Here is a 57,671-nt window from a genome sequence, read left to right on the forward strand (position 1 = left end):
ACATCAACTGTTAATACCCGTCGATAGAGTCGATGAGTTTAGTGAACAAGTTGAATCAAACCGTGGTCAAGGGATGAAGTTGGTTCGCTATCAAGTACAAGCCGGCGATAGCTTGAGTGTGATTGCTCAGCGGCATAATACCACCACGCAAATCATTCAAACCGCTAATAACCTCACTAGCCATACCATTCGTGTCGGACAACATTTAATGATCCCAACCTCTGTCACCGATGAAGAGGCTTATGCATTAAGTGCTAATAATCGCCTAGCAAGAACACAGTCGTTAGCACGAGGTCAATACCAACTTAACCACACCGTACGCAGTGGGGAAAGCCTATGGACCATTGCTCGCGCGCACAATGTCTCTTACCAAGCTTTGGCGCGTTGGAATGCGATGAGCCCGCAAGATACGCTACGAGTCGGTCAACAACTGGTCATTTGGAAACAAAGTAGTGAAGGCGCAATTATTCGCACTGTGTTTTATCAAGTACGCAGTGGCGATACCTTAAGCGATATCGCTTCGCGTTTTAAAGTCAACACCCAAGATATCGTCAAGTGGAATGAGCTTGCGAATCAACGATATCTACAACCGGGACAACGCTTAAAACTGTACGTGGATGTAACGCAAGTAAGCGTGTGAATGGGTTCAGAGAGTGATACGTAACGTATCACTCTTTTTTTGTTGATTAAAAAGACAAACACTTACCTTGTGATGATTGACCCCAAAATAGAAACCTTGGTGTCAACCAGCCTACTTCGAGTATCGATAACTTTCTCATCAGCTGTGCTAAATTAACTACTCGTCTTTATCTTGAGTATGCCTATCAACGTACGGCCAATAGTGATGTCCTGCACGAATGAGCAGCGTCGCTGCCGCTAAAATAAATGCCGCGAAAGAGAGCCAAACAACGGGGACTGCATCCAAATCTTTCATACCGAGGGTAATATAGCGGGCGATGGCCATCATCGCGATGTAGATAGGATAACGCACAGGAATTTTGCCATTAACCACAAATTGCTGCACCATCGCCAACACTTCGAGATAAATAAACATCAACAGAATATCGGTCAGTAATACTTGTTTTTCAACAAAAACATGTATGAACTCGTGTCCAATTGCATATACCGTTGCCAAAGTAATAGCAATAAGTAGTACCGCTTCCAGTAGATGAAACATTTTTAAAAATGGACGGCTAAACGATTTAGGTAAATTTGACGGCATAGTGGCTTATCCAAGCAAATCAAAATAGGTAGGTGTTGAGTTTATCATTCCTAAGCGCAGATTGATTAAGGGATTAGAGAAGAACTTAAGCATCCTCTCCCGATCGCTAATCACGCAAAGCCTCTCCATTCAGGTTGAGTATCTCATTTTAATCATGACTCATTTTATACTAAGTTGTGAACAGTCAACGCAAGTAGTAGACTGGATTGAATATGCCATTAGTATGTTATAACTAAATAACTTAATCTACTGGTGTTATTATCAATAAAAATAAAATAATCTAGGCTAGGTTCACTCGATGCAACTAATATCATCTTTACGCTCACTGTTGACGAGCACTCTTCCGGTCGACCAAAAACAGCAAATGCTCATCGCGTTGGTGATCAACACCTATCCATCGCAACAGCGTACTGACCTTTTCCTCTCAGTGACAGACTGCCGTAAACAACAATTAGTCGATCTTTTCCCTGAACATCACAATACAAGTTTCTCGGTATTATTTGAGCTGATCGACTATCGCGAACTCATTCAACGCTATCCGAATACCCTATCCGAGGAGATAGCACTACTTGAGCAAATCGTCGGCGAGTGTTATTCACATTGGCTGGACTTTTGGTGTGAATGTGAGATAGCCACCATCAAAGCGAACTCCGTCATTGATACTGCCGCCGATGAGATTGAGCTACCACTGGAAGATCAGGCTTACTATGGCTTATTGATCGATAACATAGAAAATTCCGATCTTCTAGTCACTACGCCCAGTCACCCGCAAAAAATGCTCATCAAAGAGGCCATCACTTTAAGCAATCTTGAGCTATTTATCCAAGGTGAAAAGTGGTACGAGATGCTGCCTCTCTTGTCATTATCACAAATGGGTAAACACTTTGTGTTGCTCAAATACCCCAATAATGGCAAGGTGCCCACCCTAGTCGCTTCAATGTTAGTACAAGATTGGGCATCGAATCAGACTTGGCTCAGTTATGCACCGCAGTTTAGTAATCCACAGTGGCAATTCTGCTTGCCCGCACAGGGTTATGATGTTTTCTCGACCTTATCGATTTTCCAACCAGCGCTGTCAAAATGCGATTCTCTGCCAGAATTCGATCGGCAATTTAGGTTACGATTATCCGCTAAAAATAGGGTCTGTGAAGTGCTGCGTTTCACAGTAAGTGGAAATGCTAAGCAGAAGCTCTATTTTGTCTATCTTGCTCAAAAAGAAATCATTAGACTATTGTGCCTAGCTGGGTACAAAGTTAGTTTATTCGCTACCGCTCAACCTTTTATTCTAAACTTTTATCAATCTATTGAACACAATGCGTATTTTTATTTTGGATATTGCGACTTAAATAATAATGGAATAAAAACTTACCGTTGCTTTTGGAATATTGAAATAATTAATAAAGTATTTAATCATATCTATTTTCTCGACTATAAGTATGCGGTTCGTCAAAGTAGGAAGCTCGATTCAGTAGAAAAGGAAGAGTATGTTTGATGCTAACTTAGGTACAATTCTCTATGCCAAAACAATAACCCTTCTTGCAACCATAGCAGTTGTAGTGGTCTGGCTAACCTACTATTGCTATCGACTTAAACAAAAAAGCAAGATGATTTGGGGAACATATCACGCCTCTTACATCGCCTATTCCTGCTGTATTATTGCTTGGATAGTCAGTAATACTTATTTTCATACTAATTGGCTCGTCAAATTTGGTACAGATAGAGCAATTTTTATGGCGGAACTTGCTAATATTAGTGCATCACTAGCTTTTGTTTTTGCCTATTACTTCTCATGTCAGCTCTCCGCCGAACAAAGAAAAGGCACAATATATCTTTGGCAACGACTAATATTTATTACTATAGCGGCGTATTCGATAATCATTAATTCACAATCTAATCTTACGGTAAAGCATGTGGATATCGTAGGGCCGAGCGAGTTTATTATTGAGTTTGGACCACATACGCCATACTTCTTTGGTGCCATGCTGTGTTCAGTGATACTAACATTATTCAACTTGGTCGCAATGCGAACCAATAGCAGTAAACTAACACTAGCCAAAACTAACTATATGATTGCAGGTATCTTGGTATATATGCTTTCAACGCTCGCAATCCAAGTCGGGCTCACCTTTTTTCTTCAAGATTTTTCACTCACTTGGCTACCACCAGCACTCTCGATCAGTGAAATGTTATTCGTGGGTTATGCCCTATTGACATCACGCTTCTACAGTGTGGAATATCTTGCTTATCTATGCCTCAATACCCTGATGGTGTGTGGCGTGTTAACTATCCCTTTAGGCATGGTCTTCATGCTTCTTACCGACAACAGTCAGTGGCTGTTTGTTATCCCATTTTGTGCACTGATCGGTGTGACTTGGGCTCCACTCTATAAAAACGTGAGTCGTTATGCCGCGTTACTGATTTACGGCAATCGACAAACTCCCGTTGAACAAATTCTCGCTTTGGAGGAAGACTTCAAGTTATCCATCGATGATGCGATGCGCCGTTTAGGTGAGTTACTACAAATACCGAGTGATAAGCTGCGCCTCGTGAGCAGTAATCACAGCGAAGCCGTTTACGCACGTTACCTTTCCTCTAAACAAACGGCTCTGGTTTTTGATGAACTGTTTGAAAAACTGGATAATAAAGTCACTGAAAAAAGCTCAGTCAAAGCACTTTATGACAAGATGAGCGCCAATAATACCGCATTAGTGATGCCACTATTCGGCCACGGAAAATCGGTGACGCATTTATTGATATCGCCACACAAAATCAACAATCAGATGTTTTCTCATGAAGAAATCTCGGCTCTTCAAACCTTACTAACCCGAATACAAAGTATTATTGAGGCAGATCGCCGTATCCATCAAAGCCGAGCACTGGCCAATTCGATTGCTCACGAAATGCGTAATCCACTGTCTCAAGTTCAGTTGTGTTTTGAAATGTTAAAAAAACACGTTGAACATCAAGCACCAGCCCAGCAAATAAAGCAAGATATTGAGAGCGGCCAAGCGGCCATTCAACGTGGGCGTCAATTAATTGATATTATCTTACGTGAAGTAAGCGATAGTTCACCAGAACACGAACCCGTTACGATGACCTCGATTCATAAAGCGGTCGATCAAGCTGTCAGTCAGTACGGTTTTGAGAACGAAAAAGTCGTTGAGCGAATTCATTTACCACAACAAGATGACTTTGTTGTTAAGCTCAATGAAACCTTATTTAATTTTGTCATTTTCAATCTCATTCGTAATGCCATCTATTATTTCGACTCTTATCCCAACAGCCAAATTAAGATCACAACCCAAACGGGTACTTATGAAAACATATTGATATTCAAAGATACCGGTCCAGGGATTGATGAAACTATTGCTGATAAGATCTTCGATGATTTCTTCTCTTATCAAAAAAGTGGAGGCAGCGGTTTAGGGCTCGGTTATTGTCAACGTGTTATGCGCTCCTTTGGCGGCCGAATTGAATGCAAGTCTAGGCTGGGGGAATTTACCGAATTCCACCTATCCTTTCCTATTGTACCCAATGCCCCACAAGCAGACTCGCTTCGTACCCCTTATTTCGACGATTGGCCATCGAATCAAACCGCTACGGAAGATAACTACTTTCCCTCACCGGTTGTTAATTCATTATCAAGCCATAATTCAACGCCCACCGTACTCATTGTTGATGATAAAGAAATACAGCGTACGTTGGTTAAACTGTACCTAGATCAACTTGGCATTAGTAGCTTACAAGCAAACAACGGCGAGAGTGCGGTAAATATCGTTAAAACTCATTCTATCGATTTGATTTTGATGGATATCCAGATGCCAGTCATGAATGGGTTTGAAGCGAGTAAAATCATCAAAGCACATTTCCCCGCCATTCCGATCATTGCACTATCGGGAGAATCAGGGAACCATGAGCTCAAAATGATCAGTCTATTGATGGATGGCCGCCTAGAAAAACCGACTTCCTTACCGGCATTACAAGATCTGATTCACCATTGGTTTAGTAAAAATGTGCTATCGAATACTGAGTATCAATAATCCAACCATAACCAAGCTACAATCAACAGACTGACACTGCGAGGTACAAGCAAGCTGTATTACGGCTTACAATATCTATTAATCAAGGCCTATAAACGAAAAGACACCAACATTGGATTATGATCAGAAGCATCGGATTCCGGCGCTTGAGCTTGCTCTAAGGTTAATCCTTTATAGAATACATGATCCAGAGGTAACCCCGTCATAAATCTCAACCGTTGATCGGGAGTAAATTCGACTTCTTTCATTTGCAGTGACAACAGTGCCGACTTTAAAAACCGTGCTCGCTGTTGATTCCAACTATTAAAATCGCCAGCAACAATCATCGGCCCATTGTGTTTTCTTAACGCACTAAGCAGGGATTCAAGTTGCTCACGATAGGCTTTTTGTCCATAGGTAAAATTAACCGCATGCAAATTAACCACGGCTAAGGTTTGGCCATCACTCAGTGCATAATGAGCAAAAATACCTGATTTAGGTAAACGTAACCAAGGCTCTAGTTGAGTATAAGCACAGGCTAAGCGAGGCATACGATAGCTAAGGTTGAGCACCCCAGAAGAAGCGCCAAAGACGCGAAACGCATCCACATAAGCCCCGTCCCAAGCTTGTTGACTGATCCACTGGCGTAGCTCAGCAGTCATATTCGCTTCTTGCAATAAAAGTAACTGAGCATGCTCACTGTATCGGGTCAATTCACTTGCCCAATTGTCACGGTTTTGTTTGTAGATATTCCACACCAATACCGTTAATTGACCGTCATTATCGATCGGCTCTGCGTCAGGGTTCTGATAGCAGACTAAATCTCTCCCTAGTGTATCTTGACCTAAGGTGAGCAGTTGTGGCTGTTTCGAGATCGAAAATATAAGATGAAAAATAATCGTGACCGTAAGCGTTATAATAACTGGTAAAAGTAAAAGATAGCGTTTTTTCATTAGACTCACCAGCATAGAAAACTAACGCTTTCACTTCTTATCATCTGACACCTAAGAAGCGAAAACCGTCTTTACGATCTCATCAAACAATGATTAGATCGCATCTTCATCTTCTTCACCAGTACGGATACGCACCACTCGTTGAATATCACTGACGAAGATTTTACCATCACCGATTTTGCCGGTTTGCGCCGTTTCAATGATGGTATCAACACATTGATCGGCCATTTCTTCACTGACGACAATTTCTAATTTCACTTTTGGTAAAAAATCCACCATATATTCCGCACCGCGATAGAGCTCAGTATGCCCCTTCTGGCGACCAAATCCTTTCACTTCAGAGACCGTCATCCCTGTGATCCCCACTTCAGCCAGCGCTTCACGGACATCATCCAATTTGAATGGTTTGATAATCGCTTCAATTTTCTTCATGTTCATCCCTTACACGGTTTCGTTATCAGAGTTTTATTCGGGTAATCCAAACGCAATCTTGAATACCTTTAACTTATGCTGCGTATTATCGGTTAGCGATGGGTAACAATCAATACAAAGCCTAAGCATTACCCTGCTTGCGCTCATTTCCATCCAAAGCCGTGATCGGCGACTTATCCCACAAAAGCCGGCACTCTTGCCCTGAAAAATCACGATCCACAAATAAATCGGCGATAGCGACGACCCTATCGTGCTCGAGTAAAATCGGCATACGACGCCGTTGCCAACTAGGAATCGCGTATTCTTGAAACAGCTTTTTCAGTTTCCGAGAACCTGCCCGCCCCACTGGACAAGCGCTTAATCCTGTCGGATCAAAGGTCACTCGCAAAGCATCTTGATGAACCGGTAAGCGGATATTACCTTGTCGATCTAACGACAAGGTTAACTTACCAAGCTGATCGGGTAGTACGAGTGGGGTATCTAAGCGGATCTTTTGCCGCCACTCACTGATATCGGCAACGGAAGTAACACAAAAAAGAAGATCATTAAAACGACGAATATCATACGCTTTGAGATGTAAAATCGGGTTAGCGCCCGCCTCTGCCAGCGCCACTTGACTCCAGATCATCTCGGTATGCTGACGACTGGGTAGCACACGCTGCTGCTTGGCTAGCCAGGCACGGATCAGTTGTCGCCGCATGGCATCGCTACACTCTTTTAGTCCTTGAATCGATAACGTACCATCCGAGTTAATCATATTCGCCAGTTTTTCCGCCAGCAACTCTTCAATTAACGTTTCTTGTTCAGCACATAATTCGGCACTGCGTTGCACCGCCTGACGAAAAGAGGGCCAACGCTGAGTAAGGATTGGCGCAACTTGATGCCGTAAAAAGTTACGGTCATAGCGTAAATCGGCATTGCTTTCATCATTGACTGACGATAATTGATGACATTGGGCAAACTGCTCAATCTGTTGTCGAGTGACGGCTAACAGTGGCCGAAGTAATTGCCCCTGACTAAAGGAAGCACAGGCAGCCATAGCCGATAATCCCTTAGGGCCACTCCCTCGCTTCAAAGCCAAGAGAAAAGTCTCTAGTTGATCATCAGCATGATGACCCAATAGCAAGGTGTCTTGCTGATTGACGTATTGCGCTAATACCCGATAGCGTGCATCGCGTGCTAATTTTTCAATACTTTCGCCGCTATCGCGCTCAAGTGCGACATATTCAACATCAAAGGAGATATGGCTTTGATTACACCAAGTTCGGCATTGCTCAACCCAATGATCGGCATTACGACTCAATCCATGATGGACATGCACCGCACGCACGTTAACCGCATTCTGGTCCCGATATTGGGCCAGTAAATGCAGCAGCACTCGTGAGTCGACACCACCACTGAGTGCCAAAACCAAGTCTTTTGTATCGTGGGCTTGCAGTTGATAAGAAAAATGCCGGTACAAATCCATACTGATCTTCTTAGGTCGAGATAAATAATCCTCAGTGTATCGCTAGAGACATCAAAGCAAAAGGGCTGGATTCTCTCCAGCCCTTTCAATTCAATGGCAGATAACTAAACGTTTTGCCACAGCAATCAGCCTGATTGCTTAGCAGTAACCATAGCTCATCAAACGCTGATAACGACGAGCTAACAAAGCATCATGCTCTAAACCTTGTAGATCGGCGAGCTGGCGAAGCAAAGTGGCTTTCAGGTTATTGGCCATTTGCAGAGGATTACGATGTGCTCCGCCAAGAGGCTCTTCAACCACTTCATCAATCAAAGCTAATTCTTTTAAGCGAGGGGCGGTTAAGCCCATCGCATCAGCCGCTTGCGGCGCTTTATCAGAATCGCGCCATAAAATTGAAGCGCACCCTTCAGGAGAAATCACCGAATAGGTTGAATACTGTAGCATATTCACATAATCACCAACGCCGATGGCTAACGCACCACCAGAGCCACCTTCGCCAACAACGTTACAAATGATCGGTACTTTTAAACCCGACATCACTTTCAAGTTAGTCGCAATCGCTTCTGACTGACCACGCTCTTCAGCCCCAACGCCTGGGTAAGCACCCGCCGTATCAATAAAAGTGATGATAGGCATATTGAAACGCTCTGCCATTTCCATTAAACGCAGCGCTTTACGATAACCTTCTGGCTTTGGCATACCAAAGTTACGTCTGACTTTTTCGCGTGTTTCACGACCTTTTTGATGGCCAATGATCATCACAGGTTGATCATCCAAACGGGCAATCCCCCCGACAATGGCTTTGTCATCGGCAAAGGCTCTGTCACCCGCCAACTCATCGAATTCAGTAAAGATATGATTGACATAATCAAGGGTATAAGGACGCTGAGGATGGCGTGCCAATTGAGCAACTTGCCATGCGCCTAAATCACCAAAAATTTTCTTTTTTAGTTCTAAACTTTTCTTCTCTAATTGTTCGATCTCTTTTTCAAGATCAACCGAAGAACTTGCACCATGACGAGAGACATCGCGTAGCGCCTGAATTTTCGCTTCAAGCTCGACAATAGGTTTTTCAAAATCTAAAAAATTTAGGCTCATCTACCGATCCTTTTTTACTCAGCTCGTCAATTGCGCAGCTGAATTTAGTTAAATTCGAGTTCTACTTGGTCTTTACCAAGTAACTGTTGTAATTCATCTAGCAATGTATCACTCGGCGTTACCCGCCATTCCGTACCCAACGTTAAACGCGCCCTCGCATCTGAGCGTTGATAGTATACATTGACAGGAACAGTGCCTGCTCGGTGAGGCTCTAAGATTTGACTAAAGCGCTCAAAAAATTGCTCATCGATTTGCGATTGTGCAATCGATACCGATAAACCACGGGCATATTTTTCACGCGCGCTACCCAAGTCCATGACTTCGCGCGCAGACATTTTAAGGCCACCGTTGAAGTCATCAAAGCTGACCTGTCCGGAAATCACCAGAATTCTATCTTTTTCTAACAATTCTGCATACCTATCTAAGGCATCAGAATAAAGCATGACCTCAATACGTCCGGAGCGATCATCTAAAGTCATTAAGCCAATCCGGCTTCCGCGCTTGGTGGTCATCACTCGAGCGGCAATCACCAAACCCGCTAATGTTAACGATTGATCACGCCGTGTCGGCGTGGCTTCATTTAAGCGACAACTGGTGTATTTAGGTAATTCTTTTAAATACTGGTTAATCGGGTGACCAGTTAAGTACAACCCTAATGTTTCTCGCTCCCCTTCAAGCCAGACCTTTTCCGGCCAAGGAGGAACTTGAGTATACTTTTGCTCAACCTCTTCCGGAGCATCGGTCAAGACACCAAACATATCCGCTTGGCCAAAGGCCTCCGCTTGATGATGTTGACTGGCCGCTTTTACTGCATCGTCTAACGAGGCCATCATCGCCGCACGATGGGGACCTAACCTATCCAATGCCCCCGCAAGGATCAATTTCTCAATCACCCGTTTATTGACTTTTTTAAGGTCGATCCGCGCACAAAAATCAAACAAGTCTTTAAAATAGCCGTTTTTACTGCGCGAGTCTAAAATCGCTTCGATAGGCCCTTCACCAACGCCTTTGATCGCCCCGATACCGTACACAATCGCCCCGTTCTCATCAACATTAAAACGGTATAAACCAGAGTTAATGTCAGGCGGTAATACGGTTAACCCCATACGTTGGCACTCATCCACCAAACCAACCACTTTCTCGGTGTTATCCATATCTGCGGTCATCACCGCCGCCATAAATTCAGCAGGATAATGGGTTTTTAACCATAAGGTTTGATAAGACACTAAAGCATAGGCCGCAGAGTGGGACTTGTTAAATCCATAACCGGCAAATTTCTCTACCAAGTCAAAGATTTTCATCGCCAACTCGCCATCAACACCGTTGTTTTCAGCCCCTTCTTTAAATATGGCACGCTGTTTAGCCATCTCTTCCGGTTTTTTCTTACCCATCGCACGACGCAGCATATCCGCGCCACCTAAGGTATAACCTGCTAGCACCTGAGCAATCTGCATGACTTGCTCTTGATAGAGGATGATGCCGTAAGTCGGTTCTAAAATTTCTTTTAATGACTCATGTTGCCATTTTTCATCTGGATAAGAGATCACTTCACGGCCGTGTTTACGGTCAATAAAGTTATCCACCATGCCTGACTGCAAAGGCCCAGGACGAAATAGCGCTACCAAGGCGATAATATCTTCAAAACAGTCCGGTTTTAGACGCTTGATAAGCTCTTTCATTCCGCGCGATTCCAGCTGGAATACGGCGGTCGTTTCAGATTTTTGTAGTAATCGGAATGAAGCTTCATCTTGCAGCGGAATCGCTTCAATTCGCAACGGCTCTTCACCAAGAGCGGTGCGGCGCGGATTAATTAAACCCAATGCCCAATCAATGATGGTTAACGTGCGCAGACCTAAGAAGTCGAATTTCACTAATCCAGCGTATTCAACATCGTTTTTATCAAATTGAGTAACCGGATGATGACCTTCAGCATCGCAATACAGCGGCGCAAAATCGGTGATCGTGGTCGGCGAAATCACCACGCCGCCGGCATGTTTACCAGCATTTCGAGTACATCCTTCAAGAATACGACACTTATCGATCAGCTCTTTGACTTCTTCATCGGCGTCATACAACTCTTGCAGCGCAGGCTCCGCTTTAAAGGCTTTTTCGAGCGTCATGCCGGGATCGGGTGGGATCAACTTAGAAATACGATCAACAAATCCGAAAGGATGCCCCAATACCCGCCCGACGTCACGAATCACCGCTTTTGCCGCCATGGTACCAAAAGTAATGATCTGGGATACCGCATCACGACCGTATAATTCAGCCACGTGATCAATCACCTGATCTCGCTTATCCATACAAAAGTCGACATCAAAGTCAGGCATCGAGACCCGCTCTGGGTTAAGAAAGCGCTCAAACAGTAGGTCATATTCAAGGGGATCAAGATCGGTAATTTTCAGCGCATAAGCCACCAAAGAACCGGCACCAGACCCACGACCAGGACCCACTGGAATATCATTATCTTTTGACCATTGGATAAACTCCATAACGATCAAAAAGTAACCCGGGAATCCCATCTGGTTAATCACTTGTAGCTCAATATCCAAACGTTCATCGTATTCAGGGCGACGCTCGGCACGAACTTGTGGATCGGGGAACAAAAATTCTAGACGCTCTTCCAATCCTTGTTTGGATTTCACGACCAAAAATTCTTCAATTGCTAACCCGCCCGTCGGAAAATTAGGTAGGAAATACTCACCTAGACGCACGGTCACATTACAACGTTTAGCAATTTCAACACTATTTTCTAGCGCTTGCGGAATATCCGCAAACAGCTCACACATCTCTTGCTCAGTGCGTAAATATTGCTGAGGACTGTAATTTTTAGGTCGTCTTGGATCCTCTAAAGTATAACCATCGTGAATAGCAACGCGAATTTCATGGGCATCAAACTGCTCTGCGTTTAAGAAAACCACTTCATTGGTCGCCACAACCGGTAATTGCGTTTGTTCTGCTAAGTCGAGAGCAAAATGTAAGTAGCTCTCTTCATCCGCTCGCCCTGTGCGCACCAGCTCTAAATAGAAATGATCGGCGAAATACGTTTGATAAAACTCTACGCACTTTTCCGCTAACGCTTGGTTGCCTTTTAATAACGCTCGGCCGATTTCACCATTTTTACCACCAGAAAGTATGATCAAACCTTCGGCGTGTTTCACCAACCACTGTTTATCAATCACTGGTTGATGCTGAACATGACCGCGCAAATACGCTTCTGAAATCAATAAGGTGAGATTTTTATAACCAATATTATTTTTGGCTAAAATAGTGATTTTGGTCAGTTCATCAGCAAACTCATCGGAACGCAGCGTAAAATCAGCACCAATAATCGGCTTAATCCCGCAACTATGCGCGGTGCCATAAAATTTCACCAATCCACATAAGTTTGTAAAATCGGTCAGGGCCATGGCTGGCATCCCCATCGCCGCCACTTGCTTAACCAGAGGGGGGACTTTGGACAAACCGTCCACCATGGAGTAATCACTATGCACACGTAAGTGGATAAACTTTGGGTCTGACATTCAATTGAATCCTAGGTGTTTCGAAGGGGCTAGATCGTGCAATAGCGCTATTCTACGTTAAACCGCAAGCGCATAAAACCATCAGGGGAAACCTGACGCTATAAACCCAATGCACGCTTGACGGGAGAAAAACTGCGCCGATGCTGATCGATCACGCCATGCTGCTCGATGGCGGCAAAATGCGCTTTGGTCGGGTAGCCCTTATGCTGCGCAAAACCAAACTGCGGGTAAAGCAGATCGAGTTCGGCCATCTCTTGATCGCGCACGACCTTAGCAATGATCGAGGCCGCGCTGATCTGCGCGACTCGTAAATCGCCCTTCACCACGGCTTCAGCGGCCATCGGCAACTTAGGCACTTTATTACCGTCGACCAAGACTAAATCAGGTTGAATGGCTAAGCCCGCTACGGCACGCTGCATGGCGAGCATCGTCGCTTGAAAAATATTCAGTTGATCAATTTCACTTGGTGAGCAGCGACCTACTGACCATGCTAACGCTTTCGCTTGAATTTCTGGTAGTAACGCAAGGCGTTTCTTTTCTGACAATTTTTTAGAGTCATTCAAACCGTTAATCGGTTGCGCTGGGTCTAAAATCACCGCAGCAGTGACCACATCCCCAACCAGCGGCCCACGTCCAACTTCATCGACCCCGGCAATCCAGTGATAGCCAGTCGGAAGAATAAAAGGGGGCAAATCGTTATTGGCTTTTATGGTCACGCGGTTATTTTCCTATTAATGTCAGTACCGCTTGCGCGGCTTGTTGATCCGCATCTTTGCGGATCCAATGATGCATCTCTGTGAATTTATCTAATAATGCTTGGTTATCGCTTTGCAATAATCGAGTTAACTCGTGATACAGGTTATCAACACTGCACTCTTGTTGTATAAACTCTTTCACCAGCTCTTGCCCTGCTAAAATATTCGGCAGCGAAACATAAGGTATTTTAACTAATCGTCTCGCTAAAAAAGCGGTAATCGCATTGACTTTATAACCGACCACCATCGGCCGTTTGAGTAACATGCACTCCAATGCGACGGTGCCAGAAGCCAGCATGACGACATCCGATGCCGTAATCACATGACGAGCGGTATCATCGATTAAGGTAAAATCCAGTTCTGGGGCTACTTGCTGCCAAACCGCTTCAAACTGCTCGCGCCGCTGTGAGTTAACCAGCGCGACGACAAATCCTAACTCTGGGTAGGTTTGATGCAGTCGTTGGCACGTTTCAATAAACGGCTGAGCCAGTAGCTTCATTTCGCTACCACGGCTACCGGGCAACACCGCAAGCCAGCGCTTTTTCTCATCTAACCCTAATAAACGCTGAGCCGCTTGCTTATCGGGCTGAAGTGGTAAAGCATCGGCCAAGGTATGGCCAATAAACTCACACGGTACGTTAAACCGATCATAAAACGCTTTTTCAAACGGTAAAAAAGCGAGCACGAGATCCGTTGCCGCGGCAATTTTAAAAATTCGCTTCTGACGCCAAGCCCATACTGAAGGGCTGACATAATGCACCGTTTTAATTCCCGCTTGCTTTAAATCTCGCTCCAAGCGTAAATTAAAATCCGGCGCATCAATCCCGATAAAGACATCCGGTGGATTTTGCGTAAAATGCTGTACCAACTCGGCTTTAACTTTGAGTAAACGAGGCAAACGTCCTAGCACTTCCACCAAGCCCATGACGGCTAATTCTTCCATATCAAACAGAGAATGGCAGCCTTGATCAATCATTTTCGGGCCGCCAATCCCGACAAATTCAGCATTAGGATAACGGGTTTTGATCGCTTTAATAAAGCCTTCACCGAGGGTATCCCCCGACAATTCACCCGCAACAATACCAATACGTAAAGGTTGTTGTTCCATTTCTCAATGCCTCTTGATAGGTAATCGCCATAAAATGCAAAAGATCGCCGATAAATGGCGATCTTTTGTCTAACGCCAAGTCTAAAACTAACGGATGATACCGCGAGCCGAGTTAGCTAAGAAATCAAGAAAACGTTGAACCGCAGGGAAACTTGCCGCTTCTTTAGCGATTTCCACTTTGGCTTCTTCCAAAGTGAGTCCATTACGATACAACGCCTTATAAGCACGGCGAATCGCATGTATTTCCGCTTTCTCAAAACCACGACGCTTTAAGCCTTCAACATTAATGCCAAAAGGGGCACAGTGGTTACCTTGCGCCATGACAAAAGGAGGCACATCTTGTACAACGATCGATCCACCGCCCAGCATACAATGATCGCCAATGTGGCAGAATTGATGAATGGCTGACATACCACCAATGATGGCTTGATTGCCCACCTTGACATGCCCAGCTAAGGTTGCGTTATTGGCAAAAATACAGCGATCACCAATCACACAATCATGAGCAACGTGTGCATTAATCATAAATAAGTTATCACTGCCAACAATGGTGATGCCTTTATCTTGCACAGTACCACGATGCATAGTGACACTTTCACGAATGGTATTGCGATCACCAACAATCAGTTGAGTATCTTCACCCGCGTATTTTAGATCCTGACAGGCTTCACCAATTGAGGCGAATTGGAAGATGCGGTTGTCTTTACCAAGCTTAGTTGGCCCTTTGACAACAACGTGCGATAACAGCTCAGTGCCGTCACCAATCTCCACTTTGCCATCAACATAACAAAATGGACCAATCTTAACATTTGCGCCAATCACTGCGCCGTCTTCAACCACTGCGGTTGGGTGGATTTGTGCCGTTGGATGAATCATATTAAAACTCTCTGCGTGCACATTTTAGAACCGCGGAGCAAACTACGTCACCATCGACTTTTGCCACTCCGTTAAAAAGAGCAATGCCTCGGCGCTCTTTGATAAATTCCACTTCAATCATTAATTGATCGCCAGGGCCAACTGGTTTACGAAACTTTGCATTATCAATGCTTGCAAAATAGTACAGCTCGTTTTCTTTTGGTGCACCGAAAGTTTTAAATGCCAACAACCCAGTCGCTTGAGCCATGGCTTCTAAAATAAGCACGCCTGGGAAAACCGGTAACTGAGGGAAATGACCAGTAAACTGAGGTTCATTCACCGAAACATTCTTTAGCCCAACAAGGTATTTACCTTCTTCATAATCAGTCACACGATCGATCAATAAAAAAGGATAACGGTGCGGAAGCAGGCTCTGAATTTCAGTGATATTCATCATTTTCTTTTCAGTAGTCAAAGTCATATTCCTATCAATAAATAGATTAAATGCGATACCCTGCTCTCAAAGACAGGGAAAACTGTCGCCGCTTAAATCATCACGAAAACAGGTCCAGAGCAGAGCAAATAAGTTGGCTGATATTATATACTCAAACCGCTGAGAGTGGCAGGCAGCAGATTAATCAATCTGACTAAGGTTCTCGTCAGAAAACACCAAACTAGCGTCGCCGACACGCGATACTAACCATCAACAAACCAGAGATAGAGATAAAAAAGACTCGCGTACGGCGAGCCTTTTTAGCAAAACAAGCCATTATGAGTGACTGATTTGCTCAAATTGCTTTTCTAAGGCTTTTAATCGTTTGTTCATCTCTTCAATTCGATGCACCCGTGCGGCGGTTTTACGCCACTCTTTATTCGGCTGCAGTGGAATACCGGATGAATAGATACCTTTCTCTTCAATACTGCGCATCACCATGCCCATGCCGGTAATGGTAACCCCATCAGCAATAGTAATGTGACCATTAATGACTGTCGCTCCGCCAATAATGCAGTATTTACCAATATGAGTACTGCCAGCAATCACTGTACCACCAGCAATCGCGGTGCCATATCCGATGTGTACGTTATGCGCAATCTGCAATTGATTATCCATGATCACATTATCTTCAATCACCGTGTCATCCAGTGCACCACGATCAATGGTTGTCGAAGCACCAATTTCAACGCGATTGCCAATCCGCACCGTGCCCACCTGAGGGATTTTTACCCATTCACCACGTTCATTGGCATAGCCAAAACCGTCAGAGCCGATCACGGTACCAGATTGGATCAAACAATCATCACCAATCTGTACGCCATGGTATACGGTGACATTCGCCCACAGCTTAGTGTTATGACCTAATTGTGTATTATGGCCAATAAAGCATCCAGCGCCGACCACCACGTTATCACCGAGAACCACTCCCGACTCAATCACCGCATTTGCGCCAATCGCCACATCTTTACCCAATTGGACATCTGTCGCAACAACCGCACTCGGTGCGATCCCGACCAACGCTGGTTTAGGTGTTTTATCTAATGCCTGAGCTACTTTAGCAAAGGCAATGTAAGGGTCAGCGACCACTAATACATTCGATGGACACAACTCTCGTTCCGATTCTTTCACCATCACTACTGACGCTTGGCACAACTTAAGGTGTTTAGCGTATTTAGTATTAGAAAGAAAGGTGACATCCCCTTCCTTGGCCCTATCCATTGGCGCGACCGCGCTTACTTTCACGTTAGCATCACCATATAGGGTGCCGCCGGTTATGGTTGCCAAATCGGCTAAAGTTAGTGTCATCATAGTCATCGAATATTATTTAATTGCTTTAATTACTTGCTCAGAAATATTGTACTGTGGTTTACCGTATTGCATAGCGCTAACATCAACAATCAAGTCATAACCTTCTTTTTCCGCGACTTTTTGTACAGCGTCTTGGATAATTTTAAACAATTTTTGTTTTTCTTCTGCTTCACGACGTGCAGAAGCCCGCTCCAGAGCTTGGGCTTTCATCTGGTACAGATTATCCAACTGCCCAATTTCCATACGCAATTTTTCAACGTCATCTTGGCTCATCAGCTCAGCATCACGTCTTAATTTTTCAATTTTCGTCTTAGCTTGAGCTTGAAGACTTTGTAGCTCTGCAGCTTTGTCTTTAAACTCGTCCTGCATTTTCTGCAAAACCACTTCACGTTGTGGTAACGCTTGAAATACTTGTGCGGTGTTAATAAAGCCTACTTTTTGCGCAGCCTCAGCAGCATTGGCAAAAAAAGCAGAACTAAGAATGATCAGGCTAACACTGGCCGCTTTAACGGTATTTTTTAACATACTTTCCTCTATTTAGAAGGTTCGTCCGATAGTAAAAGTGAAGAACTCTTCATTATCACCATCGTATTTTTTAATAGGTTTCGCCAACGAAAAGACTAAGGGCCCCATCGGTGACATCCATTGCAGTGCGACACCATAAGATGCGCGATATTTGCTTGGGTCGGAGTAATCGTAGTAGTACTGATTACCAAAAGAGGCATTAGAGCGATAATCAAACTCAGTATCCCATACACTAGCGACATCAACAAAAACACTGGTGCGGACTTGACTACGTGCTTCATCGGATGCGAAAGGCGTCGGCACAATTAATTCTAAGCTGGCCAGGGCAATTGCGTTACCACCGACTGAATCTTTGGTCGCCGTATCTTGACCATTGCTTGAGCTAGAGTAGTCTCGATATACCGCTTTAGGACCCGCCGAGTTAGAGCCAAACCCACGTAAGGTGGTAAAACCACCGGCATAAAAGTTTTCATAAAACGGATAGAGGTTATCTTTACCGTCCGTTTGACCATAACCGTTACCATAACCCAAACGACCACGCAGTAGCAGAGTAAACTCATGTTTTCTGGTTAATGGGAAGTACTGACGCACATCGTATTGGAGCTTGAAAAACTGTGCATCGGACCCCGGAGTGGTCATTTTCGCAAACGCACGCTGATGGTTACCGGCGGTTGGGAAAAAACCTCGGTTAAGGTTATTTCGAGTCCAAGCAACGTTGACATCAAAATCATCGGTGATCAACTCTTTCGGATCACAATCACCCAAGTTGCACAGGAACTGCTCAACTTGTAAATAAGGCGATAAGTTACCAATTTTGTTATGGGTATAGCCAACACCGAATTCAAAACGATTGAGTTCATCAAACGGGAATCCCCAAGTCAAACTGGTGCCATAACTTTGGTTGGTATAATCGACAATCCCTGCTTCTGAAGCTTCAAACTTGTTGTAGAAAACGCGGCCGCCAAGACTTACACCATCAATGTTCCAATAAGGATCACGGTATTCAAGTGTAATATTTTGTTGATAGTCGTTAGTGGTTGCTGTGACACCGACACGGTTACCGGTTCCTAAGAAGTTATCTTGGGTTAATCCGACGGTAAAACTCACCCCCGATTCGGTACCATAACCAACACCAAAGTTAATACTTCCCGAGTTAGCCTCTTTGACGGTATAGACCAAATCAACTTGATCGTCTGAACCAGGAACACGAACCGTTTGTACATCAACCGTTTCAAAAAAGCCCAAGCGGTTTAAGCGCGTTTTTCCGGTATCAATCGCACGCGAATTCAACCAACTGCCTTCCATTTGACGCATTTCGCGGCGTAGGACTTCATCACGAGTGGCGTTGTTACCGATAAAACGAATATCACGGACATAAATACGTTTACCGGCTTCAACATGCACGATGAGAGAAACTTGTTGGGTTTCATCATCAAACTCCGGAATGGTCCGGACTTGAGGATAGGCATAACCGGCTTCACCTAGGACGCGTTTGACACTTTCTTCCAATTGCGTCACCGCCGAGCCCTGATAAGTCTCGCCTAACTCAAAGGGAACCTGAGCCTTAAACTCATCTTCTTTGCCAATCAACTCACCGCGAAATTGAACCTCTTTTACCGTATACGGTAAACCTTCATTCAGATTCAAGGTGATGTAGACACCTTTTTTATCTGGAGAGATAGAAACGTGGGTCGATTCAACTTGGAACTTCAAATAGCCTCGGTCCAAGTAAAAAGTACGTAGTGCTTCAATATCTGCTGCTAGTACCTGCTTTTGATACTTATCATCAGAGAGGAAGTTCCACCACGATAGATCGACATTCAGGTTGAAGCGAGATAAAAGATCTTCATTACTGAACACTTCATTACCGATAAAGTTAATCTGTTGAATTTTTGCCGAAACACCCTCGGTAAAAATAAACTTCAAATCAGCTCGATTGCGCGGTAAAGGCGTAACCACTGCTTTTACGCTGGCGTTATATTTACCGACGCTGTAATAAAAATCTTCTAAGCCTTTTTCGATATTGCTCAGTTTAGTACGATCCAAAGCCTCACCAACTCGAATACCAGAAGCTTCAAGATTTTGTTGCAGTTGCTCTTGTTTAATCGCTTTGTTGCCAGAGAAAGAGACACTCGCAATGGTTGGACGCTCTTGAACTTGTACGATCAACGCGGAACCATCTCGCAGAACTTTTACGTTTTCAAAGTTACCCGAGGCATACAACGCTTGGATAATTTGTGCAACATCTTGAGAATCAACGGTATCGCCAATTCGTACAGGCATTCTCAATAACGCAGCCCCGAGAGCCACTCGCTGCAGTCCTTGAATCTGAATGTCCTGCACTACAAAATTTTCGGCACCACTAACGGATACGCTTGTTGCGAGCAGTGTCGCGAACAGGATTTTTTTCATCGCCATATTTGTTTTAGTTAGTCCTTACTACAACCATTGCCTAATGCGAATCAATCACAGGCGAGTAAAATCGTTAAATATCGCTACCGCCATTAAGGAGAAAATGATCACTCCTCCGAGTCGATAGCCAATTTCTTGTATTTTTTCCGGAACAGGGCGTCGAATCACCGCTTCAATCGCGAAGAACAGTAAGTGCCCACCATCAAGCATTGGCAGAGGAACCAAATTAATAATCCCCAAGTTTATACTGATCAAGGCCAAGAAACCGAGAAAATAAACTAAGCCATAATCAGCCGTTGTCCCAGCCCCTTTAGCAATAGAGATCGGCCCACTAAGATTATTCAGTCCCACATCACCGACAATCAGCTTTTTCAGCATACTGATGGTTAAGTCGATCACTTGGCCTGTCTTTGCAAACGCTTTACCGATCGAGTCGATCACGCCAAACTGTAACTCAAAGCGATACCCCGGCGGCCATTCAGCCATTTGCGGAGCGATACCAGCAAACCCTATCGTTTGTCCAGATACGCTTCGTGCATCAGGAACCAAAGTAAGCGTTAACCGTTGCCGATCACGTTCAATCCCTATCTCTAACGTTTGATTAGGATGTGCCTGAATCTCCGTCACCGCCTGTTGCCAAGAGGAAACCGCTTGACCGTTAATGTGCGTTAAGCGATCGCCTACTTGCAGTCCCGCTTTAGCTCCAGCACTACCAGCAGAAATCGTCGCTAATACCGTCGATACTTCAGGTACAAAAGGTTTAAATCCTAGCGCTCCCATAGCAGACTCTGTTTCTGGGTTAAAGTTCCATGACGCTAGGTCAAAAGTCTTGATTTGCTCGATGCCAATGTCATCTGGAGAAGCGACTGTCAAGGTTAGGCTCTGGTTACCAATATGGCGAATTAATCCCATATTGACTGACTCCCAATCCAGCGTCTTCACGCCTGATACGGCCTTAATTTCCATACCAGGCTTTACTCCGGCCTCTGCAGCAATCGAGTATGGCGCGACGTCACCAATCACCGGTTTGACCGCAGGTACACCAATAATAAAAACCAACCAGTAAGCGAAAAGAGCGAACAAAAAGTTAAAAGCTGGCCCCGCAGCAACAATCGCTGTGCGTTGCCATAATGATTTTTTATCAAAAGCGAATGGATACTGCTCGCGGGGAATATCGTCTACTCGGCTATCGAGCATTTTGACGTAGCCACCGAGTGGAACAACCGAAATACTGTACTCCGTTCCGTCTTTACCCATACGTTTCCAAATCGCTCGTCCAAAGCCAATTGAAAACTTTTCTACTTTAACGCCGCACTTTCTTGCCACCCAAAAATGCCCGTACTCATGGACGGCGACTAAAATGCCTAAGGCGACAATAAAGGCAACGAAGTTCCATAAAATGCCACTCATAACATACGCTCTTTCAAGTGTTGATTAGCCAGACTGCGCGCCATTGTATCTAGCTCGAGTAGGCTTTCCAAGTGATAGGAATGTAACGGACTGTTTGCCCCGCACACGGTCGACAATACCTTTTCATTAATCACAGCAATATCAGTAAAACGAATCTGCCCTCGTAAAAAGGCCTCAACGGCCACTTCATTCGCCGCATTGAGCGACGTAGTGGCATGCTGGCCGAGATAACACGCGTCTATCGCCAATTGCAAACAAGGGTAACGCTGATAATCAACCTCCATAAAGGTCAACTCACTCAAACGAGTAAAGTCTAGCGGTTCAACGCCTGCACTGACCCGCTGAGGATAGGCCAGCGTTTGTGCAATCGGCGTCGCCATATCTGGCTCGCCGAGCTGTGCAATCACCGAACCATCCCGATATTGGACCATTGAATGGATCACTGATTGAGGGTGGATCAAAACCTTAAGCTGTTCACGAGACGCGTTAAATAGCCACTTAGCCTCAATATACTCAAGCCCTTTGTTCATCATGGTTGCAGAATCAACCGATATTTTGGGCCCCATCGACCAATTAGGGTGAGCAATCGCTTGTTCTGGAGTCACTTGAGCTAAAGTCTCAATATCGGCATAACGAAATGGCCCGCCGGACCCCGTCAGCAGAATATGGGAAACGCCCTGTTCTTGTAAATTACAGCGTCCGAGCTGAGTTTGAATATCAACGGGTAAACATTGAAAAATCGCATTATGTTCACTGTCGACGGGCAATAATTCAGCCCCATAGTGCTCAACCGCATCAATAAACAACTGCCCAGACATGACCAAGGCTTCTTTGTTGGCTAAGAGAACTCGCTTCCCGGCTTTAACCGCGGCCATCGTCGGTAACAGACCTGCAGCACCGACAATCGCCGCCATCACAGTATCAACATCATCGCTAGCAGCAACATGACACATTGCCTCTTGGCCATACAACACTTCGGTTGGCAGTGAAAGTCCAGCTAATTGGGAGGATAACAACTGTGCCGCTTGTGGCGTCGCCATTACGGCATACTTAGGTCGCCATGTTTGGCAAAGCTCGCGCATTTTGTTGACATTACTACCCGCCACCAAAGCAACCACACTAAAGTGATCAGGATTCTCGGCCACCACTTTAAGGGTGCTCGCACCAATAGAGCCAGTGGCTCCGAGAATGGTTAATTTACGCATCACAAAAACCGTCATGGTTTATGCTGATGAAGGCGTGCTTCACCAGCATTAAAATAAGAAATAGCATAAAGCAAATACAGGGAAAGCAGCCGTCAGACTATCCACTCGGTCTAAAATACCACCGTGACCAGGAATGATTTTACTGCTGTCTTTAATGCCAGATACCCGCTTAAACATACTTTCCACCAAATCGCCCAAGACTGAGATCACTACGGTAACCAAAATGGTCAATAGCATGATAGTGGTAGACGCAAATTGAATATTAAACCAACTGGCGCATAACCAACCCACCAACATGGCAGCAATAACCCCACCGACTAAGCCTTCAATAGTTTTATTCGGACTGACAGCTGGAGCCATTTTACGCTTGCCAAAACTTTTGCCGGAAAAGTAAGCCCCACTGTCCGCGGCCCACACAATCAAACAGACATAAAGTACCAATTTCGCCCCGTGATAACTGTCGGAGACAATATGTTCAGAGCGTAAAAAAATCACACTCCAAAAAAAAGGCAATAATGTCAGCACGCCAAAGAGATGACGCACAGCATTGGAATTTTCCCAGCAAGCTCGTGATTTAGGATAGGTAATGGCTAAACCACTAGCGACAATCCACCATAGTGAGCCGATCACTAAGATGCCATAATGCATCGGTTGCAAGGCACTTAATACCGAAAGCTGAGGTACAAGCAACCAATAACTTATTGCACCAACCACCAGACCGGGTAATAAGGCAAGATAACGAGAGGAAGAAGAAACGAATTGCGTCCATTCCCATAAGCCCAATAACGTTACTACGCCCAACGCCAAAATAAAGCCAGATTGCGGGAGCCAAAAAATGCCAGCAATCACTAAAGGGGCAAGTAAAAGCGCAGTAATAATTCTTTGCTTCAAACTGAGAAGTCCTATTTTATGGTGTCATTAACGCTTTGACTTGCTCACCGGTACAACCAAATCGGCGCTCACGATTAACAAACCAAGTCACAGCTTCAATTAAACTTTCTTCACCAAACTCAGGCCAATAAACAGGAGTAAAATACATTTCTGCATAAGCCAACTGCCAAAGAAGGAAGTTACTGATCCGGCATTCACCACTGGTGCGAATCAGTAAATCCACTTCAGGAAGATCAGCCATCGTTAAATGTTCAGCGATCAATGTCTCGTTAATATCCGTGACACTGAGTTCATCACGACTGATTTTAAGAGCAATATGGCGCATCGCCTGAGTGATATCCCATTTTCCACCGTAATTCGCCGCAATATTAATCACCATGCCCGTATTATGCTGAGTCAGCGCTTCAGCTTGGGCGATTTTACTTTGTAACCGCTCACTGAATCGACTGGTATCACCAATAATACGTAAACGCAGGTTATTTTTGTGCAGTTTTTTGACCTCGGTCGATAAGACACGAAGAAATAACTCCATCAACACGCCGACCTCTTCCTCAGGACGTCGCCAATTTTCACTGCTAAAGGCAAATAAAGTCACGGCTCTGATCCCCAGTTTTGCTGCGGTAGAAACCGTTTTACGCACCGCAGCAACCCCGTTTTTGTGACCAAAGATCCGAGGTTTACCTTGTGCTTTTGCCCAACGACCATTGCCATCCATAATAATGGCGATATGCTGAGGGAGAACATCTAACGAGAGCTGCGAATTTTGCATAGAAACGTAATAAAGAAAAAAGATGGTGAAGAGTAGCATAAAAAAACGCTGTGCTGTGAGCACAGCGTTTTCCTGTTAGGGTTTTGTAGAAATTAAACTTCCATGAGTTCTTTTTCTTTAACCGCTAAGATGTCATCAATTTTCTTGACAGCCGCATCGGTCAGTTTTTGAATTTCATCTTGAGCCTTACGCTCTTCATCTTCTGAAATTTCTTTATCTTTCAATAACGCTTTTAGATCGTTGTTGGCGTCACGACGAATATTGCGCACGGCTACTCGACCACCTTCCGCTTCACCACGGACGATTTTAACAAGATCACGGCGACGCTCTTCCGTTAATGGTGGCAGTGGAACACGAATCACGGTTCCTGCTGACATTGGGTTTAACCCTAAATCAGACATAAGAATCGCTTTTTCAACTTTTGGCGTAAGTTCTTTATCAAATACCGTAATCGCTAATGTACGTGCATCTTCAGCAATCACGTTGGCAATTTGGCTTAGAGGTGTTGACGCACCGTAGTACTCAACAGAGAGGCCAGATAGTAGGCTTGGGTGAGCGCGACCAGTACGAATCTTTGATAGATTGTTCTTTAGCGCTTCTACACTTTTATCCATACGCTCTTGAGCGTCTTTTTTGATCTCATTAATCACAATATCACCTTAATTCTTATTTCATTTCGAGAGTGATTATACAGCGGAGCTGATCAGCGTACCTTCCGCTTCACCCATAACCACACGGCGTAATGCGCCAGGCTTGTTCATATTAAAGACACGGATTGGCATGTTGTGATCGCGAGCCAGAGTAAAGGCCGCCAAATCCATCACTTTAAGTTCTTTATCCAGTACATCGTTGTAACCCAGCTTATCATACAGTTGCGCATCTGGATTGGCTACAGGGTCAGCACTGTAGACGCCGTCTACTTTTGTCGCTTTGAGAACCACGTCAGCTTCAATTTCGATACCACGTAAACAAGCGGCAGAATCGGTTGTGAAAAACGGGTTACCCGTACCAGCAGAAAAAATTACTACACGACCTTGACGTAATTGACTGATCGCGTCAGCCCAATTGTAGTCGTCACATACCCCTTTAAGTGGGATAGCAGACATCACGCGCGCATTCACGTAAGCTCGATGTAGGGCGTCACGCATCGCAAGGCCATTCATCACTGTCGCCAACATGCCCATATGGTCACCCACAACACGGTTCATTCCCGCTGCCGCTAAGCCTGCACCACGGAATAAGTTGCCACCACCAATGACGACACCCACTTGAACACCTAATTCGACCAATTCTTTTACTTCTTGTGCCATACGATCAAGCACGGTCGGATCGATACCAAAACCTTCTTCACCTTGAAGCGCTTCACCGCTCAATTTTAATAAAATACGTTGATATGCGGGTTTAGGGTTTGTTGTCATGGACTTTACCTTTCAAAAAGTATCGTTAGTTAACAGTCATAAATAAACTTACTGCGTAAATGTATTGATGATCATTACCATCGTGAGTTCGAAAACCGCTCTCTTTAACCGTCGAGGGAGTGATATTCGTAAAAAGACCGCAGCCATGGCCACGGTCTTTATCTTGGTCATCAAAAAGGCAATTAACCTTTCTGAGCCATAGCCACTTCTTCAGCGAAGCTCAGGCCTTCTTGTTTTTCGATACCTTCACCTACTTCTAGGCGAACGAAAGTCGATACTGAAGCGCCTTTCTCTTTCAAAATTTCACCAACAGTTTTCTTTGGCTCCATAACGAAAGGTTGACCAGTTAGAGAAACTTCACCGGTGAATTTCTTCATACGGCCTTCAACCATTTTCTCTGCGATCTCTTTTGGCTTGCCTTCGTTCATTGCGATTTCAACTTGAACTTCACGCTCTTTCGCAACAACATCAGCCGGTACATCTTCAGGATTAACGTATTCAGGGCGAGAAGCCGCTACGTGCATCGCGATGTGTTTTAGAGTTTCTGCATCGGCATCACCAGCAACCACAACACCAATACGAGAACCATGGCTGTATGCAGCCAAAGCTTTACCTTCAGCGTATTGAACGCGACGGATATTGATGTTTTCGCCGATTTTAGCAATAAGAGTAACACGAGCATCTTCAAACTGTGCTTGTAGCTCTTCTAGGCTTAGTTTTGATGCTAACGCTGCTTCAGCGACTTCGTTAGCGAATGCTAGGAAGTTGCCATCTTTAGCAACGAAATCGGTTTGACAGTTGATTTCAACCAAAGCGGCAGAACCTTCTGCTTCTTTGATGATGATCGCGCCTTCAGCAGCGATATTACCTGCTTTTTTAGCCGCTTTTGCAGCACCGCTTTTACGCATATTTTCGATGGCAAGTTCGATGTCACCGTTGGTTTCAACGAGTGCTTTCTTACATTCCATCATACCTGCGCCAGTACGTTCACGCAGTTCTTTTACTAGAGCAGCAGTAACAGCCATTCTCTATTCCTCAGTTGATTCAGGATTAAAAATTGGGGGCCTAATGATTTGGCCCCCAATACTAACTATGACTTAGCCCATGTAGTATTCTACAGAAGGCTAAGTAAGACTAAGAGCCGCTATTATTCCGCTTCTACAAAGCCGTCTTTTTCAGCAACTGCCGCTACGTCTTTGTTACGACCTTCGTTTACTGATTCAGCTGCAGCGTTCAGGTATAGTTGAACGGCACGGATCGCATCGTCGTTACCTGGGATGATGTAATCAATACCATCTGGGTTAGAGTTAGTATCAACAACAGCAAACACTGGAATGCCTAGGTTGTTTGCTTCTTTAACTGCAATGTGCTCGTGATCAGCGTCGATAACGAATAGAGCGTCAGGTAAACCGCCCATGTCTTTGATACCACCAAGAGATTTCTCAAGCTTGTCCATTTCACGAGTACGCATTAGCGCTTCTTTCTTGGTTAGCTTGTCGAAAGTGCCATCAGTCGCTTGAACTTCAAGTTCTTTTAGACGCTTGATTGATTGACGAACGGTTTTCCAGTTAGTTAGCATACCACCTAACCAACGGTTGTTTACGTAGTATTGATTGCTTGCAATCGCTGCTTCTTTTACTGCTTCAGAGGCTGCGCGCTTAGTACCTACGAAAAGTACTTTACCTTTTTTGTCGCCGATTTTCACTAGCTCAGCCAGTGCTTCGTTGAACATTGGTACGGTTTTTTCTAGGTTGATGATATGAACTTTGTTACGAGCGCCAAAAATGAATGGTTTCATTTTTGGGTTCCAGTAACGAGTCTGGTGACCGAAGTGAACACCAGCTTTTAGCATATCGCGCATTGATACAGTTGCCATGAAATAATCCTCTATGGGGTTAGGCCTCCACATCCCCCATGTCTCCGACTCCTCAACGTTTATAACGCAGGAAGCACCCCGGAACATGTGTCGGAATGTGTGTGATTTAAAGATAAATGTGTGTGGACTCGGGCAGTTTCGCCGTTACGAAGAAATCAGGCCGATGTTCCGGCGCGTTTTATATCATATTTAGCACTAATCTGACTAGCAAAAATTGTGGCGTAGGCGCTTGGATTGAACCAGCGAGAGCGATGATGAGCAAGAAAATCCATCTTACTATTGATCATCAGGAGATGCGTCATTTAACCTAGCTAACCATCGCGCTTAATCATTCTTATTTACACCGCTTCTTGCGCTTCCTTTTCTCACTGTTACAATATTGCGATTAGCACCCAGTGCCTAAAATTTGAATAGAGAAAGCCGATGTCTGTAAAAATTAAAAATGCTCAAGAAATAGGAAAAATGCGTGTAGCGGGGCGATTGGCTGCGCAAGTTTTAGAAATGATTGAACCTCACGTCAAAGCTGGCGTGACCACTGAACACCTTAACCAACTTTGCCACGATTATATTACCGAAGTTCAAGGCGCTATTCCTGCCCCTCTTAACTATCATGGCTTTCCAAAATCGATTTGCACATCGATTAACCATATCGTGTGCCATGGTATTCCGGCTGAACAAGACTCGCAATTTGGTCAACTGCTTCGCCCTGCCGTCTTAAAAGAGGGTGACATTATGAACATCGATATTACCGTCATTAAAGATGGTTATCATGGTGATACCTCAAAGATGTTCTTAATTGGTGATGTGCAGCCAGCCGACAAACGTTTATGTCTAGTCGCTCAAGAGTGTCTCTATTTGGCCTTAAAAAAAGTGAAACCAGGCGTACAACTCGGCGAAATTGGTACCGCGATAGAGAAATACATCAAAACCAATAATAAAAATAACCCGCGTTCAAAATTCTCGATTGTTCGTGACTACTGTGGTCATGGTATCGGTGCAGAGTTTCATGAAGAGCCACAAGTAGTGCACTACAAAAATAGTGACCGCACACTGCTTCGTGAAGGGATGATTTTTACCATTGAGCCGATGATCAATGCGGGTAAATTTGGTTGTCGCTTGGATGATGAAGATAACTGGACCGTCTATACCGCCGATAGTAAGAACTCGGCTCAATGGGAGCACACCATTTTGGTTACCGCAGATGGCTGTGAAATTCTCACGCTACGTAAAGAAGAGACCATCCCACGTATTTTCCACAATGTTTAATCCTGCCCGATAGTCGGTAAAGGGAGCTTGAGCTCAGCGCTTGATTTCTGTTAGATTGAGCATTCACACTGAGTTCACTCCCTGGCATGGACCGCACTGTTATGGCTTATTTATCCCCGCTGAATTACACCGATCAACAGCTCACGGTTGAGCAATTAAAACAGCAACTCGACCTTTTTTCTGCCTACCAGCGCCAAGCGTTTCTCTCTCGCCATCCGGTCAGTGATCTCGTGGTTGGCCGTGCCGATTATATGGATATGCTCCTGAATCGTCTTTGGCAATATTTTGGGTTTGATAAACTCAATGACCTCTGTCTGGCCGCTGTTGGCGGATACGGAAGAGCTGAATTACATCCCTTATCAGATATTGATATCTTAGTCGTCTCTACGACCCGATTAGCCGATGATATTGGCAGTAAAGTCAGCCAATTCATTACCTTATTATGGGACTTGCGCCTAGAAGTCGGCCATGCTGTACGTACTGTAGAAGAGTGTATTGAGATTGGTAAAGCGGATTTAACCGTGGCCACCAATTTGCAAGAGGCACGCTTGTTGTGCGGCAGTGACCGTATTTTCCAACGTTTACAATCAGCCATTCATAGCGAATCTTTTTGGCCAAGTGAATGCTTCTATCAAGCTAAAATAAAAGAGCAACGTGAACGCCATGCTCGATACCACGATACGGCCTATAATCTTGAGCCCGACATTAAATCAACGCCTGGCGGTCTAAGAGATATTCATACCTTAAGCTGGGTTGCTCGTCGCCACTTTGGGGCGACATCACTGTATGAAATGAGCCGCTTCGGCTTTCTTACTGACGCTGAATTTCGTGAACTGGCCGAATGCCAAGATTTTTTGTGGCGAGTTCGCTTCGCTCTGCATCTTGAACTAAAACGTTATGACAATCGACTCGGTTTTGCTCATCAAGCTCAAGTCGCCGAACATCTTGGATTTACTGGCGAAGGCAACCGAGCGGTCGAAAAAATGATGAAGGAGTTCTATCGCACCTTACGCCGCGTATCTGAACTCAATAAAATGCTCTTGAAGTTGTTTGATCAAGCGATCTTAAACCGTGGTGAAGAGATCAAAGCCGAGATGATTAATCACGACTTTCAGCGTCGTGGTTCATTAATTGAAGCTCGAAAGCCCGCTCTATTTCAAGCTCGACCTGAAACCATTCTCGATATGTTTTTGCTCATGGCCAATGACTCGAGCATTGATGGGGTTGCCCCTTCTACGATGCGCCAATTAAGAACCGCACGGCGACGATTGAACAAATTTTTGCATACGATTCCTGCTGCGCGTGAAAAGTTTCTCGCGCTAACCCGTCACCCTAATGCGCTTCACAAAGCGTTTGGACAAATGCATAAATTGGGCGTATTGGCCGCTTATTTACCGCAATGGAGTCAGATAGTTGGGCAGATGCAATTTGACTTGTTTCATGTCTATACCGTTGATGAGCACAGCATTCGTCTACTAAAACATATCCATCTGTTTAATGACCCAAAAAACCATCAACGTCATCCTATTTGCTGTGAGATTTTCCCGAAAATACAAAAAAAAGAACTGCTGATCCTCGCGGCCATTTTCCATGATATTGCCAAAGGTCGCGGCGGCGATCATTCAGAAATAGGTGCGAGTGAAGCTTACGATTTTTGTATCGAACACGGCCTCTCTAAGCCAGAAGCAAAACTGGTGGCTTGGTTAGTCCAAAATCACTTATTAATGTCCGTCACCGCTCAACGGCGCGATATTTATGATCCAGACGTGATCATCGAATTTGCTAAAAAAGTCCGCGATGAAGAGTATCTGGAATACTTGGTCTGTTTAACGGTGGCTGATATTTGCGCCACTAATCCAGACCTATGGAACAGTTGGAAACGAACCTTACTGGCGGAACTCTTTTACTCAACGCAAAGAGCATTAAGACGCGGGCTTGAACACCCTGTTGATGTTCGAGAACGAATTCGTCATAACCAACAAATGGCGTCGGCACAGCTACGTAAAGAAGGCTTCCATAGCCGTGAAATCGAGCAATTGTGGCAACGATTTAAAGCCGATTACTTTTTACGCCATACTCACAAACAAATAGCATGGCATGGTATGCACATTTTAACGCACTCATCACCTACTGAACCTTTGGTCTTAATCAGTAAAAAAGCCACGCGCGGTGGTACCGAAGTGTTTGTGTATACCAAAGATCAGCCCGCATTGTTTGCAACCGTGGTCGCCGAATTAGACCGTCGAAACCTGAATGTTCATGACGCGCAAATCATGACCAGTAAAGACGGCTATGTTTTAGATACCTTTATGGTCTTAGATCACAACGGCCAAGCAATTGAAGAAAACCGTCATCATGCGTTAATTAAGCATTTAAGCCATGTATTGACCGATGGCCGTCCAACGAGACTCAAAACACGCCGCATCCCACGTAATCTGCAACATTTCACGGTTCGAACTCAGGTAGATTTTTTACCAACAAAAAGCAAAAAACGCACCTTAATGGAGCTGGTTGCTCTCGATACTCCTGGATTACTGGCCACCATAGGAGCGACGTTTGCCGAATTAAACTTAGATTTACATGGGGCAAAAATTACTACCTTAGGGGAGCGCGCAGAAGACTTATTTATTTTAACCAATCAACAAGGGGCTAAACTCACAGACCAAGAGCAAAGTACCCTACGTGAACGATTAATTGATACTATTGCTCAGCTCTCTTCTTCTCACCAAGAAGCTTTATCGCCTTAATCACTCAAAACAATGCAGAGGATGCTTATGTTTCCACAACTCACCAGCTTGGGAATCGATCAACCCCATACGATTGAACGTTACTCATTGCGCCAAGAGGCGCAAAAAGATGTGCTAAAAATCTATTTCAAGAAACAAAAAGGTGAGTTTTTTGCTAAAAGTGTCAAATTTAAATACCCAAGACAGATCAAAACGGTTTTGGTCGATGGCGGTACTCACCAATACCGAGAAATTAGCGAAATCAATCGTACTCTTACTTTAGTCATTGATGAGTTGAACCAACTCACACGTAATGAGAACGCCGGAGATAACGGCAGTGAGGTGGACGTTAAACAAAAAATATTGAGTGATTTACGTCACTTAGAGAAAGTAGTGGCCAGCAAAATTTCTGAAATTGAAGCCGATCTGAACAAGCTTTAGTTTGGCTTACCTATAAGGGAGCCTCTGCTCCCTTATGGGTGACTGATCAACACGACGTAACTGTGCTTAGTTTAGCCATCCCGCCCACTGCCCAACAAAAAACAGCATGATAGCCGCCATGATACCCGCGACGATATCATCGAGCATAATTCCTACGCCACCTTCGACTTGCTTATCCAGCCATCCAATTGGCCATGGTTTGACCATATCAAAAAAACGAAAGAGCACGAATCCCGTAACAATCCATTGCCAATCAAAGATTGGCAATTGCAGTAACGGAACAATAGACATGGTGATCCAAAAACCAGCAAACTCATCCCAAACAATCGAACCATGATCGTGAACTTGCATATCTGTTGACGTCACTTGGCAAATTTTCACACCGAGAATGCACGCCATTAAGACGACGAAAAGATAGGCAAATAAGGGCAGTTGCACTAGAAGTAGATACAGAGGAATAGAAGCTAATGTCCCCATCGTACCGGGAATGATCGGCGATAAACCACTGCCAAATCCGGTCGCCAGTAGATGCCAAGGATTGCGTAGTGAAAGACGAGAAAGAGGATGGCTCATGCGGATTCCTTAAAATGATCATAACCAGTCAACGACCAGTCGACTTTTTGCCCATGGTTGAGTAAGTCAAACACGCCATGAGGACGAATTTGACCAATGCAGGTGATAGGCGTCGCAGTATGTGCCAAAGCACTTGCTAACGATCCTTTATTCTCTTCAGGCACCGTAAAGCAGAGCTCGTACTCTTCACCACTGGTTAATGCATACTGCTGCGCAATAAGCGGATCCCCCGTGTACTGCACTAACGCTTCAGATAACGGCAAGGTATGCAAATCAAGGCTCGCTCCCACTTGAGAAGCACTTAAAATATGGGTTAAATCCGCGACTAGGCCATCAGAAATATCAATCGCTGATGAGGCTAAATTGAGCAAGGCTTGTCCAGCGAGAACTCGTGGGGTCGATACGTAATGACGTAACTCTAACACTGATGCACAAGGTAGAGTACGTTTACTCGCATCGAGTACCACCTCAAGTCCCGCTTTACTGTCGCCGAGTTGACCTGTGACATAAATCCAGTCCCCGACTTTTGCACCAGAGCGTAACAAGGCTTTATCTTGCGGTACAAAACCTTGCACGGTGAGAGTGATACTCAACGGACCTTTGGTGGTATCACCACCAATCAATTGTACATTGTAGTAGTTCGCTAAATCAAAAAAGGCGTCACAAAATGGAGTAAGCCAATTGGGGTTAATCTCAGGTAAAGTAAGTGCCATCGAGACCCAAGCAGGGGTTGCCCCCATCGCGGCTAAATCACTGATATTAGAAGCAAGGGCTTTATGTGCCACCCATGCTGGATTAGCATTAGCCAGAAAATGAGTCCCTGCAACTAAGGTATCGGTACTGATAGCCAGCCGAACATTCTCTGGTACATTGACGATTGCACAATCATCCCCCAGAGCTAAATGGACATCTTTACGCTGTGGTTGACGTGCCGCCAAATAGTGTTCAATAAAGTTAAATTCACCTAACATGGATGATTCTCTAGCCAGACCAACGAATCCACCGAATGATTCATTCATACGATGTAAATGCGGTTAGTAAAACTAAGCCCATCAATAACACTCGCTCAACCGTTGTAGATGGACTCATTGGTCGATTTTATCTATAAAAAAGGCCAGCGAATGCTGACCTTTTATGCCAAAACTGATTACGCTTTTTTGCGTACATGAGGCGCGGCTTTATCAAGCACGCCATTCACAAACTTATGGCTATCTTCTGCTGCAAACACTTTTGCTAGCTCAATGGCCTCGTTAATCACGACCTTATAAGGAACATCTTCGCGTCGAGTCATTTCATACATCGCTAGACGAAGTAGCGCAAGTTCCATCATATCCAAATCTTGCATCGGACGAGAAACAAAAGGACGTAGTTTGCTATCTAGCTCGGTATGATTGAGCACAACGCCGACAAGCAGATCACGGAAATAGGTCACATCGGTTTGTGGAGCCGATAGCGCAGGCTCTGCTGCATGATGTTCTTCTTCATCATACTTACCACCGGATAAGAACTGCTCTTCAATAGTCGCCACATTCTCTTTAGTAATTTGCCACGAATAAATAGCTTGTAGCGCAAATTGACGTGCATTACGACGTGCGGCTGGTTTCACACTGGCCCCCATTAGGAATCGATTTCAGAAAGAACGTTTATCATCTCAAGTGCGCTAAGTGCTGCTTCTGCACCTTTATTACCAGCCTTGGTTCCTGCGCGTTCAATAGCTTGATCGATAGTATCAACAGTTAATACACCAAACGCGACAGGAATACTGAATTCCATCGACACTTGGGCTAACCCTTTATTCATTTCACTGCAAACATAGTCAAAGTGTGGTGTACCACCACGAATAACCGAACCCAGTGACACTATCGCATCAAATTTGCCTGTTTTGGCAACGCGCTGAGCCACCAGTGGCAGCTCAACCGCACCAGGACAACGCACAACGGTAATATTCTCGTCGCTAACTTGACCATGACGCTTTAAAGTATCGATGGCACCAGACAGCAGACTTTCGTTAATAAAACTGTTGAAACGAGAAATCACAATCGCAACTTTGGCATGGGGGGCTGGGAAACCACCTTCGATCACTTTCATAAGCTTTCCTTTAACTCTGTTCATCAAGTGAGAATCGCCGGATTCTAGCACAAATTTGTGAACGATATCTAATAGTAATTTGCCGCCACAAGGGCGGCCTATCGTGCAGACTTAACGAGCCGAACGTAGAATAACTGGCTTACTCGCTGATATACTCGACAACATTTAAGCCAAATCCACCCAAGGCGTGGTATTTCTTATTGGCTGAAGAGAGCAAACGCATATCACTGACGCCTAAATCGGCAAGGATCTGTGAGCCAACCCCGACCCGTCGAGATGTCCCTTGCTTTTTCGCCATCGTTGGGGCTGCGCCTTTATCTTGCTGTTCAAACATTTTAACGCGATGGATAAGCAGATCAGTGGACTCTTCATTACCAAGAATCACCAACACGCCCCCTTCTTGACCAATACGTTGCATGGCTTTATCCAAAGTCCAACTACGATCGGCGCTGCGATCGCTACGTAATAGATCAGTAAAGGTATCTTGTAGATGAACACGCACTAAAGGCGCTTGCTGACTCACGCTCTCTTTGCACAAAGCAAAATGAATTTGATTGTCAATGATATCGCGATACGTCACCAGCTCAAATTCACCGAATTCGGTTGGCAATTGGCATTGCGCGACCCGTTCGATGGTGGTTTCTGTATTATTACGATACTCAATTAAATCGGCAATAGTACCTAATTTGATGTCGTGTTTTTTAGCAAAAACTTCCAGATCGGGGCGACGAGCCATACTGCCATCGTCATTGAGGATCTCGACAATCACTGACGCAGGCTCAAGCCCGGCAAGACGTGCTAAATCACAACCGGCTTCGGTATGACCTGCGCGGGTGAGCACCCCGCCATCTTGCGCTGCTAATGGAAAAATATGTCCAGGTTGAACTAAATCGGCCGCTTTAGCCTCTTTGGCTACCGCAGCTTGCACCGTACGTGCGCGATCAGCCGCTGAAATCCCCGTCGTTACGCCTTCTGCTGCTTCAATCGATACCGTAAAGTTAGTGGTATACTGTGCGTTATTATCCTGCACCATCGGAGCTAATCCTAGATGCTGGCAACGACTTTTAGTCATGGTTAAACAAATCAATCCGCGCCCATGAGTCGCCATAAAATTGATCGCTTCTGGTGTGATATGCTCTGCGGCCATGATTAAATCGCCTTCATTTTCGCGATCTTCATCGTCCATCAAGATAACCATTTTACCTAAGCGAATATCTTCGATAATGTCTTGTGGGGTACTAATTGACATGACTGTTGTCCTATATTTTGTCTTATTGCGTCACGTATGATTACGCAAAACCATTTTGTTGTAAGAATTCCATTGTCATTCGAGAAGGTGATTCGGGCTCATTCTGACCACCGACCAATAAACGTTCTAAATATCGAGCAAGCACATCCACTTCGAGGTTCACCTTGCGACCAGGTTGAAAGCCATCAATGGTCGTTTCTAACGAGGTATGCGGCACGATGGTCAGCTTAAAGGCATTTTTTCGTAACCCATTGACGGTTAAGCTAATCCCATCAATAGTGATCGAGCCTTTTTCAGCAACATACCGAGTTAACTCATTCGGTAAGCTCACCCACAATTCAATCGCACGCCCCACCCACTGGCGTTCAATAATTTCACCAATCCCATCAACATGTCCCGACACAATATGCCCACCAAAACGCGTCGTCGGAAGCATGGCTTTTTCTAAGTTGAGTTTTTCTCCGACTTGATAGTGAGCAAACGCTGATTTATTGAGTGTTTCTAATGAGAGATCAGCTCGATAATGTTGCGAACTGACATCAATAACGGTTAAACACACACCGTTAGTAGCAATGCTATCGCCGAGTTTAACATCACTCATATCGAGTTTTCCCGTAGCAACGGTAATGGTGACGTCTTCACCTTGGCGAGTCATCTCAACCAAGGAGCCCACAGCTTCTATAATTCCGGTAAACATAATCAGTTATCTTATTGGGTTGAGGTGAGAGTTGCGGTTAGGCGAAGATCTGGGCCGACCATTCGACAGTCTTGAATGACTAATCCTAATGCTTGATCCATATGAGTAAAACCTAAAGCGCCTAATAAACCACGGCCGTCACTGCCCATGATTTTCGGCGCAAGGTAGATGATTAGTTCATCTACCAGTTGCTGCTCAAGCAAGCTTTTGGCCAATGTTGGCCCAGCTTCTACCCAAAGATGATTGATCTGATACTGTTCAGCCAAACTGGCTAAGATATCACGCAGATCGAGCTGTTGATGTTCATTCAATGGCACACACAGTTCCGCGTCTTGTTCTGCTACACGAATTATCGGTGAAGCGGTGGCATAAAGAGCCAGTGATTGGTGCAATTGATGCTGGCGGTCAAGTATCACACGAGTTGGCTGGTGAAGTTCAGCATGAGGGTATTGCTGTTGCACATCGGCTGGTAATTCAGACCAACGTACCGCTAATGAGGCGTTATCGGCGACCACCGTTTGACTGGTTGATAACACCGCTCCTGCTTGCGCTCGATATACTTGAACATCTTGCCGTGCTTGAGCTGAGGTTATCCATTGACTTTCACCATTAGCCAGTGCCGTTTGTCCATCTAGACTGGCCGCTAATTTTAGCTGAACATAAGGCATTCCGGTTTGCATCCGTTTAATAAACGCCGGATTGAGCGCCTTGGCGTCCGCTTCTAATAAACCAACTTCCACCTCAATTCCTGCTTCTCGCAACATAGCAATGCCGCGTCCAGAAACTTGTGGATTAGGATCTTGCATCGCGCAAATCACCTTTGCTACTCCGGCTTGAATTAACCCTTCAGCACAAGGAGGCGTTCGTCCGTAGTGAGAACAAGGCTCTAGTGTCACATAAGCGGTCGCACCACGAGCGTGCTCTTTAGCCATCCGCAAAGCGTGCACCTCGGCATGTGGTTGACCAGCTCGATAATGGAAACCTTCGCCAACAATGCGGCCTTGTTGAGTAATCACACACCCAACCTTTGGATTCGGCGCCGTGGTAAAGCGTCCGCGCTGAGCAAGTTGAATGGCTCGCGCCATCATTTGATAATCGACAGCAGAAAAGTTTGACATCATCGGACTCACGTTCAATTTTCTAATTTAGCAATCTCTTCACCAAATTCGCGAATATCTTCAAAACTACGATAAACCGAAGCAAAGCGAATGTATGCCACCTTATCTAACTCTTTCAGTTGTTCCATCACTAAATTACCGATCAATTCACTCGGAACTTCCCGCTCGCCGGTGGCGCGTAATTTAGATTTAATGGTACTGATCGCTAACTCAATCGCATCGGCGCTAACAGGGCGTTTTTCTAAAGCGCGTAGCATCCCACCGATCATTTTTTCTTCATCAAACGGCTCTCGATTACCGTTGGATTTGATGACTCTTGGCATCACTAGCTCTGCGGTTTCAAACGTGGTGAAACGTTCGCTACAAGTCAAACATTGCCGACGACGGCGCACTTGGTGACCATCAGCCACTAGACGAGAATCGATAACTTTTGTTTCGTTTTCAGAGCAAAAAGGACAATGCATATTACCTCCCTAGCAAGGTGATCAGTGTACCGGAAATGGGCATATGAACAAAAGGAAAAGGGGCCAACAAGCCCCTTTTCCTGATTGATTTAGTCAAATTTGTTAAGCGCCTCTATCGATAAACAGCAGCACATCATATTCAGCAGTTAAATGGCTTTAACTGCGTAATAAATAATTTCCTTTACCAACCCATTTGTAACTGGTCAACTCTTCAAGTCCCATTGGGCCACGAGCATGCAGTTTTTGGGTCGATACAGCGACTTCTGCCCCTAAACCAAATTGCGCACCATCAGTAAAACGAGTCGAAGCATTGACATAAACCGCAGCAGAACCCGCGGTATTAACAAACCGCTCAGCATTGAACAGATCGTTAGTCATGATAGCATCGGAATGGCTGGCATTATGCTCACGCATATGATCGATCGCCTGCTCAACACCACTAACGACTTTAACACCTAAGGTATAACTTAACCATTCGGTATCAAAATCTCCCGCTTGTGCGAGGCGAATATTGTTTGCCTCGGGAAGCAGTGCTTTGGCATGTTCATCGACAACTAACGTCAGTTTATCGTGCAATTGATGCTGCAGTTTTTCTAACAAAGGTTGAGCGATCGCTTGATGAACCAGTAAGGTATCTAATGCGTTGCAGGCTGATGGACGTTGCATTTTGGCGTTTTCAATCACCGCAAGCGACTTATCAAGGTCGGCACTCTCATCAACGAAAATATGGCTGATACCAAAACCGCCAATGATCACTGGAATGGTGCTGTTTTCCTTACACATTTTATGCAGCCCAGCACCACCACGCGGAATGATCATATCGACATACTGATCCATTGTTAATAATTGAGTAACGTATTCACGCTCGGGTTGACTGATATATTGAACGGAAGCCATAGGGAGTTCAGCTTTGCTCAAAGCTAACTGAATCACTTTAACTAACTCAAGATTGGAGAAAAAAGTCTCTTTACCACCACGTAATATCGCAGCATTACCGGTCTTTAAACATAACGCGGCAATATCAATCGTAACATTAGGGCGAGCTTCGTAAATAACGCCCACCACACCAAGGGGAACACGACGACGAGCTAATGACATGCCATTTTCAAGGACTTTACTGTCAATTTCACTGCCGACAGGATCAGGTAAACTGATGACATTACGCACATCATGGGCGATGGACTGTAAGCGTGATTCATTAAGCAGAAGTCTATCGAGCAACGCTTCACTTAAACCTGACGCTTGCCCTAAAGCAATATCCTTGGCATTCGCCGCTAAAATAGCGTCCATATTCGCTTCTAATTCATCCGCAATTATCGCGAGTGCTTGGTTTTTCTGCGCAGTTGAAGCGGTAGCAAGTTGAAACGAGGCCGATTTTGCCGCCTTACCCATTTCGATTAAATCCACGATTCTTCTCCCTATTCTTGAATTACAACCATATTATCACGGTGAATGACTTCAGCGCCGTAATCATAACCAAGAATATCAATGATCATGGTGCTGTGTTGGCCGGCAATTTTACTCAAGTCGCGACTGGAATACGTACTGATACCACGGGCAATCAGATGTTGATGTTGATCTTTCACGCAAATGACCTCGCCGCGCGCAAACTCGCCCGCGACTTTAATAACCCCTTTAGCCAACAAACTGCTGCCTTTACCAAGTAAGGCATTAACCGCGCCTTGATCAATGTACACATCGCCAGCAGCAGCAGGCCCCGCTAAAATCCAACGTTTACGATTTTCTAGTGCTTCTTCAAGAGCTAAAAAGCGTGTGCCTTGTGGCGTGTCGCTTAATGCATCAAAAATGACATTGGGCGCTCGGCCAGCAGCAATAATCACTTCAATCCCAGCTCGACGAGCAATATCGGCCGCTTGCAGCTTAGTCGCCATGCCTCCGGTACCTAATGTTGTGCCACTTCCACCCGCGATTTTTCGCAACGTATCATCAATGGTTTTAACCTCTTTGATTAACTCAGCATTGGGGTCTTTACGCGGATCGGCGGTGAACAAACCTTTTTGATCGGTTAATAATAAAAGCTTATCCGCTGCACACAAAATACCGACTAAGGCCGAGAGATTATCGTTATCACCGACTTTAATTTCATTGGTTGCAACAGCATCGTTTTCATTGACCACTGGAATAATGCCGTGTTCGATCAGCGCATTAATCGTATCTCGCGCATTCAAAAAGCGCTCTCGATCTTCCAAATCAGCACGAGTTAACAGCATTTGACCAATTTTTATGCCGTAAAGCGCAAATAACGACTCCCACGCTTGAATCAACTGGCTTTGACCAACGGCAGCCAATAACTGTTTACTCGATATGGCTTGGGGCAATGCGGGATAACCTAGATGCTCTCGACCCGCTGCAATCGCTCCTGAAGAGACAATCACCACACTGTGGCCTTGTTTTTTTAATTCAGCACATTGACGGACTAACTCAACCATATGTGCACGATCAAGTGCTAACGTTCCACCGGTAAGAACACTGGTTCCTAGCTTCACAACGATGGTTTGTAACGCTGTTTGGCTCTGTTGATTCATTGTCATGATTTTGTCTGTTGAAGAAAACATTTAAGAGGTGATGTTTTAGCAATCCAGCGCCTCTTACACAAGCAGAAAAGGTGCTAAAGAGCACCTTTTTTTAGTGGGAATTATTTCTTACTCTGCTAAGCACTCAATGATCAGTAAAGGAAGTGCTCTTATTAACACGATAAAATGCAACAACCCAATCATTAAGTGATAACGCGGTCATGGTGAAAAAGCAGGCAACCTATAATTAAGCAAATTCAGCCGACTGTTGATGGAGCGATAAACTTAATTCAAAACGTTGCTGCAAAGTTTGAGCTAACTTTTTATGGAAATCCTCTTGGGTACGAATCACTTCAGGCAGCGCCGCTGCCGTCGGTTTACTCTCTTCCCATTCGCCTGCGAGATTATAGCGGCCGATACGGTAATTAGCCTCAAAGCCCGTCTCGGTCGTCGTCAACTCCATCCACCAGCCCCAAAATTCACGTTTTTCGGGCGATTTTTTATCATTGATACAAAAAGCCAAACAATCAAACCAATAAATGCCTTCCTGGCACTGCCCTTCCCGTAAATAGGGACCAATCGCTTTTAACGTCGATAATAAACGATAATGAGTAGGGTATTTTGCTGCCTCTGACATGTAGACTCTCCTTGTTAAGAATGATTATTGCTTTTAATAATCATACGCTTAAAAACGTAGATAATTCTCTCTTAACTAATTTAAGCCAAAAGTCATTCGCAAAGTTGTTCTTCCAGCCACTTTATCGCTAAATCGAGGGATTGCTCATATCCTCGTGTAAGACTTTCACTCTTTATCTGTTTTGATTGCCCACCTTGACTAAAAGTCGCAATCAAATGGTTATCACTAGCAGGAGAAACCGGATCGCCCTCCATTGCCAACGCCAAAATTGGAACTTTAGTACGTCGAGTCGCGAGGAAGCCTTGTACTTTCAATGACCACGCCATCAGTTGAGCCGATAAACTCGGAATATCTACCGCATGTTTACCAATTCGCGACGCTAACACATCCATGTACATTTTCGACATTAGCTTCATTTTTTGCTGAGAAACAAAAATATCATGCACCGGAGCGCCGATAGCGACACACGCTTTAATTTTATCTGATTCAATAAACGATAATCTGACCATCGCATTACCACCAAAGCGAAAGCCAATTAAACCAACTCGACGATGATCAACCCAAGGCAAAGGCGCTAATTGATTAAGTACCGCTTGGTGTAAACAGGAAGAATCTTGCGTTAATGACCAATGATTACTGTGGCCAACAGAGGGCATATCAATCGTTAACATCGCAATATTTCGTTTAGCCAAATAATCACGAAAGAGACGCCACATATCGGTTTGCAAACTATCAAGACCGGCACTAACGATCACCACGGGTTGTGGCTCATCGGTGTGTGATAAATGTAGGTGGCCAAGAATTTTCTTACCTTGATAATCAAACTCTAATGGCTTAATCGTATACTGCGTCAGTTCAGAGGCATGTTTATAAGCAGCATTGGCTAACACTCGCGCTTGAATAGCTAAGGTATCATTTTTTAAATGAGGATAACCGGCAATACTGTAGCAAAGGGAAGCACTAAACATACGTTCTGCCGCCGCTTCTCCCGTTAAGGCTTCACTTTGCTTATGGTAACGCCCGCCGAGCTTTGTCCACTCATACGTCCAATTACCGCTATGATAACCAATCACCGTGTCTAACCACTTTTCATGACTACGAGAATGCTCAGATGAAGCCATGTTAGCGAGGACTTCTTCTTGGTCAATCGGATTAATTCCTAACCAAGCCCACTGTAAACGGCGTAAATTTCGATACCAAGAAAAAGGGTCTTGCTCCATTTTCTGTTCAAAAAACTCACTACTGCTCGGCATGTATTGCGTGAGAGAGGAGGTCTCTTTCGCCTCTTTATGCTGTTGAAAGAGCGTTTCAGATAGGTTGATATTACTTGATTCAGACATGATGCATCTCATTATTAAACCGCTTAGACCTTATAGTAATCAAAAAAAAGGCCCTTTGCAGGGCCATATGTCGATTAATTGCGGGAAACTGGTGATGAATCAATAATTGTCGTTATTTTTGCTTACGATTCACTGGTTCAACATAAGCTAAAGCCATATCCCAAGGTTGTTCAATCCAAGTATCTTGTTCAATATCGACTACGTATTCATCCACTAAATCTTTACCTGCTGGTTTAGCACAAACGGTCACAAATTTAGCTTTCGGGTACATTTCACGTATTTTGCGTGCCGTATCACCGCTATCAACCAAATCATCAACAATAAGAAAACCTTCACCATCATGCTCAGGTGCTTTCAGTACGGTCATATCACGTTGATGGTCATGATCGTAACTTGAGATACAAACGGTATCAACATAACGAATGCCAAGTTCACGCGCTAAAATAGCTGCAGGAACCAACCCACCGCGACTCACACCGAGGATACCTTTCCATTGCTCAGCAGGCATTTGACGCTGGGCTAATTCACGGCAAAAATTTTGCATATTGTCCCAAGTGATTACGAATTTTTTACTCATTGTGATTGAACCTAATTATTTGAAAATAGAGCCTATTTACGCTTCAAGAATAAACTTAATAACAAAGACGATCGCCATAATCCAAACACTAAGCGAAACGTGTCGACCTTTGCCACTCAATAGTTTAATCACGGCGTAAGAGATAAAACCAAGTGCGATACCTTCAGCTATTGAGAAGGTTAAAGGCATTAATAAGCAAGTCACTACCGTCGGTGCCGCTTCTGTAAGATCTCGCCAGTCGATACTTACCAAGCCGGACATCATTAGAATCGCGACATAAAACAACGCACCCGCCGTAGCGTAGGCAGGGATCATTCCCGCTAATGGCGAGAAGAATAATGCAAGTATAAATAAAATGCCAACAACTACCGCTGTTAAGCCCGTGCGACCGCCTGCAGCCACACCTGAAACACTTTCGACATAAGATGTGGTATTCGAGGTGCCCAATAATGCGCCGACAGACGTCGCTGTCGAGTCAGCAAGCAATGCTCGATTTAAACGTGGAATTTTACCATCTTTACCAATGAAACCCGCTTTGTTTGCCACTCCAACGAGAGTTCCAGCGGTATCAAACAGGTCAACAAACAAGAAAGCAAACACAATTGAAATCATGCCGATTTCAAATACGGCTGAAAAATCAAGCTGCATGAAAGTTGGAGCAATACTTGGTGGCGTAGACATGATGCCTCCCCAAGTCACATCGCCAACAATCAACCCTAAAATAGTCACCGCTAAAATAGCGATCATCACCGCCCCTTTAACACCGCGATGAACCAGAGCAATCGTGAAGAAAAAGCTTAACGCCCCCAACACAGCAGGCAACGAGGTAATCGCTCCCATTGACACCAAAGTTGCCGGGTTATCGACCACAATGCCAGCATTTTTAAGCGCGATAAATGCTAAAAACAAGCCAATGCCGGCAGAGATACCCGTGCGTAACGACATTGGAATCGAATTAATGATCCATTCACGAATCTTAAATAGACTCAATAGGATAAATAAAATACCTGAGCAAAATACCGCCGCTAACGCCACTTGCCACGTATACCCCATGCCAAGTACAACAACATAGGTAAAGAAAGCATTTAACCCCATGCCAGGGGCTTGTGCTATCGGGTAGTTAGCGACAAAACCCATAATAAAACAGCCAATCGCTGCCGCTAAACAGGTCGCCACAAAGACAGCACCACGGTCCATTCCTGCATCCGCTAAAATTGCCGGATTCACAAAAATAATATAAGCCATGGTCAGAAACGTCGTGATCCCGGCAATGATCTCAGTGCGCACGGTTGTGCCATTTTCACTGAGTTTAAACAGTTTTTCCAACATGGTAGAATCCTAATACAGACAAAGTAAACGGTTGCGTAATCGATTGGCGAGGATTATAAAGTTATCAACAGATAAATTCCATACACAACTACTATCAATCTGTAGGAAAAAAACGACTTTATCTATGCTAAAAACGTGAAAGCGACGGACCAACGTTCGTGAAGTGATACTCGCGAGGACAATGCTCATCTGCTGAGCAAAGGATTATTACGGATCGTTAAGCATAAAAAAACGCCATCTGAGTACAGATGGCGGTGAATTATTTTAATCACTGTAGATTAACAATAGATTCTAATATAGGGGTGAACAAAACTACATAACTTTCAAGTGGTTAATTTAATAACCAAAACTTGATGGATAAGTAAAGTTGCTAGTAAAAACAGAGTTGTTTTTCCAGAACATTACACAAGATAAACCTTTATTCATAACTATCACCTTTAAAATCAAACGTCATTAAGTTGATTTCTCAGTTCCTTGGAGGCGATAAATCGGACTCATCCTTTGAGCATTTTTTCTTCACTAGGGAAGTTGGTTACAAATATACCACCAAGAAAATTAATTACAACACTTTTGGTGACTAAAATCACAAAAAGTACAAAAAAATACTAATCACGACGAAATTTGGTAATTTAATTACACAAATATCAGTAATAATGTCTTCGATCCTCACTCAACATGGGTAGCTCCTCTCGTTCTTAAAGCCTCAAAACGATTGAATAATACGTGTATCATTGACACTCTCTAAGCAGAATGTTTCACGTTGTCGTCATCGTTCAGTCGAATAAACAAAAGATAACTTTGATCGCGACTCACTGAACAACGATGAGCAATGTGACTAGCGTAACGAACGTGGTAAATCTCAAGCAGGAAAAATGGTAGCCATCGAGAAGGATAATAAATCCACTACTCCCAGATCTCGCATAGTGGTATGCTATTTCATATTATCGTCTCACCTCCGATCTCAGTTTATTACTCTGCAAAACATCCATAAATATGCACATTGATCGGGGACAATCACAAAAAGGAGTTATCAGTGTCTGAATTCCATTCTGAAATCAGTAATTTATCACCTAGCCCTGTTTGGCAGTTTTTTGATAAAATTTGTTCTATCCCTCATCCCTCTAAACATGAAGAAGCACTGGCTCAATACATTATTGATTGGGCGACTCAGCAAGGCTTAGAGGTTCGTCGCGATCCGATCGGCAATGTGTTTATCAAAAAACCAGCCACTGCAGGAATGGAGCACAAAAAAGGGGTTGTACTCCAAGCACACATTGATATGGTTCCGCAAAAAAATGAAGAAACGCAACATGACTTTGCGACCGACCCAATCCAACCTTATATTGATGGAGAATGGGTAACAGCAAAAGGAACCACATTAGGTGCGGATAATGGCATTGGCATGGCAACCTGTTTGGCCGTACTTGCCTCGAATGAGATCAAACATGGCCCGCTTGAAGTTTTATTGACCATCGATGAAGAAGCCGGCATGACAGGTGCATTTGGTCTGCAAGCCGGTTGGCTAGAAGGCGATATTCTTCTCAATACCGATTCAGAGCAAGAAGGTGAAGTCTACATGGGCTGTGCCGGTGGGGTTGATGGCGCACTGACTTTCGCCATCACTCGTGAAACGATTCCTTCTGGCTTTATCACCCGACAATTAACCTTAAAAGGCTTAAAAGGCGGCCATTCTGGTTGTGATATTCATACTGGTCGCGGTAACGCCAATAAATTACTTGGTCGTTTTCTTGCCACTTACGCTCAAGCATTAGATCTGCGTTTAATTGAGTTTCGAGGTGGGAGCTTACGTAATGCGATTCCAAGAGAAGCTTTTATTACCGTCGCTATCCCGGCAGAAATGGAAACTCAGTTAGAACAAGTGTTTAATGATTACCAGCAATTATTAGTCGCTGAACTGGGTAAAGTGGAAACCAGTATTACCACCTTTAATCAAGCAAAAGAAACCACTCAAGGGGTATTCTCAAGCGCCGATCAGCAACGCTTCATTGCCGCACTGAATGCTTGTCCGAACGGCGTGATCCGCATGAGTGACGATATTCAAGGAGTGGTAGAAACCTCGCTTAATGTCGGCGTGATCACAACCGAAGCAGAGCAAGTGAATGTGCTATGTTTGATCCGTTCATTGATTGATTCTGGACGCAGCCAAGTTGAAGGGATGCTAACCTCTATCGCCGAATTAGCCGGTGCCGACGTTCGTTTTTCAGGAGCCTATCCTGGTTGGAAACCCGATGCTGACTCAGAAATCATGGCCATCTTCCGTGATATGTATGAAGGTATTTATGGCCATAAACCTAATATCATGGTCATTCATGCCGGATTAGAGTGTGGACTATTCAAAAAACCATACCCACATATGGATATGCTTTCCTTTGGCCCAACGATTAAGTTCCCTCACTCTCCAGATGAAAAAGTGAAAATAGATACTGTAGAGCTATTTTGGCAACAAATGGTCGCTTTATTGGAACATATTCCAGCAAAACCCTCTGTCTAATCGATAATTATGATAGGCTTTGTTCTGAACCGAACAAAGCCTATCATTCAAATGAGGCTAATTTTCACTCAACCCGTTGGTACTTGCCGGCGTAACAGGTTATACGATGCAATCAAACGCATTGATTGGATGAGTGAATTATTCAGTCACAAAATAAAGTAAGCGGTGTATCAATTTTTTTTATCGATACGAATAATTTTATTCATTAGCTGCGGATTTTATCTGCTGCTAGAGTTCGCTCCCTTGAATTTCCCCGAGTTATTCACCTAACTCGATTCAAGCTGATGACTCGATGACTATCGTATCGAGATGCTGCTAATTTTCTTCCCTTATGGGCCATTCCTGAGCAGCATCAACTGTGCTCAAATACACAACCATATTCAAAAAAATGACCATGACAAAAAAAATGATTGTTGGATGGAGAGAAACACTTAGCCTTCCTGATTTAGGCATTGAAAAAATAAAAGCCAAAATCGATACTGGCGCAAGAACCTCTTGTTTACACGCTTTTAAAGTAGAAAGCTTTACCAAAGATGACGCGCTATGGGTGAGATTTTGGATTCATCCATTACAACATAATGTTGATAAAGTCACCGTCTGTGAAGCCGAAGTGATTGATGAACGTATCGTGCGTGATTCCGGTGGGCACGAGGAATCCCGCTATGTGATCAAATCCGATCTTTGTCTCGGTGGTCAACGCTGGCCGATCGAAATAACGCTAACCAATCGTGAGAATATGGCGTTTCGTATGTTACTCGGCAGAACCGCAATGCATCACAAACTGATTGTCGATCCTACACAATCTTTTTTAATCCCTTTCGAGGAAAATAAATAATGAAAATTGGTATTCTATCGCGTAACGCTTCTCTGTACTCCACGAAGCGCTTGATTGAAGCATGTAAACAGCGCGGTCATGAGGTAAAAGTCATTGATGCCTTACGCTGTTATATGAATATCAATTCAGACCAACCCGAGATCCATTTTAAAGGTGAAGAGCTCGGTGGTTTTGATGCAGTGATCCCAAGGATCGGTGCTTCAGTCACCTTCTACGGCACCGCAGTATTACGTCAGTTTGAAATGATGGGGGTTTATCCTGCCAATGAATCTGTTGCCATCAGCCGCTCACGTGACAAGTTACGTTCAATGCAGCTACTTTCTCGTAAAGGCATTGGTATGCCGATCACTGGCTTTGCCAGCAAGCCTGATGATGTCAAAGACTTGTTAGACATGGTCGGAGGGGCTCCTGTAGTAATTAAATTGCTTGAAGGTACCCAAGGTATCGGTGTCGTGTTAGCTGAAACCCGAAAAGCAGCCGAAAGTGTCATTGAAGCTTTTATGGGCCTGAAAGCCAACATTATGGTGCAAGAGTACATTAAAGAAGCGGGTGGCGCCGATATTCGATGCTTTGTTATTGGTGATAAAGTGATTGCCGCCATGAAGCGTCAAGGTGCTGAAGGTGAATTTCGCTCCAATTTACATCGTGGGGGAACCGCATCGTTAGTAAAAATTACCCCTCTAGAACGCAAAACAGCGATTGATGCTGCTAAGATTATGGGACTGAATGTTGCTGGTGTCGATTTACTTCGCTCAGAACGAGGCCCATTGGTTATGGAAGTCAATTCATCACCGGGCTTAGAAGGCATTGAAGCCGCAACAGGGAAAGACATTGCCAGCCTGATCATCGAGTTTATCGAGAAGAATGCGGCCAGTAGAAGGACAAAAACACGTGGTAAAGGCTAATCGAAATACGGATTATCAATTTTTGGGGGAATCCATTCCCCCAGCAAGTAAACGAGTCATTGAGCTCGAAGCTGCGAAACTGTACACCCACTCTCCTCTATCCATCCCCATAGAAATCATCCATGGCATATCGAAAGGTCCGGTCCTTATGGTCAATGCCGCGATTCATGGAGATGAACTTAATGGGGTCGAGATCGTTCGACAACTGATCAACTCGCTTGACCCAAAAAAGTTAAGAGGGACATTAATCACTGTCCCGATAGTCAATGTGTTTGGCTTTATTCATAAATCTCGCTACCTTCCTGATCGGCGAGATCTTAATCGCTGTTTTCCTGGCAGTGAAAAAGGCTCACTCGCCTCTCGAATGGCGCATAACTTCTTCTCTCAAGTCGCACTTAATTGTGATTACATCATTGATTTACATACAGGTGCCATACATCGAACTAATTTACCACAAATTCGCGCTGATCTGAGTAATCGTGAGACCTTACGTATCGCAGAAGCGTTTGCTACGCCAGTTATTTTAGATTCACCACTGCGTAATGGCTCGTTACGCAGCGAAGCCGAAAAAGCTGGTATTACCGTATTGACCTATGAAGCGGGTGAAGCATTACGCTTTGATCCTATCGCTATCCATGCTGGAATTGTCGGCGTAAAACGCGTCATGCAAGAAATCGGTATGCTGCGCCCAAGTCGTAAAAAACGCCCAACCTCAGTCATCGCCAAATCCACCAGTTGGCAGCGAGCAGAAGCCGACGGCATATTGCGAACCCTCGTTTCACTTGGCGATAAAGTCGAAAAAGGCCAAGTATTAGCCTACATTAATTCACCACTCGGTAATGTAGAAGTTGAAATAAGAGCTAGCAAAGGTGGGATTGTGATTGGTCAACAAACACTCCCATTAGTCAATGAAGGCGATGCGGTCTTTCATTTGGCTTATTTCAGTCAAAGTGACGAGATGGTTGAGCAAGTTGTCGGTGATTTTATTGAAGAAGTGACCGATAGTGATTTAGAACCATTAACGACTGGGCAAATCATGCCACCATCCCCAGTCTGATCCAATAATGCCCTTGTGGTTTATCAACAAGGGCATTTATCTATCTTGCGATTTATTATCAGCTAGGTAAAAGAAGCCCAAATTACGGTTGTCACCAAAAGCGGACAAACAAATTTGACATACCACGGCCAGATTTTCGCAAACCAGCTACCTGCGAACTCGGGATAACCGTGTTGCAACTCTTTGAACTTAGCATGACGACTCCATACCCAGCCGCCAAATAGGCAGAACATTAATGCCGCTGTCGGTTGTAAATATTGAGTTGCCGCCATCGCAACCAAGCCAAATAGACTCGCAAAGTTATACACTATCACGACGCTAAATAACGCAATCAAACCACCCAATACCCAACTGGTGCTTCCCCGTGGCGTATTAAAGCGCTCACTTACCAAAGCGACGGGACATTCCAACATCGAGATCGACGAGGTTAATGCGGCAATGGTTAATAATAAGAAAAACACCACCGCAAACAGTTGCCCAAGCAAACCGAGACTATCGAACATTAATGGCAAGACGGTAAACACTAAAGTATCCGAGCTCAGTAACGAACCATCTTGAGCATAAATTTGTACACCATTATGCATCGCCACAAACATTGCTGGCATCACCACTAAACCAGCAATAAACGCGACACTGGTATCAACCAAAGTAACGCTCATCGCCATCTTCGGTAAGTTCTCTTTTTTACTTAAGTAAGAGCCGTAAATCAACATCGAACAACCGCCGATCGTTAAAGAGAAAAAGCCTTGTCCCATCGCCGCTAAAATGAGTTTTCTATCCCACACTTTTTCAAAATCAGGTACTAAGTAGTGTTTTAAACCATCCATAGCCCCCTGCTGCATCATGATATAAACAAACAGCACGGCAAATAAAACGAATAACGCAGGCATCAAGCGTGTTGACCACTTCTCAATACCTTGTTTGACTCCGCTACGAACAATCAAAATGGTTAATAAGTAAAAAATCAATGTGCCTAATAGATTACGTTCGACGGAAAAACCTTTAAGCCACGAGCTAATATTGGTCAATCCCAACAGATCAGTAATCGCGGCGAACAGAAAACAGATGATCCAACCACCAACGATACTATAAAACGCCAACACCGCGCTGGGTACACTTAATCCTACCCAGCCAACGAAAGCACCAACCTTTTTACCTAAAGGATGATTGGTTAGTGAGCGCATACTATCGACTGGGTTAGCTTGACCTGATCGACCAATTGCCATCTCCACCACTAACATAGGAAAAGCGACGACAAAAATAAGCACTAAATAAACAAAAAGGAAAGCGCCACCACCATTGCTGGCCGCTTGAGTAGGAAATCCCCAAATATTCCCAAGCCCCACCGCTGCTCCTGCGGCTGCTAAAACAAAACCAAGTCGAGAACCAAAGGTTTCCCGTGAACTACCTTGTGTCATAACCACTCACACATCATCAAACTAGTAAGCTAGTACAATAATCGAAAATCAATCCATCGACAATCGTTATCTTATGATTCATTCAGTAATGAGAAGTTTTTTAATCTAGGGATAGATTGATGTAATACTTGCTCTTGTTGCTGCAATTGCGTTAGCGAGCTACACAGCGCAGTCACTTCACTGGTCAATTGTTGTGAGTAATCATTTAAACGTTGCGTGACATGGATTTTAAGATCATCCATTTGCCGAGTGAGTTCAGTCAGATTCATTCCTCCTTGGCGCTGCATTTTTTGCGCAATCACCATAAAAGCATCCGATAAAAATTGTTGACTGATTGCTTGCTGAGCTCGTTCAAATTCTTGCAGCCACTCTTTCTCGGTGACTGAAAATTTTTGCGCAGGAAACACCCATTGTTCTTGATGATGATAGCGAGCCTCTACCTCACTAAACAAGGCTTCGATCCGATGCTGCACATTATCAAAAGCTCCAGGAGCTTCAAGGCGAGCCGCCACATCTTCTAATAGGATACGGCTACGCTGTAAGTTCTTATTGGTTAATTGTTGAGTCTCAGCCAAAATCGAATCAATCTGTTGTCGATAATCTCTTAACACCGCTTGTTGTTGATTCGTTACTCTTATTGGCTGCCCCGAAATTAACAGTTCATTTTGTTGGGTGATCACCGCGTGTTGATCAGTGCGATGAATTTCGATCTGCTGCGCAGTCATACGCAGTTCATTGTGCAATTCAACAGGACAGGTGATTGCCCATAATGAAGGGCTAACCATAAGCCCACACAGTAACAATAATTTTTTCATATTTTCCTCAAACTTAGTCGCGTGCATCTTATCCTAACGAAATGTCGACCTAGTTAGTGAATTGTCATAATCTGGCATGAAACATTCAGATAACGTTTGATGTCACTGCGGCTGATATTAAAAAAAGCTTAATTGAACGAAAGGTTCTGGCGGTTTTAAGGTGACATTGAGTCCCAGTAAGCGTATTCCTCGCCCTTTTTGACGCTGAAGGACATCAGCTAATAGCGATTTAAAATCATTGCGCTCTAGCTGAGTTTGTCCATGCTCAATCGTCGTGAGTTGAAAATCAGCAAACTTAACCTTAATGCCTTGCTTGATGATTCCTCGTTGCGGGCAAGAACGGTTTAGTCGTCGCTCAAGCTCAGGAAACAGAGTTTGCTCAATGAGTTGCCAACATTGTTCGTAAGTTTGAATATTTTCACTCAAGGTACGCTCAACCCCGACAGACTTTCTTTCACGCTCAACAACTATCGGCCGCTCATCAATGCCATGACTTTTTTTCCACAGTGAAGCTCCCAAGCGCCCAAAGCTAACCAACAGTTGTCGATAGTCGCTATTTTTTATGTCTTCACAGACATAAAATCCAGCTTGATGCAGTTTCTCTAAACTCACCTTACCAACACCTGGGATTTTACCTAAAGGTAAACCATCAATAACGCCTTGTACTTGTTCAGGTGTTATTACGCACAGTCCATTTGGTTTATTGATATCAGAGGCAATTTTGGCGAGAAACTTAAGTGGTGCAACGCCGGCAGAGGCCGTCAACTGGAGTTCATTCCAGATATCACGTCGAATCGCTTCAGCAATTAATGTAGCGCTGCCATAATAAGTCTGAGCATCACTGACATCTAAAAACGCCTCATCTAATGACAGGGGCTCTATAATCGCAGTATAACGCTGAAAAATCTGTTGGATATGTTGCGAGATAGTTTTATAGACCGACATTCTACCCGGCACCACCAATAAGTGGGGGCATAGTTTGATCGCCTGAGCCGTTGGCATCGCAGAATGAATACCAAAACGTCGCGCTTCATAATTACATGTACTGATCACACCGCGCTGTTTCTCATTTCCTCCGACCGCTAATGGTCGATCTCGATAGGTAGGATTATCACGCATTTCTACGGCAGCGAAAAAACAGTCCATATCAATATGAATAATTTTACGAATCGATTCACCCATCACGCATCACGAACAAAACTGTATGTATGAACAGTATAGATATTTCGTTATGAAATGCATATAAAAAAACACCTCGCCCAGATGGCGAGGTGTTGATTACTTGATTGAGAAAAGCGTTAATGGCTTTCCCCTTCCTCCTTGAAGCGGCAGCGGTGTTGGTTGCGTTCGTACACCCCAATCATATAGTCTGCCTATGCTCATGACGATTTACTCACTTGCCGCCTACCTGCAACTCCAAGTTGTTTGGGTATATTCATCGCACATAAAAAGATTAAGCAATTCGGTCTTTTTCCCATGCTGCTAACCGTTCAGCACGAGCTGCGGCACGTGCTTCTCGTTTTTTACGAGCATCACAAGGTTCAGGGCAATTACAAACCTTTTCAATACCAACCGCACCAAGACCGCCACAACTGCCTTTCACGACTTTCTTTTGAAAAATATAGCCTACTGCCATTGCAGCAATCACTGCCATAAAGACAGCAAATGTTATAAAAAAAGTACTCATCGTAACTGACTCACTCTTTATTTTGACCGATTAAGATAAGGCTGAAATGCACTAGAAACCACCTCTCTAAAGCCATCATCTGTTTTAATAATCATAAATACGGGGATTTGATTTAACTCAGCCACCGCCATCGCCTTTTCTTCACCTAGCACCATAAGACCCGTTGAAAGACCATCAGCGGTCATGCTCGATTTATCCAGAACCGTGACTGAAACCACTTTATTATCGATTGGATAACCCGTTTGTGGATTAATAATGTGTGAATAACGCATACCATCGCGTTCAAAATAATTCCGATAATCACCAGAAGTGGCAATAGCCATATTACCGGGTTCAATTATCTCTTGAACTGAGCGCTCTTGTACAGACGGTTTTTCAATCGCAATTCGCCAAGGAATGCCTTGAGCATTAAGGCCCTTAAGGCGCATTTCTCCGCCAACTTCAACCATGTAATTCTCAATCCCTTGCGATTCGATAAAGTCGGCAACAACATCAACTCCCCAACCTTTGGCGATGGTTGACAAATCAACGTATAAATCAGGGATAGCTTTACTTAAAAAATGCCCAGAAATGGATAAATGTTCTATGCCTGTTTTGGCTTTTCGTGCGGCTAACTCTTGCTCACTAGGTACTGTATCTCGGCGCGCTTCGGGACCAAAGCCCCATAAATTAACCAAAGGCCCGACCGTCACATCTAATGCTCCCAAGGTGAGCGCATTCAGTCGAATTGCCTCTTTCACAACCGTTGCCGTTTGCTCTGAGACCTGAAAAGGCTCGCTACTTTGATGTTGATTAAAGCGACTGAGTTCAGAATCTTCACGGTACGTTGACATCTGGTCATTGACTTGCTCTAACAAACGATCGATCTCTGTTTGTAAATGAGATGAGTCAGGAATACCTGCTTGTTGAGTGTACTTTATATTGTAGGTCGTCCCCATCGTTGGCCCATTTAAATGGACCAATTCAACTGATTTTTCACATCCAGCCATAAAAATTAGCGATGCGAATGCAACAAGCCATTTCTTCACTTATTAATACCTCATTAGATCATGAACTCATAGGTGTGTTTTATCCCTTACCACTTTCAGCCATAGTAGTGACAACATTCGTTCATTCTCATCCGTTATCTTTACGTATCGAAATTCACTTACCTGTCGCCTAACGACAACTTAACGTCGTTTGAGTGTATGGCAATCAACAGACCTATTTTCTCACGTTATACTCTCGGCAGAAAAATAATGGCTGACTCATCTGAGCCAGCCATCGGTTTTGCGATAATTAGCGATTAACCGCCAAAATCATCCAGTAGAATATTCTCATCTTCTACACCGAGATCTTTCAACATGCCGATAACCGCAGCATTCATCATCGGTGGCCCACACATGTAGTATTCACAATCTTCTGGCGCATCGTGATCGCGCAGATAATTTTCATACAATACATTATGGATAAAGCCAGTATAGCCATCCCAGTTGTCTTCAGGCATCGGATCAGATAATGCACAATGCCAAACGAAATTCGGATTTTCTGCTGCCAGACCATCAAAATCTTCAACGTAGAACATTTCACGTTTAGAACGCGCACCGTACCAGAAAGACATCTTACGTTTTGATTTCAAACGCTTAAGCTGGTCAAAAATATGCGAACGCATTGGAGCCATGCCAGCACCACCACCGATAAACACCATTTCTGCATCAGTATCTTTAGCGAAGAACTCACCAAACGGACCAGAAATAGTACATTTATCACCAGCTTTCAGTGACCAAATATACGAGGACATTTGACCTGGTGGCACATCAGGATTATTTGGCGGCGGCGTTGCAATACGCACGTTAAGCATAATAATCCCAAACTCTTCAGGATAGTTAGCCATTGAGTAAGCGCGAATGATATCTTCATCAACCTTCGACTCGTAGCGGAACAAGTTAAACTTGTCCCAGTCACCACGATACTCTTCTGGAACATCAAAATCAGAGTATTTAATGTGATGTGCCGGTGCTTCAATCTGAATATAGCCACCAGCTCTGAATGGTACTGACTCACCATCCGGAATCTGTAGCTTGAGCTCTTTAATGAAGGTTGCTTTGTTATCATTAGAGATAACTTCACATTCCCAACGTTTCACCCCAAAAATCTCTTCTGGAAGCTCAATATCCATATCGGTTTTCACTGCGACCTGACAAGCAAGACGCTCGCCTTCTCGGGCTTCACCTTTACTGATATGATCAAGCTCGGTAGGCAGAATATCACCACCGCCCGATTTGATTTTTACTCGGCACTGTCCACAAGAACCACCGCCACCACAAGCTGAAGAAACAAAAATTCCTGAACCCGCTAAGGCACTGAGTAACTTGCCACCTGGCTGAGTTAAGATGGCCTTATCTGGCTCACCATTAATTGAGATGGTAATGTCACCTGAAGGTACCAGCTTGGACTTAGCGAATAAAATCACTAATACCAACGCTAGAACGATAATGGTAAACATCACGACACCAAGGATAATACTTAGCATTGACTATTCCTTTATTGTTGCGGCCTACCCGACTTACAGTTGAACACCAGAGAAAGACATAAAGCCTAACGCCATCAAACCTACCGTGATAAACGTGATACCTAAACCACGTAATCCTGGAGGAACGTCTGAATATTTCATTTTCTCGCGAATGCCCGCAAGCGCAACAATCGCCAACATCCAACCGACACCAGAACCAAAGCCATAAACAATCGACTCAGTGAAGTTGTAATCGCGTTGCACCATGAAAGACACACCACCAAAGATGGCACAGTTCACCGTAATTAAGGGTAAGAAAATGCCTAGCGCGTTGTATAGTGGCGGGAAGAATCGGTCCAACACCATTTCTAAAATCTGAACTAAGGCAGCAATTACCCCAATAAAGGTGATGAAATTCAAAAAGCTCAGGTCTACTCCGTCGACTAACGCGCTGTCTTTCAACACCAAGTTATAGAGTAAATTGTTCACCGGCACGGCAATGGTTAGAACCACAATAACCGCGACACCTAAGCCAAAAGAGGTTTTTACTTTCTTAGATACCGCCAAGAAAGTACACATCCCTAAGAAAAACGATAGCGCTAAGTTCTCGATAAAGATCGAACGAACAAGCAAACTAATATAATGTTCCATTGCAGTTTTACTCCTTCGCTTCGACTTGTGCTGGTTTCACCGTACGGATAGCCCAAATCAAGAAACCGATTAAGAAGAAGGCCGATGGCGCGAGCAGCATCATACCATTTGGCTGATACCATCCGCCGTTACTTACCAGTGGCAAGACTTCTAAACCAAACAGTTGACCAGAGCCAAGCAGTTCGCGGAAAAAAGCAACCGTGATCAGGACAAAACCATAACCTAGTCCATTGCCGATACCGTCAATCAATGAGGGTAAGGGCGCTGATTTCATCGCAAACGCTTCGGCGCGTCCCATAACGATACAGTTAGTAATGATCAAGCCAACGAATACCGATAGTTGTTTAGAAATATCGTATAAGAAAGCTTTTAAGAACTGGTCAACCACGATAACCAACGAAGCGATAATCGCCATTTGCACGATAATCCGCACACTATTAGGAATGTGATTACGAATAATAGAAACAAACAAGTTAGAAAATGCAGTTACAAAGATAACCGCAAGTGTCATAACAAA

The 57,671-nt window shown here is 44.3% G+C and carries 53 protein-coding genes (2 of these 53 cut by a window edge); 10 read left to right on the forward strand and 43 right to left on the reverse strand.

Translation table 11 applies throughout. The features are described from left to right. Nucleotides 1-640, forward strand: the final stretch of a protein-coding gene (locus tag FKQ60_RS11760; protein ID WP_154170363.1) for a LysM peptidoglycan-binding domain-containing protein. The gene continues 941 nt to the left of window position 1, outside the view; 640 of the gene's 1,581 nt are visible here — the last part of the coding sequence; the start codon falls outside the window, past its left edge; it ends in the stop codon at nucleotides 638-640. A 156-nt stretch (nucleotides 641-796) separates the two neighbouring features. Here FKQ60_RS11760 and FKQ60_RS11765 read toward each other — a convergent pair whose 3' ends face one another. Beyond that, entirely contained in the window at nucleotides 797-1,222 is a 426-nt protein-coding gene (locus FKQ60_RS11765) for a phosphate-starvation-inducible PsiE family protein (RefSeq protein ID WP_154170361.1), read from the reverse strand. A gap of 298 nt (nucleotides 1,223-1,520) precedes the next feature. Between FKQ60_RS11765 and FKQ60_RS11770 the strand changes: the two genes are divergently transcribed. Then, complete coding sequence (locus FKQ60_RS11770) at nucleotides 1,521-2,714, forward strand: acyl-homoserine-lactone synthase (RefSeq protein WP_170906546.1); 1,194 nt, start codon at nucleotides 1,521-1,523, stop codon at nucleotides 2,712-2,714. Continuing rightward, entirely contained in the window at nucleotides 2,707-5,262 is a 2,556-nt protein-coding gene (locus FKQ60_RS11775; RefSeq protein ID WP_170906547.1) for a hybrid sensor histidine kinase/response regulator, read from the forward strand. Before FKQ60_RS11770 ends, FKQ60_RS11775 begins: the two co-directional genes overlap by 8 nt. 89 nt (nucleotides 5,263-5,351) lie before the next feature. Here FKQ60_RS11775 and FKQ60_RS11780 read toward each other — a convergent pair whose 3' ends face one another. From FKQ60_RS11780 to rpsB, 20 genes are all read right to left on the reverse strand, one after another. Beyond that, a complete protein-coding gene (locus FKQ60_RS11780) occupies nucleotides 5,352-6,194 on the reverse strand; it encodes an endonuclease/exonuclease/phosphatase family protein (RefSeq protein WP_158144770.1) in 843 nt (280 codons plus the stop codon). Nucleotides 6,195-6,287: 93 nt separating this feature from the next. Further along, nucleotides 6,288-6,626 (reverse strand): nitrogen regulatory protein P-II, encoded by a 339-nt coding sequence (gene glnB / locus FKQ60_RS11785; protein ID WP_004394677.1) that lies wholly within the window; start codon nucleotides 6,624-6,626, stop codon nucleotides 6,288-6,290. Nucleotides 6,627-6,747: 121 nt separating this feature from the next. Next, nucleotides 6,748-8,094 carry a tRNA lysidine(34) synthetase TilS gene (gene tilS, locus FKQ60_RS11790; protein ID WP_158144769.1) on the reverse strand — a complete coding sequence of 449 codons (1,347 nt, stop codon included), beginning with the start codon at nucleotides 8,092-8,094 and terminating at the stop codon, nucleotides 6,748-6,750. Between the two features lie 138 nt (nucleotides 8,095-8,232). Then, complete coding sequence (gene accA, locus FKQ60_RS11795; RefSeq protein ID WP_158144768.1) at nucleotides 8,233-9,192, reverse strand: acetyl-CoA carboxylase carboxyl transferase subunit alpha; 960 nt, start codon at nucleotides 9,190-9,192, stop codon at nucleotides 8,233-8,235. 44 nt (nucleotides 9,193-9,236) lie between these two features. After that, a complete protein-coding gene (dnaE, locus tag FKQ60_RS11800; RefSeq protein ID WP_115152663.1) occupies nucleotides 9,237-12,716 on the reverse strand; it encodes a DNA polymerase III subunit alpha in 3,480 nt (1,159 codons plus the stop codon). Between the two features lie 98 nt (nucleotides 12,717-12,814). After that, nucleotides 12,815-13,432 carry a ribonuclease HII gene (gene rnhB, locus FKQ60_RS11805; protein WP_154170349.1) on the reverse strand — a complete coding sequence of 206 codons (618 nt, stop codon included), beginning with the start codon at nucleotides 13,430-13,432 and terminating at the stop codon, nucleotides 12,815-12,817. Nucleotides 13,433-13,436: 4 nt separating this feature from the next. Next, a complete protein-coding gene (lpxB, locus tag FKQ60_RS11810; protein WP_170906548.1) occupies nucleotides 13,437-14,579 on the reverse strand; it encodes a lipid-A-disaccharide synthase in 1,143 nt (380 codons plus the stop codon). Nucleotides 14,580-14,666: 87 nt separating this feature from the next. After that, a complete protein-coding gene (gene lpxA, locus FKQ60_RS11815; RefSeq protein ID WP_154170345.1) occupies nucleotides 14,667-15,455 on the reverse strand; it encodes an acyl-ACP--UDP-N-acetylglucosamine O-acyltransferase in 789 nt (262 codons plus the stop codon). Between the two features lies 1 nt (nucleotide 15,456). Further along, entirely contained in the window at nucleotides 15,457-15,888 is a 432-nt protein-coding gene (gene fabZ, locus FKQ60_RS11820) for a 3-hydroxyacyl-ACP dehydratase FabZ (protein ID WP_170905122.1), read from the reverse strand. Nucleotides 15,889-16,203: 315 nt separating this feature from the next. Continuing rightward, nucleotides 16,204-17,238, reverse strand: coding sequence for a UDP-3-O-(3-hydroxymyristoyl)glucosamine N-acyltransferase (gene lpxD / locus FKQ60_RS11825; RefSeq protein ID WP_161438328.1), 1,035 nt, complete (start codon nucleotides 17,236-17,238; stop codon nucleotides 16,204-16,206). A gap of 12 nt (nucleotides 17,239-17,250) precedes the next feature. Continuing rightward, nucleotides 17,251-17,763: an OmpH family outer membrane protein gene (locus FKQ60_RS11830; protein ID WP_158144765.1), complete on the reverse strand. Its 513-nt coding sequence runs from the start codon at nucleotides 17,761-17,763 to the stop codon at nucleotides 17,251-17,253. 12 nt (nucleotides 17,764-17,775) lie between these two features. Continuing rightward, a complete protein-coding gene (gene bamA / locus FKQ60_RS11835; protein WP_170906549.1) occupies nucleotides 17,776-20,181 on the reverse strand; it encodes an outer membrane protein assembly factor BamA in 2,406 nt (801 codons plus the stop codon). 48 nt (nucleotides 20,182-20,229) lie between these two features. Then, nucleotides 20,230-21,585, reverse strand: coding sequence for a sigma E protease regulator RseP (gene rseP, locus FKQ60_RS11840; RefSeq protein ID WP_170906550.1), 1,356 nt, complete (start codon nucleotides 21,583-21,585; stop codon nucleotides 20,230-20,232). Further along, nucleotides 21,582-22,790, reverse strand: coding sequence for a 1-deoxy-D-xylulose-5-phosphate reductoisomerase (ispC, locus tag FKQ60_RS11845; protein ID WP_158144763.1), 1,209 nt, complete (start codon nucleotides 22,788-22,790; stop codon nucleotides 21,582-21,584). Before ispC ends, rseP begins: the two co-directional genes overlap by 4 nt. 48 nt (nucleotides 22,791-22,838) lie before the next feature. Continuing rightward, nucleotides 22,839-23,681, reverse strand: a complete 843-nt coding sequence (locus FKQ60_RS11850) for a phosphatidate cytidylyltransferase (RefSeq protein ID WP_154170335.1) — start codon at nucleotides 23,679-23,681, stop codon at nucleotides 22,839-22,841. A gap of 16 nt (nucleotides 23,682-23,697) precedes the next feature. After that, the gene (uppS, locus tag FKQ60_RS11855) at nucleotides 23,698-24,450 is read right to left on the reverse strand and encodes a polyprenyl diphosphate synthase (RefSeq protein WP_040904722.1); all 753 of its coding nucleotides are present in this window, start codon (nucleotides 24,448-24,450) and stop codon (nucleotides 23,698-23,700) included. 92 nt (nucleotides 24,451-24,542) lie between these two features. Then, entirely contained in the window at nucleotides 24,543-25,100 is a 558-nt protein-coding gene (frr, locus tag FKQ60_RS11860) for a ribosome recycling factor (protein WP_004394659.1), read from the reverse strand. Between the two features lie 36 nt (nucleotides 25,101-25,136). Beyond that, nucleotides 25,137-25,868, reverse strand: coding sequence for a UMP kinase (pyrH, locus tag FKQ60_RS11865; protein WP_004394658.1), 732 nt, complete (start codon nucleotides 25,866-25,868; stop codon nucleotides 25,137-25,139). A 182-nt stretch (nucleotides 25,869-26,050) separates the two neighbouring features. Continuing rightward, entirely contained in the window at nucleotides 26,051-26,893 is an 843-nt protein-coding gene (tsf, locus tag FKQ60_RS11870; RefSeq protein ID WP_004394657.1) for a translation elongation factor Ts, read from the reverse strand. Between the two features lie 122 nt (nucleotides 26,894-27,015). Next, nucleotides 27,016-27,744, reverse strand: coding sequence for a 30S ribosomal protein S2 (gene rpsB / locus FKQ60_RS11875; RefSeq protein ID WP_004394656.1), 729 nt, complete (start codon nucleotides 27,742-27,744; stop codon nucleotides 27,016-27,018). A gap of 423 nt (nucleotides 27,745-28,167) precedes the next feature. Here rpsB and map point away from each other — a divergent pair, with 423 nt between their 5' ends. The 3 genes from map (at nucleotide 28,168) to FKQ60_RS11890 (ending at nucleotide 32,177) form a co-directional block, all read left to right on the forward strand. Next, complete coding sequence (gene map / locus FKQ60_RS11880; protein WP_170906551.1) at nucleotides 28,168-29,010, forward strand: type I methionyl aminopeptidase; 843 nt, start codon at nucleotides 28,168-28,170, stop codon at nucleotides 29,008-29,010. A gap of 101 nt (nucleotides 29,011-29,111) precedes the next feature. Continuing rightward, on the forward strand, nucleotides 29,112-31,757 hold the full coding sequence (gene glnD / locus FKQ60_RS11885; protein ID WP_158138812.1) for a bifunctional uridylyltransferase/uridylyl-removing protein GlnD: 2,646 nt from the start codon (nucleotides 29,112-29,114) through the stop codon (nucleotides 31,755-31,757). Between the two features lie 27 nt (nucleotides 31,758-31,784). Then, nucleotides 31,785-32,177, forward strand: coding sequence for a DUF3461 family protein (locus tag FKQ60_RS11890; protein WP_170906552.1), 393 nt, complete (start codon nucleotides 31,785-31,787; stop codon nucleotides 32,175-32,177). Nucleotides 32,178-32,243: 66 nt separating this feature from the next. On the opposite strand, the gene pgpA is transcribed toward FKQ60_RS11890, so the two are convergent. The 14 genes from pgpA to FKQ60_RS11960 all read right to left on the reverse strand — a co-directional run bounded on the left by pgpA (nucleotide 32,244) and on the right by FKQ60_RS11960 (nucleotide 44,783). After that, nucleotides 32,244-32,750, reverse strand: a complete 507-nt coding sequence (gene pgpA, locus FKQ60_RS11895) for a phosphatidylglycerophosphatase A (protein ID WP_040904079.1) — start codon at nucleotides 32,748-32,750, stop codon at nucleotides 32,244-32,246. Then, nucleotides 32,747-33,721, reverse strand: a complete 975-nt coding sequence (gene thiL, locus FKQ60_RS11900; RefSeq protein ID WP_170906553.1) for a thiamine-phosphate kinase — start codon at nucleotides 33,719-33,721, stop codon at nucleotides 32,747-32,749. The genes pgpA and thiL overlap by 4 nt, the downstream gene beginning before the upstream one ends. 176 nt (nucleotides 33,722-33,897) lie before the next feature. Continuing rightward, nucleotides 33,898-34,368 carry a transcription antitermination factor NusB gene (gene nusB, locus FKQ60_RS11905; protein WP_004394650.1) on the reverse strand — a complete coding sequence of 157 codons (471 nt, stop codon included), beginning with the start codon at nucleotides 34,366-34,368 and terminating at the stop codon, nucleotides 33,898-33,900. Continuing rightward, nucleotides 34,368-34,838, reverse strand: a complete 471-nt coding sequence (ribE, locus tag FKQ60_RS11910) for a 6,7-dimethyl-8-ribityllumazine synthase (RefSeq protein ID WP_004394649.1) — start codon at nucleotides 34,836-34,838, stop codon at nucleotides 34,368-34,370. The genes nusB and ribE overlap by 1 nt, the downstream gene beginning before the upstream one ends. A 139-nt stretch (nucleotides 34,839-34,977) precedes the next feature. After that, nucleotides 34,978-36,087 carry a bifunctional 3,4-dihydroxy-2-butanone-4-phosphate synthase/GTP cyclohydrolase II gene (gene ribBA, locus FKQ60_RS11915; RefSeq protein ID WP_170906554.1) on the reverse strand — a complete coding sequence of 370 codons (1,110 nt, stop codon included), beginning with the start codon at nucleotides 36,085-36,087 and terminating at the stop codon, nucleotides 34,978-34,980. 40 nt (nucleotides 36,088-36,127) lie between these two features. Then, nucleotides 36,128-36,784, reverse strand: a complete 657-nt coding sequence (locus FKQ60_RS11920) for a riboflavin synthase (RefSeq protein ID WP_170906555.1) — start codon at nucleotides 36,782-36,784, stop codon at nucleotides 36,128-36,130. Between the two features lie 11 nt (nucleotides 36,785-36,795). Then, nucleotides 36,796-37,902, reverse strand: a complete 1,107-nt coding sequence (gene ribD, locus FKQ60_RS11925) for a bifunctional diaminohydroxyphosphoribosylaminopyrimidine deaminase/5-amino-6-(5-phosphoribosylamino)uracil reductase RibD (protein WP_170906559.1) — start codon at nucleotides 37,900-37,902, stop codon at nucleotides 36,796-36,798. A gap of 14 nt (nucleotides 37,903-37,916) precedes the next feature. Further along, on the reverse strand, nucleotides 37,917-38,366 hold the full coding sequence (gene nrdR / locus FKQ60_RS11930) for a transcriptional regulator NrdR (protein ID WP_115152664.1): 450 nt from the start codon (nucleotides 38,364-38,366) through the stop codon (nucleotides 37,917-37,919). 156 nt (nucleotides 38,367-38,522) lie between these two features. Next, nucleotides 38,523-39,773: a glutamate-5-semialdehyde dehydrogenase gene (locus FKQ60_RS11935; protein WP_170905117.1), complete on the reverse strand. Its 1,251-nt coding sequence runs from the start codon at nucleotides 39,771-39,773 to the stop codon at nucleotides 38,523-38,525. 11 nt (nucleotides 39,774-39,784) lie between these two features. After that, the gene (gene proB, locus FKQ60_RS11940) at nucleotides 39,785-40,918 is read right to left on the reverse strand and encodes a glutamate 5-kinase (RefSeq protein WP_154170327.1); all 1,134 of its coding nucleotides are present in this window, start codon (nucleotides 40,916-40,918) and stop codon (nucleotides 39,785-39,787) included. A gap of 229 nt (nucleotides 40,919-41,147) precedes the next feature. Further along, a complete protein-coding gene (gene crl / locus FKQ60_RS11945; RefSeq protein WP_154170325.1) occupies nucleotides 41,148-41,537 on the reverse strand; it encodes a sigma factor-binding protein Crl in 390 nt (129 codons plus the stop codon). A 92-nt stretch (nucleotides 41,538-41,629) separates the two neighbouring features. Further along, nucleotides 41,630-42,877, reverse strand: coding sequence for an esterase FrsA (gene frsA, locus FKQ60_RS11950; RefSeq protein ID WP_154170323.1), 1,248 nt, complete (start codon nucleotides 42,875-42,877; stop codon nucleotides 41,630-41,632). 112 nt (nucleotides 42,878-42,989) lie between these two features. Continuing rightward, entirely contained in the window at nucleotides 42,990-43,454 is a 465-nt protein-coding gene (gpt, locus tag FKQ60_RS11955; protein ID WP_004394641.1) for a xanthine phosphoribosyltransferase, read from the reverse strand. A 36-nt stretch (nucleotides 43,455-43,490) separates the two neighbouring features. After that, entirely contained in the window at nucleotides 43,491-44,783 is a 1,293-nt protein-coding gene (locus FKQ60_RS11960) for an NCS2 family permease (protein ID WP_004394640.1), read from the reverse strand. A gap of 1,033 nt (nucleotides 44,784-45,816) precedes the next feature. Between FKQ60_RS11960 and FKQ60_RS11965 the strand changes: the two genes are divergently transcribed. From FKQ60_RS11965 to FKQ60_RS11980, 4 genes are all read left to right on the forward strand, one after another. Continuing rightward, complete coding sequence (locus FKQ60_RS11965) at nucleotides 45,817-47,295, forward strand: aminoacyl-histidine dipeptidase (RefSeq protein ID WP_170906556.1); 1,479 nt, start codon at nucleotides 45,817-45,819, stop codon at nucleotides 47,293-47,295. Between the two features lie 394 nt (nucleotides 47,296-47,689). Beyond that, nucleotides 47,690-48,130 (forward strand): ATP-dependent zinc protease, encoded by a 441-nt coding sequence (locus FKQ60_RS11970; RefSeq protein WP_040904070.1) that lies wholly within the window; start codon nucleotides 47,690-47,692, stop codon nucleotides 48,128-48,130. After that, nucleotides 48,130-49,035 (forward strand): 30S ribosomal protein S6--L-glutamate ligase, encoded by a 906-nt coding sequence (rimK, locus tag FKQ60_RS11975; RefSeq protein WP_004394638.1) that lies wholly within the window; start codon nucleotides 48,130-48,132, stop codon nucleotides 49,033-49,035. The genes FKQ60_RS11970 and rimK overlap by 1 nt, the downstream gene beginning before the upstream one ends. Continuing rightward, nucleotides 48,995-50,092, forward strand: coding sequence for a succinylglutamate desuccinylase/aspartoacylase family protein (locus FKQ60_RS11980; RefSeq protein WP_004394636.1), 1,098 nt, complete (start codon nucleotides 48,995-48,997; stop codon nucleotides 50,090-50,092). The genes rimK and FKQ60_RS11980 overlap by 41 nt, the downstream gene beginning before the upstream one ends. 62 nt (nucleotides 50,093-50,154) lie before the next feature. On the opposite strand, the gene FKQ60_RS11985 is transcribed toward FKQ60_RS11980, so the two are convergent. From FKQ60_RS11985 to FKQ60_RS12020, 8 genes are all read right to left on the reverse strand, one after another. Further along, nucleotides 50,155-51,510 (reverse strand): sodium-dependent transporter, encoded by a 1,356-nt coding sequence (locus FKQ60_RS11985; protein WP_040904067.1) that lies wholly within the window; start codon nucleotides 51,508-51,510, stop codon nucleotides 50,155-50,157. A gap of 71 nt (nucleotides 51,511-51,581) precedes the next feature. Next, nucleotides 51,582-52,325, reverse strand: coding sequence for a DUF2884 family protein (locus tag FKQ60_RS11990; RefSeq protein WP_170906557.1), 744 nt, complete (start codon nucleotides 52,323-52,325; stop codon nucleotides 51,582-51,584). A gap of 117 nt (nucleotides 52,326-52,442) precedes the next feature. Beyond that, nucleotides 52,443-53,507, reverse strand: a complete 1,065-nt coding sequence (gene dinB, locus FKQ60_RS11995; RefSeq protein ID WP_154170317.1) for a DNA polymerase IV — start codon at nucleotides 53,505-53,507, stop codon at nucleotides 52,443-52,445. Between the two features lie 271 nt (nucleotides 53,508-53,778). Continuing rightward, nucleotides 53,779-54,012: a (Na+)-NQR maturation NqrM gene (nqrM, locus tag FKQ60_RS12000; protein WP_040904064.1), complete on the reverse strand. Its 234-nt coding sequence runs from the start codon at nucleotides 54,010-54,012 to the stop codon at nucleotides 53,779-53,781. A gap of 17 nt (nucleotides 54,013-54,029) precedes the next feature. Then, nucleotides 54,030-55,040 carry an FAD:protein FMN transferase gene (locus FKQ60_RS12005; protein ID WP_158138819.1) on the reverse strand — a complete coding sequence of 337 codons (1,011 nt, stop codon included), beginning with the start codon at nucleotides 55,038-55,040 and terminating at the stop codon, nucleotides 54,030-54,032. Between the two features lie 257 nt (nucleotides 55,041-55,297). Continuing rightward, entirely contained in the window at nucleotides 55,298-56,524 is a 1,227-nt protein-coding gene (gene nqrF, locus FKQ60_RS12010) for an NADH:ubiquinone reductase (Na(+)-transporting) subunit F (RefSeq protein ID WP_004394630.1), read from the reverse strand. Nucleotides 56,525-56,557: 33 nt separating this feature from the next. Beyond that, nucleotides 56,558-57,154: an NADH:ubiquinone reductase (Na(+)-transporting) subunit E gene (nqrE, locus tag FKQ60_RS12015; RefSeq protein ID WP_004394628.1), complete on the reverse strand. Its 597-nt coding sequence runs from the start codon at nucleotides 57,152-57,154 to the stop codon at nucleotides 56,558-56,560. A gap of 7 nt (nucleotides 57,155-57,161) precedes the next feature. Then, nucleotides 57,162-57,671 carry the 3' portion of an NADH:ubiquinone reductase (Na(+)-transporting) subunit D gene (locus tag FKQ60_RS12020; protein ID WP_004394626.1) on the reverse strand. It continues 123 nt past the right edge of the window, so 510 of the gene's 633 nt are visible here — the last part of the coding sequence; its start codon lies beyond the right edge, outside the window; its stop codon occupies nucleotides 57,162-57,164.

It is taken from the genome of Vibrio sp. A11, from assembly GCF_013048705.1.
In the GTDB taxonomy this organism is placed as follows: Bacteria; Pseudomonadota; Gammaproteobacteria; order Enterobacterales; family Vibrionaceae; genus Vibrio; species Vibrio metschnikovii.

Excerpts from the sequence above, each read along its gene's own strand:
- FKQ60_RS11890 (WP_170906552.1), top strand. The coding sequence starts at position 31,785 with ATGTTTCCACAACTCACCAGCTTGGGAATCGATCAACCCCATACGATT.
- bamA (WP_170906549.1), bottom strand. The coding sequence starts at position 20,181 with ATGGCGATGAAAAAAATCCTGTTCGCGACACTGCTCGCAACAAGCGTA.
- FKQ60_RS11780 (WP_158144770.1), bottom strand. The coding sequence starts at position 6,194 with ATGAAAAAACGCTATCTTTTACTTTTACCAGTTATTATAACGCTTACG.
- FKQ60_RS11770 (WP_170906546.1), top strand. The coding sequence starts at position 1,521 with ATGCAACTAATATCATCTTTACGCTCACTGTTGACGAGCACTCTTCCG.
- FKQ60_RS11960 (WP_004394640.1), bottom strand. The coding sequence starts at position 44,783 with ATGTTGGAAAAACTGTTTAAACTCAGTGAAAATGGCACAACCGTGCGC.
- ispC (WP_158144763.1), bottom strand. The coding sequence starts at position 22,790 with ATGCGTAAATTAACCATTCTCGGAGCCACTGGCTCTATTGGTGCGAGC.
- dnaE (WP_115152663.1), bottom strand. The coding sequence starts at position 12,716 with ATGTCAGACCCAAAGTTTATCCACTTACGTGTGCATAGTGATTACTCC.
- ribE (WP_004394649.1), bottom strand. The coding sequence starts at position 34,838 with ATGAAAGTGATCGAAGGTGGTTTCCCAGCCCCCCATGCCAAAGTTGCG.
- uppS (WP_040904722.1), bottom strand. The coding sequence starts at position 24,450 with ATGCAAAATTCGCAGCTCTCGTTAGATGTTCTCCCTCAGCATATCGCC.
- FKQ60_RS11980 (WP_004394636.1), top strand. The coding sequence starts at position 48,995 with ATGCGGCCAGTAGAAGGACAAAAACACGTGGTAAAGGCTAATCGAAAT.
- lpxA (WP_154170345.1), bottom strand. The coding sequence starts at position 15,455 with ATGATTCATCCAACGGCACAAATCCACCCAACCGCAGTGGTTGAAGAC.
- glnB (WP_004394677.1), bottom strand. The coding sequence starts at position 6,626 with ATGAAGAAAATTGAAGCGATTATCAAACCATTCAAATTGGATGATGTC.
- ribBA (WP_170906554.1), bottom strand. The coding sequence starts at position 36,087 with ATGTCAATTAGTACCCCACAAGACATTATCGAAGATATTCGCTTAGGT.
- nqrF (WP_004394630.1), bottom strand. The coding sequence starts at position 56,524 with ATGCTAAGTATTATCCTTGGTGTCGTGATGTTTACCATTATCGTTCTA.
- FKQ60_RS11920 (WP_170906555.1), bottom strand. The coding sequence starts at position 36,784 with ATGTTTACCGGAATTATAGAAGCTGTGGGCTCCTTGGTTGAGATGACT.
- crl (WP_154170325.1), bottom strand. The coding sequence starts at position 41,537 with ATGTCAGAGGCAGCAAAATACCCTACTCATTATCGTTTATTATCGACG.
- rimK (WP_004394638.1), top strand. The coding sequence starts at position 48,130 with ATGAAAATTGGTATTCTATCGCGTAACGCTTCTCTGTACTCCACGAAG.
- lpxD (WP_161438328.1), bottom strand. The coding sequence starts at position 17,238 with ATGATGACACTAACTTTAGCCGATTTGGCAACCATAACCGGCGGCACC.
- FKQ60_RS11970 (WP_040904070.1), top strand. The coding sequence starts at position 47,690 with ATGACAAAAAAAATGATTGTTGGATGGAGAGAAACACTTAGCCTTCCT.
- ribD (WP_170906559.1), bottom strand. The coding sequence starts at position 37,902 with ATGTCAAACTTTTCTGCTGTCGATTATCAAATGATGGCGCGAGCCATT.
- proB (WP_154170327.1), bottom strand. The coding sequence starts at position 40,918 with ATGACAATGAATCAACAGAGCCAAACAGCGTTACAAACCATCGTTGTG.
- FKQ60_RS11775 (WP_170906547.1), top strand. The coding sequence starts at position 2,707 with ATGTTTGATGCTAACTTAGGTACAATTCTCTATGCCAAAACAATAACC.
- tsf (WP_004394657.1), bottom strand. The coding sequence starts at position 26,893 with ATGGCTGTTACTGCTGCTCTAGTAAAAGAACTGCGTGAACGTACTGGC.
- lpxB (WP_170906548.1), bottom strand. The coding sequence starts at position 14,579 with ATGGAACAACAACCTTTACGTATTGGTATTGTTGCGGGTGAATTGTCG.
- nqrE (WP_004394628.1), bottom strand. The coding sequence starts at position 57,154 with ATGGAACATTATATTAGTTTGCTTGTTCGTTCGATCTTTATCGAGAAC.
- pyrH (WP_004394658.1), bottom strand. The coding sequence starts at position 25,868 with ATGACAACAAACCCTAAACCCGCATATCAACGTATTTTATTAAAATTG.
- FKQ60_RS11985 (WP_040904067.1), bottom strand. The coding sequence starts at position 51,510 with ATGACACAAGGTAGTTCACGGGAAACCTTTGGTTCTCGACTTGGTTTT.
- thiL (WP_170906553.1), bottom strand. The coding sequence starts at position 33,721 with ATGTTAGGTGAATTTAACTTTATTGAACACTATTTGGCGGCACGTCAA.
- nqrM (WP_040904064.1), bottom strand. The coding sequence starts at position 54,012 with ATGAGTACTTTTTTTATAACATTTGCTGTCTTTATGGCAGTGATTGCT.
- accA (WP_158144768.1), bottom strand. The coding sequence starts at position 9,192 with ATGAGCCTAAATTTTTTAGATTTTGAAAAACCTATTGTCGAGCTTGAA.
- nrdR (WP_115152664.1), bottom strand. The coding sequence starts at position 38,366 with ATGCATTGTCCTTTTTGCTCTGAAAACGAAACAAAAGTTATCGATTCT.
- map (WP_170906551.1), top strand. The coding sequence starts at position 28,168 with ATGTCTGTAAAAATTAAAAATGCTCAAGAAATAGGAAAAATGCGTGTA.
- rpsB (WP_004394656.1), bottom strand. The coding sequence starts at position 27,744 with ATGGCAACTGTATCAATGCGCGATATGCTAAAAGCTGGTGTTCACTTC.
- FKQ60_RS11765 (WP_154170361.1), bottom strand. The coding sequence starts at position 1,222 with ATGCCGTCAAATTTACCTAAATCGTTTAGCCGTCCATTTTTAAAAATG.
- pgpA (WP_040904079.1), bottom strand. The coding sequence starts at position 32,750 with ATGAGCCATCCTCTTTCTCGTCTTTCACTACGCAATCCTTGGCATCTA.
- FKQ60_RS11990 (WP_170906557.1), bottom strand. The coding sequence starts at position 52,325 with ATGAAAAAATTATTGTTACTGTGTGGGCTTATGGTTAGCCCTTCATTA.
- tilS (WP_158144769.1), bottom strand. The coding sequence starts at position 8,094 with ATGGATTTGTACCGGCATTTTTCTTATCAACTGCAAGCCCACGATACA.
- dinB (WP_154170317.1), bottom strand. The coding sequence starts at position 53,507 with ATGGGTGAATCGATTCGTAAAATTATTCATATTGATATGGACTGTTTT.
- gpt (WP_004394641.1), bottom strand. The coding sequence starts at position 43,454 with ATGAGTAAAAAATTCGTAATCACTTGGGACAATATGCAAAATTTTTGC.
- rseP (WP_170906550.1), bottom strand. The coding sequence starts at position 21,585 with ATGAGTGGCATTTTATGGAACTTCGTTGCCTTTATTGTCGCCTTAGGC.
- nusB (WP_004394650.1), bottom strand. The coding sequence starts at position 34,368 with ATGGGGGCCAGTGTGAAACCAGCCGCACGTCGTAATGCACGTCAATTT.
- FKQ60_RS11830 (WP_158144765.1), bottom strand. The coding sequence starts at position 17,763 with ATGTTAAAAAATACCGTTAAAGCGGCCAGTGTTAGCCTGATCATTCTT.
- frsA (WP_154170323.1), bottom strand. The coding sequence starts at position 42,877 with ATGTCTGAATCAAGTAATATCAACCTATCTGAAACGCTCTTTCAACAG.
- glnD (WP_158138812.1), top strand. The coding sequence starts at position 29,112 with ATGGCTTATTTATCCCCGCTGAATTACACCGATCAACAGCTCACGGTT.
- fabZ (WP_170905122.1), bottom strand. The coding sequence starts at position 15,888 with ATGAATATCACTGAAATTCAGAGCCTGCTTCCGCACCGTTATCCTTTT.